Source organism: Allobosea lathyri (assembly GCF_900108245.1).
Taxonomy (GTDB): Bacteria; Pseudomonadota; Alphaproteobacteria; order Rhizobiales; family Beijerinckiaceae; genus Allobosea; species Allobosea lathyri.
The window spans coordinates 57170-111608 of the sequence record NZ_FNUY01000010.1; the positions used below are offsets into that span (position 1 = coordinate 57170).

General features: G+C 65.0%; 61 protein-coding genes and 1 tRNA gene (1 of these 62 only partly in view). 36 read left to right on the plus strand and 26 right to left on the minus strand.

Features of this window, described 5'->3' with window-relative positions:
* A protein-coding gene (locus C4S73_RS21160; RefSeq protein ID WP_103874658.1) for a RelA/SpoT family protein crosses the window boundary here: on the plus strand, positions 1–291 show its end. It extends 1926 nt beyond the left edge of the window; 291 of the gene's 2217 nt are visible here — the last part of the coding sequence; its start codon lies beyond the left edge, outside the window; its stop codon occupies positions 289–291.
* Positions 292–565: 274 nt separating this feature from the next.
* Here C4S73_RS21160 and C4S73_RS21165 read toward each other — a convergent pair whose 3' ends face one another.
* Entirely contained in the window at positions 566–1444 is an 879-nt protein-coding gene (locus tag C4S73_RS21165; RefSeq protein WP_103874519.1) for a LysR substrate-binding domain-containing protein, read from the minus strand.
* Positions 1445–1561: 117 nt separating this feature from the next.
* Between C4S73_RS21165 and C4S73_RS21170 the strand changes: the two genes are divergently transcribed.
* Positions 1562–1942: a tautomerase family protein gene (locus tag C4S73_RS21170; RefSeq protein ID WP_103874520.1), complete on the plus strand. Its 381-nt coding sequence runs from the start codon at positions 1562–1564 to the stop codon at positions 1940–1942.
* A 129-nt stretch (positions 1943–2071) separates the two neighbouring features.
* Entirely contained in the window at positions 2072–2815 is a 744-nt protein-coding gene (gene recO / locus C4S73_RS21175) for a DNA repair protein RecO (protein ID WP_103874521.1), read from the plus strand.
* Here the strand turns inward: recO and C4S73_RS21180 are convergent.
* The gene (locus C4S73_RS21180; RefSeq protein WP_103874522.1) at positions 2722–3513 is read right to left on the minus strand and encodes a DUF1003 domain-containing protein; all 792 of its coding nucleotides are present in this window, start codon (positions 3511–3513) and stop codon (positions 2722–2724) included. The genes recO and C4S73_RS21180 overlap by 94 nt on opposite strands.
* A gap of 134 nt (positions 3514–3647) precedes the next feature.
* On the opposite strand from C4S73_RS21180, the gene parC reads away from it, so the two are divergent.
* Complete coding sequence (gene parC / locus C4S73_RS21185) at positions 3648–5894, plus strand: DNA topoisomerase IV subunit A (RefSeq protein ID WP_103874523.1); 2247 nt, start codon at positions 3648–3650, stop codon at positions 5892–5894.
* A gap of 316 nt (positions 5895–6210) precedes the next feature.
* Here parC and C4S73_RS21190 read toward each other — a convergent pair whose 3' ends face one another.
* From C4S73_RS21190 to hemB, 10 genes are all read right to left on the minus strand, one after another.
* Positions 6211–6816, minus strand: coding sequence for an outer membrane protein (locus C4S73_RS21190; protein ID WP_146071457.1), 606 nt, complete (start codon positions 6814–6816; stop codon positions 6211–6213).
* Between the two features lie 91 nt (positions 6817–6907).
* On the minus strand, positions 6908–7930 hold the full coding sequence (locus C4S73_RS21195; RefSeq protein WP_103874525.1) for a DUF2336 domain-containing protein: 1023 nt from the start codon (positions 7928–7930) through the stop codon (positions 6908–6910).
* A gap of 156 nt (positions 7931–8086) precedes the next feature.
* Positions 8087–9448, minus strand: a complete 1362-nt coding sequence (locus C4S73_RS21200; protein ID WP_103874526.1) for a PepSY-associated TM helix domain-containing protein — start codon at positions 9446–9448, stop codon at positions 8087–8089.
* A gap of 37 nt (positions 9449–9485) precedes the next feature.
* The gene (locus tag C4S73_RS21205; RefSeq protein WP_103874527.1) at positions 9486–9860 is read right to left on the minus strand and encodes a hypothetical protein; all 375 of its coding nucleotides are present in this window, start codon (positions 9858–9860) and stop codon (positions 9486–9488) included.
* Between the two features lie 116 nt (positions 9861–9976).
* Complete coding sequence (locus tag C4S73_RS21210) at positions 9977–10723, minus strand: arginyltransferase (protein WP_103874528.1); 747 nt, start codon at positions 10721–10723, stop codon at positions 9977–9979.
* A 117-nt stretch (positions 10724–10840) separates the two neighbouring features.
* Positions 10841–11191: a hypothetical protein gene (locus C4S73_RS21215; protein WP_103874529.1), complete on the minus strand. Its 351-nt coding sequence runs from the start codon at positions 11189–11191 to the stop codon at positions 10841–10843.
* A gap of 130 nt (positions 11192–11321) precedes the next feature.
* Entirely contained in the window at positions 11322–11795 is a 474-nt protein-coding gene (locus C4S73_RS21220) for an RDD family protein (RefSeq protein WP_103874530.1), read from the minus strand.
* 65 nt (positions 11796–11860) lie between these two features.
* Positions 11861–13105: a threonine ammonia-lyase gene (locus C4S73_RS21225; protein ID WP_103874531.1), complete on the minus strand. Its 1245-nt coding sequence runs from the start codon at positions 13103–13105 to the stop codon at positions 11861–11863.
* 12 nt (positions 13106–13117) lie between these two features.
* Positions 13118–14452 (minus strand): branched-chain amino acid ABC transporter permease, encoded by a 1335-nt coding sequence (locus C4S73_RS21230; protein WP_160115867.1) that lies wholly within the window; start codon positions 14450–14452, stop codon positions 13118–13120.
* Positions 14453–14628: 176 nt separating this feature from the next.
* The gene (gene hemB, locus C4S73_RS21235) at positions 14629–15684 is read right to left on the minus strand and encodes a porphobilinogen synthase (RefSeq protein WP_103874660.1); all 1056 of its coding nucleotides are present in this window, start codon (positions 15682–15684) and stop codon (positions 14629–14631) included.
* Positions 15685–15974: 290 nt separating this feature from the next.
* On the opposite strand from hemB, the gene C4S73_RS21240 reads away from it, so the two are divergent.
* The 17 genes from C4S73_RS21240 to C4S73_RS21320 all read left to right on the plus strand — a co-directional run bounded on the left by C4S73_RS21240 (position 15975) and on the right by C4S73_RS21320 (position 32094).
* On the plus strand, positions 15975–17030 hold the full coding sequence (locus C4S73_RS21240; RefSeq protein ID WP_103874533.1) for an enoyl-CoA hydratase/isomerase family protein: 1056 nt from the start codon (positions 15975–15977) through the stop codon (positions 17028–17030).
* 2 nt (positions 17031–17032) lie between these two features.
* Positions 17033–17476 carry a DUF6163 family protein gene (locus C4S73_RS21245; RefSeq protein WP_103874534.1) on the plus strand — a complete coding sequence of 148 codons (444 nt, stop codon included), beginning with the start codon at positions 17033–17035 and terminating at the stop codon, positions 17474–17476.
* 207 nt (positions 17477–17683) lie between these two features.
* Positions 17684–18196 (plus strand): transcriptional regulator LdtR, encoded by a 513-nt coding sequence (gene ldtR, locus C4S73_RS21250; RefSeq protein ID WP_103874535.1) that lies wholly within the window; start codon positions 17684–17686, stop codon positions 18194–18196.
* A 317-nt stretch (positions 18197–18513) separates the two neighbouring features.
* Positions 18514–19755, plus strand: a complete 1242-nt coding sequence (locus C4S73_RS21255) for a L,D-transpeptidase family protein (protein ID WP_425290362.1) — start codon at positions 18514–18516, stop codon at positions 19753–19755.
* Positions 19756–19973: 218 nt separating this feature from the next.
* On the plus strand, positions 19974–21275 hold the full coding sequence (gene glyA, locus C4S73_RS21260; protein ID WP_103874661.1) for a serine hydroxymethyltransferase: 1302 nt from the start codon (positions 19974–19976) through the stop codon (positions 21273–21275).
* Between the two features lie 71 nt (positions 21276–21346).
* A complete protein-coding gene (gene nrdR / locus C4S73_RS21265; RefSeq protein ID WP_103874537.1) occupies positions 21347–21844 on the plus strand; it encodes a transcriptional regulator NrdR in 498 nt (165 codons plus the stop codon).
* Positions 21837–22970 (plus strand): bifunctional diaminohydroxyphosphoribosylaminopyrimidine deaminase/5-amino-6-(5-phosphoribosylamino)uracil reductase RibD, encoded by a 1134-nt coding sequence (gene ribD, locus C4S73_RS21270; RefSeq protein WP_200828069.1) that lies wholly within the window; start codon positions 21837–21839, stop codon positions 22968–22970. Before nrdR ends, ribD begins: the two co-directional genes overlap by 8 nt.
* Positions 22970–23617: a riboflavin synthase gene (locus C4S73_RS21275; RefSeq protein WP_103874539.1), complete on the plus strand. Its 648-nt coding sequence runs from the start codon at positions 22970–22972 to the stop codon at positions 23615–23617. The genes ribD and C4S73_RS21275 overlap by 1 nt, the downstream gene beginning before the upstream one ends.
* A 186-nt stretch (positions 23618–23803) precedes the next feature.
* Complete coding sequence (gene ribH, locus C4S73_RS21280; protein WP_103874540.1) at positions 23804–24358, plus strand: 6,7-dimethyl-8-ribityllumazine synthase; 555 nt, start codon at positions 23804–23806, stop codon at positions 24356–24358.
* 11 nt (positions 24359–24369) lie between these two features.
* Positions 24370–24822 (plus strand): transcription antitermination factor NusB, encoded by a 453-nt coding sequence (nusB, locus tag C4S73_RS21285; RefSeq protein WP_103874541.1) that lies wholly within the window; start codon positions 24370–24372, stop codon positions 24820–24822.
* 7 nt (positions 24823–24829) lie between these two features.
* Entirely contained in the window at positions 24830–25828 is a 999-nt protein-coding gene (gene thiL, locus C4S73_RS21290) for a thiamine-phosphate kinase (RefSeq protein ID WP_103874542.1), read from the plus strand.
* A gap of 42 nt (positions 25829–25870) precedes the next feature.
* Positions 25871–27076, plus strand: coding sequence for an MFS transporter (locus C4S73_RS21295; RefSeq protein WP_103874543.1), 1206 nt, complete (start codon positions 25871–25873; stop codon positions 27074–27076).
* 37 nt (positions 27077–27113) lie between these two features.
* Complete coding sequence (gene allE, locus C4S73_RS21300; RefSeq protein ID WP_103874544.1) at positions 27114–27911, plus strand: (S)-ureidoglycine aminohydrolase; 798 nt, start codon at positions 27114–27116, stop codon at positions 27909–27911.
* Positions 27912–28157: 246 nt separating this feature from the next.
* On the plus strand, positions 28158–30314 hold the full coding sequence (locus C4S73_RS21305; RefSeq protein WP_103874545.1) for a sodium-translocating pyrophosphatase: 2157 nt from the start codon (positions 28158–28160) through the stop codon (positions 30312–30314).
* Between the two features lie 144 nt (positions 30315–30458).
* The gene (locus C4S73_RS21310; RefSeq protein WP_103874546.1) at positions 30459–30719 is read left to right on the plus strand and encodes a type II toxin-antitoxin system ParD family antitoxin; all 261 of its coding nucleotides are present in this window, start codon (positions 30459–30461) and stop codon (positions 30717–30719) included.
* Positions 30716–31012 carry a type II toxin-antitoxin system RelE/ParE family toxin gene (locus C4S73_RS21315; RefSeq protein WP_103874547.1) on the plus strand — a complete coding sequence of 99 codons (297 nt, stop codon included), beginning with the start codon at positions 30716–30718 and terminating at the stop codon, positions 31010–31012. The genes C4S73_RS21310 and C4S73_RS21315 overlap by 4 nt, the downstream gene beginning before the upstream one ends.
* 158 nt (positions 31013–31170) lie before the next feature.
* The gene (locus C4S73_RS21320; RefSeq protein WP_103874548.1) at positions 31171–32094 is read left to right on the plus strand and encodes a DMT family transporter; all 924 of its coding nucleotides are present in this window, start codon (positions 31171–31173) and stop codon (positions 32092–32094) included.
* 92 nt (positions 32095–32186) lie between these two features.
* Here C4S73_RS21320 and C4S73_RS21325 read toward each other — a convergent pair whose 3' ends face one another.
* The gene (locus C4S73_RS21325) at positions 32187–32681 is read right to left on the minus strand and encodes an outer membrane protein assembly factor BamE (protein WP_103874549.1); all 495 of its coding nucleotides are present in this window, start codon (positions 32679–32681) and stop codon (positions 32187–32189) included.
* Between the two features lie 157 nt (positions 32682–32838).
* On the opposite strand from C4S73_RS21325, the gene C4S73_RS21330 reads away from it, so the two are divergent.
* The 6 genes from C4S73_RS21330 to C4S73_RS21355 all read left to right on the plus strand — a co-directional run bounded on the left by C4S73_RS21330 (position 32839) and on the right by C4S73_RS21355 (position 37149).
* A complete protein-coding gene (locus C4S73_RS21330) occupies positions 32839–33384 on the plus strand; it encodes a ubiquinol-cytochrome C chaperone family protein (protein WP_244595712.1) in 546 nt (181 codons plus the stop codon).
* Positions 33374–33940, plus strand: a complete 567-nt coding sequence (locus C4S73_RS21335; protein ID WP_103874551.1) for a YceD family protein — start codon at positions 33374–33376, stop codon at positions 33938–33940. Before C4S73_RS21330 ends, C4S73_RS21335 begins: the two co-directional genes overlap by 11 nt.
* A gap of 115 nt (positions 33941–34055) precedes the next feature.
* A complete protein-coding gene (gene plsX / locus C4S73_RS21340; protein ID WP_103874552.1) occupies positions 34056–35114 on the plus strand; it encodes a phosphate acyltransferase PlsX in 1059 nt (352 codons plus the stop codon).
* Between the two features lie 11 nt (positions 35115–35125).
* Positions 35126–36103 (plus strand): beta-ketoacyl-ACP synthase III, encoded by a 978-nt coding sequence (locus C4S73_RS21345; protein WP_103874553.1) that lies wholly within the window; start codon positions 35126–35128, stop codon positions 36101–36103.
* Between the two features lie 189 nt (positions 36104–36292).
* A complete protein-coding gene (locus C4S73_RS21350) occupies positions 36293–36607 on the plus strand; it encodes an integration host factor subunit alpha (RefSeq protein WP_103874554.1) in 315 nt (104 codons plus the stop codon).
* Positions 36604–37149 (plus strand): MerR family transcriptional regulator, encoded by a 546-nt coding sequence (locus tag C4S73_RS21355; protein WP_425290363.1) that lies wholly within the window; start codon positions 36604–36606, stop codon positions 37147–37149. Before C4S73_RS21350 ends, C4S73_RS21355 begins: the two co-directional genes overlap by 4 nt.
* Positions 37150–37176: 27 nt before the next feature.
* Here C4S73_RS21355 and C4S73_RS21360 read toward each other — a convergent pair whose 3' ends face one another.
* Positions 37177–37656: a translation initiation factor 2 gene (locus tag C4S73_RS21360; RefSeq protein ID WP_244595718.1), complete on the minus strand. Its 480-nt coding sequence runs from the start codon at positions 37654–37656 to the stop codon at positions 37177–37179.
* Positions 37657–37884: 228 nt separating this feature from the next.
* Here C4S73_RS21360 and sugE point away from each other — a divergent pair, with 228 nt between their 5' ends.
* Both sugE and C4S73_RS21370 read left to right on the plus strand, forming a co-directional pair.
* Complete coding sequence (gene sugE, locus C4S73_RS21365) at positions 37885–38199, plus strand: quaternary ammonium compound efflux SMR transporter SugE (RefSeq protein WP_103874555.1); 315 nt, start codon at positions 37885–37887, stop codon at positions 38197–38199.
* 390 nt (positions 38200–38589) lie between these two features.
* Positions 38590–39093 carry a YciE/YciF ferroxidase family protein gene (locus C4S73_RS21370; protein WP_103874556.1) on the plus strand — a complete coding sequence of 168 codons (504 nt, stop codon included), beginning with the start codon at positions 38590–38592 and terminating at the stop codon, positions 39091–39093.
* Positions 39094–39173: 80 nt separating this feature from the next.
* Here C4S73_RS21370 and C4S73_RS28370 read toward each other — a convergent pair whose 3' ends face one another.
* The 3 genes from C4S73_RS28370 to C4S73_RS21380 form a co-directional block, all read right to left on the minus strand.
* Positions 39174–39317: a hypothetical protein gene (locus C4S73_RS28370; protein ID WP_160115868.1), complete on the minus strand. Its 144-nt coding sequence runs from the start codon at positions 39315–39317 to the stop codon at positions 39174–39176.
* Between the two features lie 65 nt (positions 39318–39382).
* A complete protein-coding gene (locus C4S73_RS21375) occupies positions 39383–40372 on the minus strand; it encodes a LysR family transcriptional regulator (protein ID WP_103874557.1) in 990 nt (329 codons plus the stop codon).
* An 83-nt stretch (positions 40373–40455) separates the two neighbouring features.
* Entirely contained in the window at positions 40456–40881 is a 426-nt protein-coding gene (locus C4S73_RS21380; RefSeq protein ID WP_103874558.1) for a DoxX family protein, read from the minus strand.
* Between the two features lie 192 nt (positions 40882–41073).
* On the opposite strand from C4S73_RS21380, the gene C4S73_RS21385 reads away from it, so the two are divergent.
* Both C4S73_RS21385 and C4S73_RS21390 read left to right on the plus strand, forming a co-directional pair.
* Positions 41074–42006: a ring-cleaving dioxygenase gene (locus C4S73_RS21385; protein WP_103874559.1), complete on the plus strand. Its 933-nt coding sequence runs from the start codon at positions 41074–41076 to the stop codon at positions 42004–42006.
* 102 nt (positions 42007–42108) lie between these two features.
* Positions 42109–42762, plus strand: a complete 654-nt coding sequence (locus C4S73_RS21390; RefSeq protein WP_103874560.1) for an alpha/beta hydrolase — start codon at positions 42109–42111, stop codon at positions 42760–42762.
* A 24-nt stretch (positions 42763–42786) separates the two neighbouring features.
* Here C4S73_RS21390 and C4S73_RS21395 read toward each other — a convergent pair whose 3' ends face one another.
* Together C4S73_RS21395 and C4S73_RS21400 are read right to left on the minus strand one after the other, a co-directional pair.
* Positions 42787–43014, minus strand: coding sequence for a hypothetical protein (locus C4S73_RS21395; protein ID WP_103874561.1), 228 nt, complete (start codon positions 43012–43014; stop codon positions 42787–42789).
* Between the two features lie 349 nt (positions 43015–43363).
* A complete protein-coding gene (locus C4S73_RS21400) occupies positions 43364–44530 on the minus strand; it encodes a patatin-like phospholipase family protein (RefSeq protein WP_103874562.1) in 1167 nt (388 codons plus the stop codon).
* Between the two features lie 240 nt (positions 44531–44770).
* On the opposite strand from C4S73_RS21400, the gene C4S73_RS21405 reads away from it, so the two are divergent.
* Together C4S73_RS21405 and C4S73_RS21410 are read left to right on the plus strand one after the other, a co-directional pair.
* Positions 44771–45553, plus strand: coding sequence for a 3-hydroxybutyrate dehydrogenase (locus C4S73_RS21405; protein WP_103874563.1), 783 nt, complete (start codon positions 44771–44773; stop codon positions 45551–45553).
* A gap of 14 nt (positions 45554–45567) precedes the next feature.
* Positions 45568–46314 (plus strand): acetoacetate decarboxylase, encoded by a 747-nt coding sequence (locus tag C4S73_RS21410; protein WP_103874564.1) that lies wholly within the window; start codon positions 45568–45570, stop codon positions 46312–46314.
* A 56-nt stretch (positions 46315–46370) separates the two neighbouring features.
* Here the strand turns inward: C4S73_RS21410 and C4S73_RS21415 are convergent, their stop codons facing one another.
* The 3 genes from C4S73_RS21415 to C4S73_RS21425 all read right to left on the minus strand — a co-directional run bounded on the left by C4S73_RS21415 (position 46371) and on the right by C4S73_RS21425 (position 47313).
* Entirely contained in the window at positions 46371–46592 is a 222-nt protein-coding gene (locus tag C4S73_RS21415) for a hypothetical protein (protein ID WP_103874565.1), read from the minus strand.
* Between the two features lie 142 nt (positions 46593–46734).
* Complete coding sequence (locus C4S73_RS21420) at positions 46735–47028, minus strand: hypothetical protein (protein WP_146071458.1); 294 nt, start codon at positions 47026–47028, stop codon at positions 46735–46737.
* Positions 47029–47235: 207 nt separating this feature from the next.
* Positions 47236–47313: transfer RNA gene (locus C4S73_RS21425), tRNA-Pro, on the minus strand.
* Between the two features lie 207 nt (positions 47314–47520).
* On the opposite strand from C4S73_RS21425, the gene C4S73_RS21430 reads away from it, so the two are divergent.
* Positions 47521–48339: a class I SAM-dependent methyltransferase gene (locus C4S73_RS21430; RefSeq protein WP_146071459.1), complete on the plus strand. Its 819-nt coding sequence runs from the start codon at positions 47521–47523 to the stop codon at positions 48337–48339.
* A gap of 55 nt (positions 48340–48394) precedes the next feature.
* Here the strand turns inward: C4S73_RS21430 and C4S73_RS21435 are convergent, their stop codons facing one another.
* Both C4S73_RS21435 and C4S73_RS21440 read right to left on the minus strand, forming a co-directional pair.
* Complete coding sequence (locus tag C4S73_RS21435) at positions 48395–49705, minus strand: O-antigen ligase family protein (protein ID WP_103874568.1); 1311 nt, start codon at positions 49703–49705, stop codon at positions 48395–48397.
* Positions 49702–51255 (minus strand): undecaprenyl-phosphate glucose phosphotransferase, encoded by a 1554-nt coding sequence (locus C4S73_RS21440; RefSeq protein WP_103874569.1) that lies wholly within the window; start codon positions 51253–51255, stop codon positions 49702–49704. The genes C4S73_RS21435 and C4S73_RS21440 overlap by 4 nt, the downstream gene beginning before the upstream one ends.
* Before the next feature lie 518 nt (positions 51256–51773).
* Here C4S73_RS21440 and C4S73_RS21445 point away from each other — a divergent pair.
* Positions 51774–52127, plus strand: coding sequence for a DMT family transporter (locus C4S73_RS21445; protein WP_103874570.1), 354 nt, complete (start codon positions 51774–51776; stop codon positions 52125–52127).
* A complete protein-coding gene (gene mdtI, locus C4S73_RS21450) occupies positions 52124–52462 on the plus strand; it encodes a multidrug/spermidine efflux SMR transporter subunit MdtI (RefSeq protein ID WP_200828070.1) in 339 nt (112 codons plus the stop codon). The genes C4S73_RS21445 and mdtI overlap by 4 nt, the downstream gene beginning before the upstream one ends.
* Positions 52463–52531: 69 nt before the next feature.
* Here mdtI and C4S73_RS21455 read toward each other — a convergent pair whose 3' ends face one another.
* The gene (locus C4S73_RS21455; RefSeq protein WP_103874571.1) at positions 52532–53698 is read right to left on the minus strand and encodes a glycosyltransferase family 4 protein; all 1167 of its coding nucleotides are present in this window, start codon (positions 53696–53698) and stop codon (positions 52532–52534) included.
* Positions 53699–53717: 19 nt separating this feature from the next.
* Positions 53718–54278 (minus strand): polysaccharide biosynthesis/export family protein, encoded by a 561-nt coding sequence (locus C4S73_RS21460; protein WP_103874572.1) that lies wholly within the window; start codon positions 54276–54278, stop codon positions 53718–53720.
* Positions 54279–54439 lie beyond the last annotated feature (161 nt).

Consider the following 54439-nt stretch of genomic DNA (forward strand, 5'->3'; position numbering starts at 1 on the left):
CCCGAGCGCTGGCTCGATGTCCGCTGGGATCTCGACGACAAGGCGCCGCAGCGCTTTCCCGCGCGCATCATGCTGAACTCGATCAACGAGCCGGGCTCGCTGGCGCAGATCACGACGACCATCGCCGAGCATGACGGCAATATCGACGCCGTCGCGATGAACCGGCCCAACCCGGACTTCACCAATGTCACCATCGACCTGACGGTCTGGGACCTGAAGCATCTCAGCGCCATCATCAGCGAATTGCGCGAGAAACGGGTGATCAGCCGGGTTGAGAGGGTGGTGGGGTAGGAGGCGAGCGCGACTGGCGCGCATTCACCTTCAGCCCTCATCCTGAGAGTCTGGCCGATAATGATATCTCAGTTTTCAAGGACCTGAACATCAGCGGAAAACGCACTGTCATCCCGGACGCAGCGAAGCGGAGATCCGGGATCCATTCCGGAACCCCACCGGCAAGCGCTCCGGAATGGATCCCGGGTCTCCCTGCGGTCGCCCGGGATGACGGCGCGTTTCGATGCGAAACGCCAAACGACTGAAATCGTTCACGACATTCTCGCCCAACCTCTCAGGATGAGGGCTCAAGGGGCGCTACTCTCCGCTGCGGCCGGAACGCCGCAGCCAGCTCCCGCACCAGGGCTCTCGCGCGCGGCGTCGTCACCTGGCTGCGCAGAACCACCTCCGACCTGCCCAGCGTCGGCAGTCCCCAGGCGGGTCCGACATCGACAGTGCCGGCCGGCGCCATGCGCGTGGCCAGCGGAGTGACACCGAGGCCGCCCGTGACTGCGGCCATAACCGCCGCCATGCCGCCGCCGATGAAGGCCTCGCGCCAGGGCAGACGAGCTTGCGCGAGCGCATCCATGGCCAGCCGCCGCAGCCCACATTCCGCGACGAGCGTCACCAGAGGGAGTGGCTCCAGCGGCCGCTGGACCTGGTTTGCCGCAGCAAACCAGCCAAAACCCTCCTCGCACAGAACCTCGCCGCTGCGGCCGGGGCCGAACCGGCGGATCAGCGCGACATCGAGCTCTCCGGCCTCGAAGGCGCGTTCCAGCGCACCGGAAGGCTCGATGCGCAGGCTGATGACGAGACCGGGCTCGCGCGCGCCTAGTCGCGCCAGCACGGTGGGAATATCGGGCCCGACAGCCTGCTCGCTGATGCCGAGTGCGACGTGCTCGGCGGCGTCGGTGAAGGCCGACAGCGCGCGGCCGTGGGCTGCCATCAACTCCCGCGCCGCCGGCAGAAAGCGTTCGCCCTCCGGCGTCAGCCTGACAAGCCGCGGATGACGCTGCAGCAGCAGCCGGCCGAGACTGCTCTCCAGCCGTTTGATCCGTGTGCTGACGAGCGATTGCGTCGATCCAAGCGCCTCGGCTGCGCGCGTGAAACTTGCCAATTCGGCCGTCCGCAGGAAGGCCGAGACGGCTTCGATATCAAGGGATGCCGTTGCCATAAATCGCAAATCCATATCTTTGATATCACCAGAAATACTATTTTCAGATGATCGGTTCAAGCCTAACTTCGCATCGTCAGCGGCGCCGCTCGGCCCGCATCGCAACGGAGTTCGACCATGCCTCTAATCCGTATTTCCATGAGGAGAGGCCGCCCTGCCTCTGAGCCCGCCGCGATCGTCGACGGCATCTACAAGGCGCTGCGCGAGACCTTCGAGGTGCCGCAGGACGATCTTTTCGCCGTGATCCACCAGCATGACGCCGAGGAGTTCGTCTATAACGCCAATTACTTCGGCTTCGCGCGATCAGACGCGATGGTGATCATTCAGATCACCGTCAGCAGTTCGCGCGGCGTCACGCAGAAGAAGGCGCTGTTTGCGGCGATCGCGGAGAATCTGCGCCGCGAGCCGGGCTTGAGGCCCGACGATATCTTCATCAACCTCATCGAGACGACGCGCGAGAACTGGTCGTTCGGGGCGGGCGTCGCGCAATATGCGTAAGGCGGTTTTGCCGGCGGTGCGCCGTCATCCCGCGAAAGAAGGGATGAACCCGGCTTTCCGCTGAGTTCTGACGGGGTGACGGCGAGGATGAAATTGCCGTGCTGAACGAGCGGCCCTAAACCCTTCCAGATGGAATGGACCGACGAGGGCACGATCATCGGGGTCAGGCAGCATGGCGAGAGCGCCGTGATCCTGGAGGCGATGACGCGTGAGCATGGCCGGCATCTCGGCCTCGTGCGCGGCGGGCGCTCGTCAAAGGTCCAGCCCGTGCTGCAGCCCGGCAATTCCGTCTCGCTGACCTGGCGCGCGCGGCTCGACGAGCATCTCGGCGAGTACAAGGTCGAGCTGCTGGCGTCCCATGCCGCGAGGCTGATTTCGGCGCCGGTTGCGCTCTATGGATTAGCGACGGTCGCCGCCTTATTGCGCCTGCTGCCCGAGCGCGATCCGCATTTTGCGCTCTATGAGGGCCTGTCCGTGCTCGTCGAACATCTCGACGAACCGCGCCTTGCGCCTGCATTGGTCGTGCGTTTCGAGGTGGCGATGCTGGCCGAACTCGGCTTCGGTCTCGATTTTTCGCGCTGCGCGGTGACGGGCAGCCCCGACGATCTCAGCCATGTCTCGCCGAAATCGGGCAAGGCGGTCAGCCGGAAGGCCGCCGAACCCTGGCGCGATCGGCTGCTGGCGCTACCGGCCTTCCTCGCCGAAGGGCAGGGCGCGCGCGCACCTGCTGCAGCCGACATCGCGGCGGGCTTTGCACTGACCGGCTATTTCCTGCGCCGTCACGTCTTCGAGCCGCGCGGCTTGGGCGAAACGCCGGAGCGGGCGCGGCTGGTCGAGATCGCGGCGCGCGCATCCTTGGCGTCGGAGGTCTGAGCGCTGCGCAGCTCCTGCAGCAGTTCGATCTGCACCTCCTGGATTTCCGCCAGCCTTTGCCATTGCCGGTTGACGAGATGGTCCATCTTCTCATGGAGGTGCCTGATCTCGAGCTCGGCCTTGAGGTTGACCTGGTAGTCGTTGCGCGAGCGGGCGCGGTCTTTCGCCTCCTGCCGCTGCTGGCTCATCATGATCACCGGGGCCTGCACGGCCGCAAGGCAGGACAGCAGCAGGTTGAGCAGGATGAAGGGGTAGGGGTCGAAGGTCGTGGCGCCCGCGACATTGAGCGCCATCCAGAAGGCGATGACGATCCCAAACGAGATCAGGAAGCTCCAGCTGCCCCCAAAACTGGCGACGATATCGGCCAGGCGCTGGCCGAAGGTCCGCCCGCGGTCGATTTCATCATCCGTATTGGTGGTGATCAGCTCCGAGCGGGCCAGGCTTTGCGCGACCTGCTGGTCGAGGTCGCTCAACTCCCCTCGTTCGGTCACGAGCATCTGGTTGACATAGCGCGACCGATAAAGCGCCACCTGGTCCTGGCCGATCAGCGCGTCCGCAGCCAGTTCGGGATGGTCTTCGCGGATGGCATCGGCGAGCGCCGGCCGCAGATGATCGAGGCTGACGAGTTCCCGTCGCGGCAGCTTGCGCCCCGTCAGCGCGCAAGTCGCCTGAACGGCACTCGATGCAGACTCTTTCATGGCGTCGTTCTCCGCTGTGATCTGATCGTATGGGGCGATTGCGCGCAGTGATACGGCTCGGCATCGTTCTAGCCGGGCGATTCGCGCTATGCGATAGAGACGGCGTCATCGTCGCAGCAGAGGTAGGCACGTAAATGGGAAAACCGGTCGATCCGCCGCCGGAGGACGAATCCGAGCGCATCGATCTGAAGACGGCGCTCGAAGAGCGCTACCTTGCCTATGCGCTGTCCACCATCATGCATCGCGCCTTGCCGGATGCGCGCGACGGGCTGAAGCCCGTTCACCGCCGGATCCTGCACGCCATGCGCCTGCTCAGGCTCGACCCGGGCCAGGTCCACAAGAAATGCGCCCGCATCGTTGGCGACGTCATCGGTAAGTTCCACCCGCATGGCGACCAGTCGGTCTATGACGCGCTGGTCCGCCTCGCCCAGGATTTCGCGCAGCGCTACCCGCTCGTCGATGGACAGGGCAATTTCGGCAATATCGACGGCGATAATGCGGCCGCCTATCGGTACACCGAGGCGCGGATGACCGAGGTCGCTCGCCTCCTGCTTGACGGCATCGAAGAGGACGCGGTCGATTTCCGCGAGACCTATAATGGCGAGGATGAGGAACCCATCGTCCTCCCGGCCGCCTTCCCGAACCTGCTTGCCAACGGCTCGCAGGGTATCGCGGTCGGCATGGCGACCTCGATCCCGCCTCATAACGCCGCCGAGCTCTGTGACGCCGCGCTCTATCTGATCCAGCATCCGGAGACGACCTCCGAGCAGCTGATGACTTTCGTGCCCGGGCCGGATTTCCCGACCGGCGGCATCATCGTCGAGAGCCGGGCCTCGATGGCCGAGAACTACCGCACCGGGCGCGGCGCCTTCCGCACAAGGGCGCGCTGGGTCAAGGAGGAGCTCGAGCGCGGCGCCTGGCAGGTCGTCGTCACCGAAATCCCCTACATGGTGCAGAAGGGCCGGCTGATCGAAAAGATCGCCGAGCTGCTCAACGACAAGAAACTGCCGCTCGTCGCCGACCTGCGGGACGAATCCGCCGAGGACATCCGCGTCGTCATCGAGCCGCGCGCCCGTAATGTCGACGCCAATCTGATGATGGAATCGCTCTTCCGGCTCTCCGAGCTCGAAGCGCGCATTTCCATGAACATGAACGTGCTGACGGGTGGGCTGGTCCCGCGTGTGCTCGGGCTGAACGAAGCCCTGCGCGCCTGGCTCGACCACCGCCGCGAGGTGCTGCTGCGGCGCTCGCGCTTCCGTCTCGGCCAGATCGAGAAGCGGCTGGAGATCCTGCGCGGCCTGCTGATCGTCTATCTCGACCTCGATCGCGTCATCAAGATCATCCGCGAGGAGGACGAGCCGAAGATCGAGCTGATGCGCTTCTTCGAGCTCAGCGAGGTTCAGGCCAACGCCATCCTCGACACGAGGCTGCGCGCCCTGCGCAAGCTCGAGGAGATGCAGCTCAAGACCGAGCTCGACGAACTCACCGTCGAAAAGGGCCAGATCGAGGGTTTGCTCGCCTCCGACGTCACCCAGTGGAAGATGATCTCGCATGATATCCGCGAGGTGAAGAAGCATTTCGGACCGGAGACCGCGATCGGCAAGCGCCGCACCAGCTTCGCCGACATGCCCGATACGACCGATGTCGACCTGACCCAGGCGATGATCGAGCGCGAGCCGGTGACCGTGGTGATCTCGAAGAAGGGCTGGATCAGGGCTCTCAAGGGCCATGTCCAGGACTATGCGACCCTGACCTTCAAGGGCGATGACGGCCTGCGCACCGCCTTCTTCACGGAGACGACCGCCAAGATCCTGGTGCTGGCGTCCAACGGCAAGGTGTTCACCCTGGAGGCATCCAAGCTGCCCGGCGGGCGCGGCTTCGGCGATCCGATCCGGCTGATGATCGAACTCGAGGAAACCGCCGAGATTGTCTCGGCCTTCCCCTATCGGCCGGGCCTCAAGCTGTTGATGGTGACGTCGGACGGTCGCGGCTTCGTCGGCTTGACCGACGAGATCGTCGCCAACACCCGCAAGGGCCGGCAGGTCCTGAACGTGGAGGCGCCCGTCGCCGCTTTGCTGGCCGTGCCGGCGGAAGGGGACCATGTCGCGATCATCGGCGAGAACCGCAAGCTGATCTGCTTCCCGATCTCGGAAGTGGCGGAGATGGCGCGCGGCAAGGGCGTGCGCCTGCAGCGCTACAAGGATGGCGGCGTCTCGGACGCGAAGGTCTTCAAGCTGGCGGACGGGCTGACTTGGCTCGACACCTCCGGCCGGACCTGGACGGTGGCGCAGACCGAGCTGATGGAATGGCTCGGACACCGCGCGGAAGCCGGCCGCCTGCCGCCCAAGGGCTTCCCGAAGAACAACAAATTCGGGGGGTAGCGACCGTTTGCTTCTCCCGTTGCAGGCCGCGCGCTGTCCAAAAACAAGTTCCCGCGGGGAACCCTGTCCCGTAGGGAGAGGGCAGGGTGAGGGGTCGACCGCTCGACCAGCTATCCTGGAGATGGCCGCCGTCAGCTCACAGCCAAAACGTCCGGGGGCCTACACCTCACCCCTGCCCCTCTCCTTACAGGAGAGGGGTTCCCCGCGCTCTGCTTTGAAAAGGCGGAGAAAGAAAACCGTTACGTTGTCAGCCGCTTGGAGCCAGGTCCGGAATCAACCCCGCAACCGCTTGAATCAAATCCTCAGCGGCAAATCCTCAGCGGATCGCCTGGCCGACGACGCCGACTTCGAGCCCCAGCGTGACATTGTTCGTCACGGCCCATTCGATGCCGGCGCGCGCCTCTGGGCGCACGGCGATGTCGCTGCGCGAGAACGGGCCGGAGAAGGGCGACGCGCCATAGCGCGTCGTTTCGTTGGCGGCGGACATGCCGACCTTGGTGTAGATCAGCACGTTTTCCGCCGCGAGCACGCCGGCCTTGATCTGGAAGGCGCCCGCGAAATCGCGGGTATAGGCGACATTGCCGAAGCTCGGCGTACCATAGCCGCCAATCGCGGGCATGTATTCGACCGCGCCTACTACGCCATAAACGAAATTGCCCTCGCGCCGCATCGTGCCGGCTTCGAGGCCGAATGTCGGCCCGGCATTGGTGCCCAGCCGTTTCGAGCTGGTGACCTGGAAGCCGCTGGAAATCCGGGCGTAGGAGCCATCCCATTTCACGCCGCCGGGCGAGAGCGTGGGCTCGGACCAGGCAAAGGAGGGAAGCGGTGCAAAGCCGTCGAATGGCAGGAACGCCTGGGCCTGGGCTCCACCAGCGCCGAGCACGAACGCGCAAAGCGCACCGGAAAGCAGCGAAAATCTCACGTCGAAGGCGTCCTCGCGCAAAGTCCCTTGATCAGGCTAGCATGTGGGCCGGCGAATGTCGCGGATTTGTGGCAGGTGGCCTGGCCGCCGGTCAGCCGATCTTGGTCTTGAGCTTCAAGAAGCGGAGCGTGCGGTCGGCGGTGGCAGGGTCGAGTTTGCCATAGTCGAGGACGTCGTCGTCGATGTCTTGCGACGAGAAGTAGAGGCGCCGGGCGCGCAAATTCAGGATCGCGCGAAAGGCCTCTTCGCCGACGCCGAGCGAGCGGCATAGCACGGCGATCCCGCTGGCATCCCGCTGCATCAGCACGCGCAGGGCCTGTTCCGTGCCGATATCGGAGATCTGCGCCAGAACCTGCGCCAGGTGATAGGCGCGATCTTCATCGGCCAGCATGAGCAGCACGTCGTCGACTTCGCGGACTTTGGCAACGAGGTCGGCGATGAGAAGCCGGACCTCGAAACGCTGCTGCCTGGCATGCCGCACCACCAGCTGTGCCTTGTTGGGTTGGGCAGAGCTGTCGGAACTCTCGGAAAGCTGCTCGACGATCCGCAGAACGCGTTGAGCGCGGTTGGAAGCAAGGTCCGAGCGCTGCGAGAGCGCCGTCGCTATGTCGCTGTCGTCGCCACCGCGCTCCAGCAGCCGCTCGAAGCCGGTATCGGAGAATTGCGCGCCTTCATTGGCGCTGACGGTGTGCAGGACGGTGCGGTCGCCGCGCTCGACCAGAATATCGGTCAGCCCCTCCGACAGCCGCGCGCGTTCCGCGATCGCCACGAGATGCTGCTGCGACTGGCTGACCGCGATGGCGGCAAGGTCGGTATCGGTGAGCACTGGGGAAAGGGTCAGGACGAGGCGCGCGACATCGGCATTCGTATCGCCAGCCAGGGTCACGGCCACCTTGTGAGGCAGCGTCGGCACTGCGGCGACCTGTTCGGCATAGCCCTTGCGGGCATCGCTTTCCAGATTCGAGAGCGAATGCATCGCGATTTCGCCGTAATGCTCCTTGGCGAGATCGCTGGGCTCCTGATCAAGCAGGAATAGATCCGTGACTGCGTTGAGCAGTTGCCGGCGCGAATCCGACGACATGTCGGCAGGCATCCGGGTCAGTGAACGCAGCATGAAGGCTCCCCAGCCAATGTTGGCATGCCAGCCTGCGTCGGTTCGGCTTGATTTACTCTTAAAATGATCGGCAGTTTTTAGAAGAACGGACGCTCAAGCGTCCGTTCCGCGATTGATATTTCCGAGCCCGTCTCGGAATGAGTGCATTTTTATAGGTTAGATTCTTTTTGTGGCAGTGTTTCGGGTCGTCAGCCAGTCGATCAGCACCATCGCGACCAGCGATGCGCCGACCAGCGGAAAGATCACGCCACCGATCGCAAGCATGGCGACCACGACCGGCAGCGCCGAAGGATGCGCCGGCAAGGGCGGCACGCCCATCGAGCCTGACGGCCGGCGTTTCCACCACATCACGCCGGCTGAAAGCGCCAGCAGGATGATGGCGAGGCAGACCGCGAGCATCACCAGCTTGTTCGCCAGCCCGAATTCCTGTCCCATATGGACGTTGATGCCCCATTCCAGGGCCTTGCCGAGCGGTCCGTAATCGGCAAACCCCATATCGATCAGCACGTTGCCGCTGTATTGGTCGAGATGGATCACGCGCTGGCGTGTCATGTCGTCGGGATACACCGACCCGGTGTACACGCCTTGCGGACCAGCCGGAATGTTGACCGCATAGCCCCGCATGAGCCCAAGCGCATCGAATTTGGCGACGGCTGCGTCGAGGTCGATCGGCCCCGCCGAGGTCTGCGTCGATTCCGGCATCTTCGCCTGTTCCAGCGACCAGGATGTCGGCCCGGCATGGTGCAGATGCTCGTCCGACATCGGCACATTCACGCGCACGCCGGCCGGATAGCCGAAATTGTTGCCGTTGGCCCATTCATTGACCTTGGAGCCCCAGAGCACCGACCAGGGCATTCCCGAAAGCGCCAGGAAGACGATGAACAGCCCGGCAAAGGCGCCGGTGACGGCATGGAGATCGCGCCAGAACAGGCGCTGTTGCGGTTTGCCCCGCACGGAGACGACGCCGCCGCTGCGCTTGCGCGGCCACCACAGAAAGATGCCGGTCGCGACGAGCAGGATCGACCAGCCGCCGACGATCTCGATGACGCCGTTCGCGATCGGCCCGAAATAGGCGAGGCTGTGAATCTGCCGCACGATCCACATGATCGTGCCCTTGTCGGGGATCTGCCCGAGCACGCGGGCGTCGTAAGGGTCGACATAGACGACCATCCGCATGCCGGTGGTGTCGCGGATCGTGACCTCGGCCGACGCAGCGGCGGTTTCGGGCGGCACGTATTTCACAGCCCTGCCGGGAAAGCTGGCGAGCGCCCTGGCGACGATCTCGCTCGCCGGCCGTTGCTCGGCGCTGCGCATCTCGACCTGCTTGAGATCGCTATGGATGAAACCGTCGATCTGATGGCGAAACAGATAGAGCCCGCCTGTGGTGGCGAGCAGGATGAGGAAAGGCAGGGTCAGCAACCCCGCATAGAAGTGCCAGCGCCAGACGGCGCGGCAGAAGGAAGCGGTGCGAGTGCCGGCGCGATCACGCGCGGCATCCGCCGAGAAAACGGAGGTCATGGCTTGGATATCCCGGTCTGAAGGAAAGGTGGTCGCTTCAGGCGGGAAAAGGCGGCGCTCGCGCGCCGAGCGGGTAGGCCGGCCGGGCGTGGCTGGGCGGAAACGTATTGGGACGCGCAAAGGCGACTGCGACAGGCAGCGCCGGACGCTGCCTGACAAAATGCAGCCCGACAGGCGGCAGCGACGTTGCCATTGCGAGGCAGCCGGTGCTGCAGCAATCCGGAACAGGCGCGGACCCCTCGGGCGAGGCGGGCTGCGCCTGGCTGCTCGGAGAACACAGCACATGCAGGAGGTCGGGCGGGCGCTGGGCCGCAAGCCCGGCACTGAGCGCCGCGAGCACGCCCTGCAGGATAAGCACATAGACCGCGACCAGCACGATTGCGCCGTGTCGCCAGCCCGCTTGCTGTCTCATCCCACCCATCTCACTGCGGTAAGGCCGGGTGCGAGGCGGGTCAATCGGGGGCCGGTATGGTCGATCGCAGCGCGTCGCCATGCCGCGGCGATAACCGGGCGTGCGGCTGGCCCGCCTCAGTCGACGCGTTCCCAGCCCTGCTGCATCAGCCGCTCCTGCGGCCGGAAGCGTGCCTTGTAGGACATCTTGGGCGAACCATCGACCCAATAGCCGAGATAGACGTAGGGCAGGCCGAGCCGGCGCGCGCGCTCGATATGATCGAGCACCATGAAGGTGCCGAGCGAGCGCGCCTCAAGCCCGGGGTCGAAGACCGAATAGACCATCGAGAGCCCGTCATTCAACGTGTCGGTCAGCGCCATCGCGAAGAGGTCGCCCTGTCCGCGTCCCGTGAAGCCGCTATCGGGGCCGCGCCGGCGGTATTCGATCAGCGTGGTCTGGACATGGGTGTCCTCGATCATCATGGCGAAATCGAGCGCCGACATCGTCGCCATCCCGCCATCGGGGTGGCGCTCGTCGAGATAGGAGCGGAACAGCGAGTAGTGCTCGGAGCGCGGCTGCGGCGGCAGGGCCTCCCCGATCAGGTCGCTATTGTGGGAAAGCACCCTGCGGAAACTGCGTGACGGCCGGAAATCGTCGACGCAGACGCGCACCGAGACGCAGGATCGGCAGGTCTCGCAGGCGGGGCGATAGGCGATGCTCTGCGAGCGCCTGAAGCCGCCCTGGCTGAGGACGTCGTTGAGGTCGCGCGCCCGCGCGCCGACCAGATGCGTAAACACCTTCCGCTCCTCGCGCCCGGGCAGGTAAGGGCACGCGGTTGGCGACGTCAGGTAGAATTGCGGGGCATCCCGCAACGGGCGCGTCACGTTCGGTTCGCTCCGGAAGCCGCTTTGCAAGTCAGTGTAGCAGCACAGGCGGCAGCAACAAGCACCGTAGAGTTGTTTCACGTCTCGGTTTCGGGTGCCGCATCAACTTAGCCCAGGTCAGCCGAACATCGTCTGCTTGCTGAGCCCGAAAATGTCGCTGGCGAGCGCCGCCGTGACGCCAAGCGCCATCATGAGAAGCCCGATCATGAAAATGCGCTTGGCTCGATCGTAGCGCGCCACGAGCAGCGAATCCCGGCCCATAAGATCGGCGAATGCCTTGACCTGCATGCCGATCCCGACGGCAAGCAACACCAGAGGGAGGCTGTCCAACCGGCCCCAGTCATTGGGGTTGGCGGCCCAGCGGCTCAGAAATGTCAGCGAGAAGCCAAGAATGATACCGACGGCGGTCAGCGAGCCGTTGCGAAACGTCGCGTCGATCTTTTCGGGTTGATCCGGCTCGGCTGTCATCGGTTTTGTCCGCCGCGCGGCGCTTTCGTAGAGAAAGGCACAAAAGCGCTGCGCGAGGCAACTGGCCGGGGCCGTACAGAACGTCTGACGCGGCGAAGGCGAAGCTCTCGATTGCCGCCGCCTCGATCGCTCAGGCGCGCACCACGACCAATCCAGTCAAGAGGTCGTGGCCGAGCCGGCGGTCGGAGCGGGCGACGCCGCACAGGATGTCGAGAACCCAAAGCGCGACAGTCCCGGCCGCAACATAGAACAGCAGCGCGTGCACGGCCGCGGCCAGCCCGTCGGGCCGCCCGCCATCGGCGGTCTCGACCCTGAGGCCTGCCATGCGCATGCCCCATGTCGACTGGCGCGGTCCGCCGATCGTCAGCGCGGCATAGCCCAGCCCGGTCGCAACCGTCGCGATCGGGATCAGCAGCCAGGTCGCCCCAAAGGTCACGACGCCGAGGACGAGCAGGAGGAAGAAGATGAGCCAGCCGAGGATGAAGAGCACGATGATATCCCCGATCCAGGCGAAGAGCCGCGATCCCAGCACGCCGCTGACATTCTGAAGGGGGCGCTCGTTGATCGGGGTGATCGCGGGCTGGCTGTAGCGCTGGTTGCTCATCGTCTTCGATTCTGCTCCTGCGGCGCCGGGAGGGAAAAAGGCGGTGCCGCGCTGATAATGTTTGATCAGCGTCCCGGTTCCGCAAGGCCACGCGGAAAGATACGGCGTGGCGCAAAGCCACTTTCGCGCAGAGCGGCCTCGATCGCGAGCGAATGCGCCTCGCCGCGCGTCTCGACGGTGACGTCGAGCGAGACGCCCTTGGCCGGTACGTCGAGGAAGAGGCGGCCATGGCTGACCTCGAGGATGTTGGCGCCTTCATTGCCCAGCATGCTCGCGACCTTGCCGAGCAGGCCCGGCCGGTCGCTCGTGGTCAGGCGGAAGGCGACGATTCGGCTTTCGCGTTCGAGTTCGCGCACCATGATCGCCGCCAGCAGGCGCGTGTCGATATTGCCGCCGCAGAGCACGAGCCCGACCTTGCGGCCGGCATAGCGCTGCGGCTCCTTCAGCATGGCGGCGAGACCGGCCGCCCCGGCCCCCTCGGCAAGGCTGTGCTGGAGCGAGGCATAGGCGTTGACGGCCCGCTCGATCAGATCTTCGCCGACGAGCACGATGTCGGAGACGAGGCTGGAGACGATCGGCAGCGTCTGCACACCGACGGTCTTGACCGCGATGCCCTCGGCCAGCGTCGCACCGCCGATCGGCATGTCCTCGGCATTCACCGCATTGTAGAAGGACGGGTAAAGCGCAGCCTCGACGCCGATCAGCTCGATGCCGGGCTTCAGCGCCTTGGCCGCGACCGCATTGCCGGCCATCAACCCACCGCCACCCAGCGGGATGATCAGCACGTCGAGATCCGGCTCGTCGTCGAGCATTTCGCGCGCGATCGTGCCCTGGCCCGCCATCACGGCTGCGTCGTCATAGGGGTGGACGAAAACCAGTTCCTCGGCCTGCGCGAGTTCGCGGGCGCGCTGGGCGGATTCGTAGAGCGTCTCGCCATGGAGCACGACGCGGGCGCCATGGGCGCGGGTGTTCTCGACCTTCACCAGCGGCGTCGTCTCGGGCATCACGATCGTCGCGGGGATGCCGAAGCGCCGCGCGTGATAGGCGACCGCCTGGGCATGGTTGCCGGCCGACATGGCGATGACGCCGCGCGACTTCTCGTCCTCGTCCAGCGTTAGGAGCTTGTTGACCGCGCCGCGCTCCTTGAAGGAGGCGGTCGCCTGCATGTTCTCATGCTTGACCAGCACGGTCGCGCCGGTGAGTTCGGAAAGACGCGGCGCCGGCACCAGAGGCGTGCGCAGCACATGGCCCTCGATGCGACGCGCCGCCTCTTCGACATCCTCGGGGGTGATCGCGAAGGGTTCGCTCATATCCGGTTCCGTTCAAACCTGTCGTGGCGCCAGCGCGCCATCGCCGAAGAAGCCGCCCGGGCGCAGGATCAGCACCAGAACGAGCAGGGAATAAACCGCGATGTCGCGCGATTCGAGCGGCATCGTCGACGACCACACCACTTCGAACAGCGCTATGCAGAGCCCGCCGAGCGCCGCGCCGCTGACGGAGCCGATGCCGCCGAGGATAGCGGCGACCAATGCCTTGAGCCCGAGCGAGAAGCCGCCGGCAAAGCCCATGCCGCCATAGATCACCGTGACGATCACGCCCGCCATGCCGCAGGCGGCACAGGCGAGGATGAGCGCGACATCGTGCACCCGCCGCGCTTCGACACCAAACAATGCGGCCGTGCGCGCATCGTCGGAAACCGCGCGCCAGGCCCGGCCATAGGCCGAGTATCTGAGCAGGAGGACCAGTCCGAGCGCCACGCCCAGCCCGCAGGCGGCAAGAACGAGTCCGAGCGGGTTTGCCGTGACGATGAAGCTTCCGGCCCGCGCCACCGCGATGGGCTCGTTGAAGACGGGCGGCAGCCAGCGCAATTCCGGCCCCTGGGCCAGTCGCAGATATTCCGACATGGCGATGGCAAGTCCGATGGTTGCGATCAGCACCTGCTGGCCGTTGGACCGTTCGAGATGGCGCAGCACGAACCGCCCCATCGCAAAACCATGGAAGGCTGCGACCAGAATGGCCACGGCAAAGGCGACGACGAGGCCCGAGGCCGGCGTCGAGACCGCAAGCGTGACCAGCAGCGCAACGCCGACGACGGAGGCCAGCGCTCCCAATGCTGCGAATTCGCCGAAACTCAGGATGATGCGGCCGGTCAGCCCGTAGATCAGTGCGTAAGCCGAAGCGAGGAGAGCGTAGATCGCCGCCGAGGGCAGGGCGCTCATGGCCTGCTGGAGGCCGTAGGCGAGGGCGAAGGGAAGGACCGGCAGGTTTTCGCTGGGCTCCATGCCGGGGTCGGGCGGCGGCTCCGCCCTGTTCTCCAGATAGAAGCGCCGCAGCAGGTAGAAGCTTGCATCGCTCATCGGTCTGCCGTCGGAGGCAACGCCGATCAGCGCGCCGCGCTGGATCGCACCGCCTTCCCCGGCGAACAGGCAGTCGATGCTGCGCCTGCGGGTGGATCCCGAGCCGGACTGGCTGCGGTAGAACAGGCGCAGGGTATTAGGCAGCGGGCCGGCGGTGGCGCGCTCGATGGCGATGCGCGCCTCCGGCGGGTTGAGTGCCGGGATCGCCTGCCGGCACAGCCGCGTCTGGTCGGTGTCAAAGCCCTCGCCGCAGCCGGCGAGCAACAGCAGTGTCGCTAGAATCAGGGGCAGGGCGCGCATCGGGGCAAGACTAGCGCAAGATGCGGCTTGTCGCGCCATTGCCGTCATTGCGAGCGCAACGAAGCAATCCAGGAGGCGTAGAGCAAAGCGCTGGATTGCTTCGCTGCGCTCGCAATAGCGACTTGACCAGTTACGACTTGGCCAATGACGACTTGGATTCGTCGAACGGGCGTGCCTTAGCCGCCCGCCTTCAGCCTTTCGGCCACCTTCGGCGCGAAATAGGTCAGCACGCCATCGGCCCCGGCGCGCTTGAAGGCCATCAGGCTCTCCATCATCGCCTTGTCCCCATCGAGCCAGCCATTCTGCGCGGCGGCCACGATCATCGCGTACTCGCCTGAGACCTGGTAGGCGAAGGTCGGGACGCGGAACTGGTCCTTCACTCGCGCCACGATGTCGAGATAGGGCAGGCCGGGCTTGATCATCACCATGTCGGCGCCTTCGTCGAGATCGAGCGCGACCTCGGCGATGGCCTCGTCGGAATTGGCCGGGTCCATCTGATAGGTGCGCTTGTCGCCGATCAGCGTGGCGTTGGTGCCGATGGCATCGCGAAACGGCCCGTAGAATGCCGACGCATATTTCGCCGCATAGGCCATGATCTGCGTCATCTCGAAGCCGTTGGCGTCGAGAGCGGCGCGGATCGCCCCGACGCGCCCGTCCATCATGTCCGAGGGCGCGATCACATCGGCGCCGGCATCGGCCAGCGCCAGCGCCTGCTGGGTCAGAATGTGGACGCTGGCATCGTTGAGCACGGTTTCGCCGTCCATCACGCCGTCATGGCCGTGCGAGGTGTAGGGGTCGAGCGCAGCGTCGCAGATGATGCCGATCTGCGGAACCTCGGCCTTGATGGCCCGCACCGCGCGGCACATCAGGTTGCGCGCATTGAGCGCTTCCGACCCGGTCGGGTCGCGCAGGGATTTCTCGACGAAGGGGAAGGGGGCGATCGCGGGGATGCCGAGCGCTGCCGCATGCGCGCTCTGGCGCACGGCCTCGTCGATGTTGAGGCGGTCGACACCGGGCATCCAGGCGACCGGCGTGCGGGCTTGGCTGGAATCCATCAGGAAGAGCGGCCAGATCAGGTCATCCGTGGTCAGGACGGACTCGCGCACCAGGCGCCGCGACCAGTCGGCCTTGCGGTTGCGCCGAAGACGCCGGGTCAGTCCCAACGATCCGCCGAAAGCCTCGTCCTGGCGCGCCTGCGGAGCAGGGAACGGTCGCACAACCCGAGATTCCATGATGCCTTCGCCTTGCTCGATCACGATACCGGGGAGGGCATCGGCCCTTCAGGCGGTCTCGTGCTGCGTGCGTCGCGTTTGATGCGCACGCTCCGAAATCCTCCATAGCACATAGGAACCGTTCCAAAACAGGGCGCATGGTCGCAACGCCAGATTGCGCCGCGCGTCTGCCTTCGTCATCGGTGCCAAATCGCGCCGAGCCAAATCGCGCTGTGCATGGCCACGCGTTGACAAGCGTCGGCGCCCCGGCCCAGAACCGCCGCACAAGTTCGCTCAAGGGTACGTGCCGCATGTCGCAGGACGCCGAGATCATTTGCGAGGTGCGGGGCGCCGCCGGCATCGTCCTCCTCAACCGTCCCAAGGCCCTGAACGCGCTGAGCCTCGGCATGGTCAGGGAGTTGGCGCGCGCGCTCGACGCCTGGGAAAACGACCCGGTGGTGACGCGTGTCGTCGTAACCAGCGCCAGCGAAAAGGCCTTCTCGGCAGGCGGCGACATCAAAGCGTTGCATGATCTCGGCCGCGCCGGCCAGTATGACGAGATGCTGTCCTTCTGGCGCGAGGAATACATCCTCAACGCGCGCATCAAGGCCTATTCGAAGCCCTACATCTCCCTGATCGACGGCATCGTCATGGGCGGCGGCGTCGGCATATCCCTGCATGGCAGCCATCGCATCGCCGGCGACCGCTATCTCTTCGCCATGCCGGAGGTCGGGATCGGCTTCTTTCCCGATGTCGGCGCCACCTTCGCGCTGCCGCGACTGCCGGGCGCTGGTGGTATCTACCTGGCCCTGACGGGCGACAGGGTCGGTGCCCCCGATGCCCTGGCGCTCGGCCTTGCGACCCATGCCGTCCCGAGCGCGCAAATGGCGGAGCTGGCCGATGCGCTGACGGGCCGTGGCGCGCTCGACGACATCCTCGCCGGCTTCACTCATGACCCCGGCCCCCAAAAGCTTGCGGGCGAGCGGGCAACCATCGCCGAATGCTTCGGAGGCGCCAGCCTCGCCACCATCCTCCAGCGCCTGAAAGCAGCAGCCGAAGGCGGCAGCGCCTTTGCCGGAAAGCTGCTGCAGACGCTCGCCACGAAATCCCCGACCAGCATCGCGATCGCTTTCGAGCAGATGCGGCGCGGCGCGGGCCTCGATTTCGCCGAGGCGATGCGAACGGAATTCCGCATCGTCTCGCGCATCGCGCGCGGCCACGATTTCTATGAAGGCGTCCGTGCCGTCGTCATCGACAAGGACCATGCCCCGCGCTGGGAGCCAGCGACGATGGAAGCGCTCGATCCCGCCGCGATCTCTGCCTATTTCGCTCCGCTCGGGGCCGATGAACTCGTGCTGGAGGCGTGAGCTTGGGCCTGGGAGGGGATGGCGAGGTCCTGCGCGGCACGCGTGCAGGCGAGCAGGCAACGAAGACCGCCAAGACGCGCTGGCGGCTCGTGCTCGTCTGGCTGCTGCGGCTGCTTTCGGTGTTCTGGATGGCCAAGGGCCTGATGGCCTGGGCCGTGATCTTCGGGGTCAGCGGCGACGACCAGCCACCCTTCGAATCCCGTTTGCTCAGCTTCCAGGCGATCATCGTGTATTTCGCGGTGATCGACCTCGTGGCCGCCGTGGGCCTGTGGCTGACCAGCACCTGGGGTGGCGTTCTCTGGCTGCTGGCCGCTCTCAGCCAGATTCTTCTGGGCTTCTTCTTTCCTCGGTTCCTGCCTATGGCGCCGTGGATGTCGGGCGCCTATCTGGCCTTGATCGCGACCTATTTTCTGGCGACCTGGGCGGCGGAGAATGAGGGCTCCTGACAGGCGTCGAATGGCTCGATTGCGTCCGGCCTTGGTAATAAACGCTTTAGCTTAAGCGTTTCTGGCTTCACTTACGATTCACCCAAAGGGGTAAATCTCCGATTCATCCTGATATTTAAACTCGTTTTCATCCGTGCCGCCTATGGTGTTCTTCAGAAGCGGATCGGGAGTTTAATCCTGACCGATGCTCAACAGGCGGGATATACCATGAAAGCGAGCGTAAAGACTTCAGCTGCTCCCAAGACGGAAGAAGCTGATCTGAATGTGAAGCCACTTTACCTTGAGTCTCTGACCCTGGTTGAACGGCTGCATCGGCGTCTTCTCGACGTCATCAAGGACGAGTTCGAGCGTCGTGGACGCGACGACGTCAACAGCGTCCAGGCGCTGCTGCTCTACAATATCGGCGATGCCGAGCTCTCCGCCAGCGAGTTGCGGACGCGCGGTTACTATCTCGGTTCGAACGTCTCCTACAACGTCAAGAAGCTGGTCGAACTCGGCTACCTCCATCATGCGCGGTCGCGCATCGATCGCCGCTCGGTCCGCATCAGCCTGACCGAGAAGGGCGCCGAAGTGCACAATCTCGTGAAGGGCGTCTACGACAAGCACGTCCGCACGGTCGAGCAGATCGGCGGAATCGCGCCTGACGATTTCGAGCGCATGAACAATGCCCTGTTGCGCCTGGAGCGCTTCTGGACCGACCAGATCCGCTACAAGCTCTGAAATCGGCCGGTCCGGGCTCGCTTTCAGGCCGTCGAACCGCTGACACTGCTCCCGGGCGCAAGCCTCGGGGGCTGTGCCGCGTTGCCCTCGCGTTGCCCTCTCCGGCAACTGTGGCACGCGCGCCATGCATGCGGCAGAAGGCTGGCATGCCCTAAATTCGCCGCTCTCATCACGCCACGTTAACCGTGCTACGACACCGTCGCCTGGATGGGCGCTGTTCGCGATCGCGGGCGCCGCCTTTTCGGCGACGTTTTCACGCGGCCCGCCGGTGAACGAAGTTGCGGCCCGCTATATGGGCGAAGTCAAAGAGGGAAGCGATGTCGAATATGAGCCTGACCCGACGCGAAACCGTGCTCGCGCTGCTTTCGGGCGCTGCCACGGCAGCGTCAGTCCCGGCCTTCGCGCAGCAGGCGGAGTGGCGCCAGAGCTATGATGCCGGCGCGCGCAACGCGGTCGCTCGCTCTTCGACACCGATGCTCTCGCCCGAATCACTCCAGGCGACCGAGCAGGCCATCGTCGCCTATCGCGATCTTGCCGCCCGCGGCGGCTGGCAGCCGGTACAGATCGGCGACAAGCTCGCCATCGGCTCGCGCGGACCTGCCGTCATCGCGCTGCGCCAGCGCCTGATCATCACGGGCGATCTCGACGCCTCCGCCGGCACCAGCAACGTCTATGATTCCTATGTCGAGGCTGGCGTTCGCCGCTTCCAGTCCCGCGTCGGGCTGTCGACGACGGGTGCGATCAACCGCGCCACCGTCAACGCGCTGAACGTGCCGATCGACCGCCGCATCCGCCAACTCGAGACCAATGTGGTGCGCCTGCGTTCCTGGTCGGGCAATCTCGGCAACCGCTACGTCGTCGCCAACATTCCCGCCGCGATGGTCGAGACTGTCGAGAACGGCCATGTCGCGACGCGCCACGCTGCCGGCGTCGGCAAGATCGACCGTCAGTCGCCGCTGCTTCAGACCAAAATCCCTGAGATCAATTTCAATCCGACCTGGACGGTTCCTGCCTCGATCATCCGCAAGGATCTGATCCCGAAGATGCAGAAAGAGCCGAACTATCTGACCGAGAACAAGATCAGGATCATCGGCCCCAGCGGCGAGATTCCGCCCGCCCAGGTTAACTGGCGCTCGGACGAGGCGACCCGCTACACCTTCCGCCAGGATCCGGGCGGCGATTTCAACTCGCTCGGCTTCGTGCGCATCAATATCCCGAGCCCTCACGGCGTCTACATGCACGACACGCCGGCCAAGGGCGTCTTCGGCGACGACTATCGCTTCGTTTCGTCAGGCTGCATGCGCGTCCAGAACGTGCGCGACTATGTCGCCTGGCTGCTCAAGGAGACACCCGGCTGGGATCGCGCCAAGATCGACGAGACGATCCTGTCGGGCGAGCGCGTCAACGCACGCATCAGCAATCCGGTGCCGTGCTACTGGGTCTATGTCACCGCCTGGGCGACGCCCGATGGTGGCGTGCAGTTCCGCGACGACATCTACAACAAGGACGGGCTTGGACCCGCACCTGTGGCTCAGCTGCAGGGCGATCAGGATATCTGATCGGCTGACGGCCTGAAGCGACCATCAAACCCCGGCCGTCGTGCCGGGGTTTTCGTTTTTGGGAGGTTTCGCGGGTGCGGCGCATGCCGTGCGGTCATGTCGCCCGCATCGGTGCTTGGAATGACCCGCTTGCGCATGCTACGCAGCCGGCGAACCGAGACCGCCATCTGCGCCCGATCTGGCGGCCCGCGACGAGCCAAAGCGCCGAGGAGACAGCCATGAGCCGTGACGCCGCCGCCGACAAGCATTTCTCCAATTCCTTTTTCGCGGCCTCGCTTGCGGATTCGGACCCCGAGATCGCCCGCGCGATCGAACTCGAACTCGGTCGCCAGCGCGACGAGATCGAGCTGATTGCCTCGGAGAACATCGTCTCGCGCGCCGTGCTCGAAGCGCAGGGCTCGGTGATGACCAACAAATATGCGGAAGGTTATCCCGGCCGCCGCTATTACGGCGGCTGCCAGTTCGTCGATATCGCCGAAAAGCTCGCGATCGAGCGCGCCTGCCGACTGTTCGGTTGCTCCTTCGCCAACGTCCAGCCGAATTCCGGCAGCCAGGCCAATCAGGCGGTCTTCATGGCGCTGATGCAGCCGGGCGACACCTTCATGGGGCTCGATCTCGCTGCCGGCGGGCATCTCACTCATGGCGCCCCGGTCAACCAGTCCGGCAAATGGTTCAACGTCGTGTCCTATGGCGTCTGCGTCGTCGACCAGACCATCGACATGGACGCGCTGGAGCGCCTCGCCATCGAGCACAAGCCCAAGGTCATCGTGGCCGGCGGCTCGGCCTATGCGCGCCATTGGGACTTCGCCCGCTTCCGCGAGATCGCCGACAAGGTCGGCGCCTATCTGTTTGTCGACATGGCCCATTTCGCCGGCCTCGTAGCTGGTGGCTCGCATCCCTCGCCATTCCCCCATGCCCATGTCGCATCGACGACGACGCACAAGACCCTGCGCGGCCCGCGCGGCGGCATGATCCTGACCAATGACGAGGCGCTGGCGAAGAAGTTCAACTCCGCCATCTTCCCGGGCATCCAGGGCGGACCGCTGATGCATGTCATCGCCGCCAAGGCGGTGTCGTTCCAGGAAGCGCTGCAGCCGGAGTTCAAGGTCTATGCCCGCGCCGTGGTCGAGAACGCCAAGGCGCTGGCCGAGACCTTGAAGACCAAGGGCTTCGACCTCGTCACCGGCGGCACCGACAACCATCTGATGCTGGTCGACCTGCGCTCCAAGAAGATCACCGGCAAGGCGGCGGAAGCCGCTCTCGGCCGCGCCCACATCACCTGCAACAAGAACGGCATTCCCTTCGATCCCGAGAAGCCGATGGTGACCTCCGGCATTCGGCTGGGCACGCCGGCTGCGACATCGCGCGGTTTCGGCGTTGCCGAGTTCCAGCGCGTCGGCGAGCTGATCGCCGAGGTTCTGGATGGCCTTGCAGTGAATGGCGAAGAGGGCAATGCCGCCGTCGAGCAGGCGGTCAAGGCCAAGGCGCACGAGCTGACCGCGCGCTTCCCGATCTATTGAGACGGGGGCAGGCGGCGGTCGCCTCGCGCGCCGCCGCCCGTTTCTGTCCAACTCACCTTTGAGAACCCGCCATGCGCTGTCCTTATTGCGGTTCCCTCGACACGCAGGTGAAGGATTCCCGTCCCACCGACGATTCCGCCTCGATTCGCCGCCGCCGGGTCTGCCCCGATTGCGGCGGCCGTTTCACGACCTTCGAGCGCGTGCAGCTGCGCGAGCTGACGGTGGTCAAGCGTTCCGGCCGGCGCACCGCCTTCGACCGCGACAAGCTCCAGACCTCGATCGATATCGCGCTGCGCAAGCGCGCGGTTGCGCCCGAGCGCGTCGAGCGCATGGTCAACGGCATCGTGCGCCAGCTCGAAAGCTCGGGTGAGGCCGATATCGCGAGTTCCGCCATCGGCGAACTCGTCATGGAGGGCCTGAAGGCGCTCGACGATGTCGCCTATGTCCGCTTCGCGTCGGTCTACAAGAATTTCCGCGAAGCCCGTGATTTTGAAGAGATTCTCGGCCAGCTCAGTGCCGATGAGGAGGAGGGCGCAGTCGCGCCGTCGCCAGTCCGCAACGATGACTGACAGTAGCGCGATCGATCGCGCCTTCATGCGGCAGGCCCTCGATTTCGGGGCGCGCGGGCAGGGCACGACCTGGCCAAATCCTTGTGTCGGCGCCGTCGTCACGCAGGATACGCAAGACGGTCCCGTCATCGTCGCGCGCGGGCATACGCAGCCCGGCGGCAGGCCGCATGGCGAGGCGAATGCGTTCGACCGGGCCGGGCCGAACGCTGCTGCCGGCGGCACGCTCTACGTCACCCTCGAACCCTGCTCCCATCGCACCATCCGCGCCGCCACGCCTTGCGTCGAGCGCTCGATCCTGGCCGGGGTGAAACGGGTCGTGGCCGCAATGGCCGATCCGAACCCGCGGTTTCGCGGGCTCGGCTTCGCGCTGCTGCGGACGGCCGGGATAGCGGTGACGACAGGTGTCCTGGAGGGCGAGGCGCAGCGCACCCATCGCGGCCATGTGCTGCGCGTCACGCAGGGGCGGCCGATGGTGACCTTCAAGGTCGCGCGCACCGCTGACGGCTATGCAGGCGGGGCCGGCAACGAGCGTATCGCCGTATCCTGTCCCGCGGCCAATGGCTGGGTCCACCTAAAGCGCGCCCATCACGACGCGATCATGCTCGGCATCGGCTCCGTACTGGCCGACGATCCGCTGCTGAGCGTGCGCCTGCCCGGCATGGCGGCCCGCTCGCCGATCCGCGTCATTCTCGATTCGGCCCTTCGCCTGCCGCTGCACGCTCAGCTTGTGCGGACGGCTGGCGAAATCCCAGTCTGGGTCATTGCAGCAGAATCGGCACCGGTCGATCGCGAACTGGCGCTGGTCGCGGCCGGTATCGAGGTCATGCGCGTCTCGGCAGGCCCCGACGGCCATCTCGACCTCGGCGAAGCGTTGCGCCTGCTGGGTACGCGCGGGATCACCCGCGTCTTTTCGGAAGGCGGCCCGACCATCGCCGAGAAGCTGGCTGTGGCGGGGCTCGTCGACGAGGTCATCGTCTCGACCTCGCCAAATTCGCTGGGGCGTCCCGGCGTTGTCGCCATACGTCCCGGTCTTGCGGGATTGCTGGCCAATAGAGATGTTTACGCCCTGATCGAGACCGGGTTGATCGGTCACGACCATTTCGAGCATTTTGAGAGGACAGGCTGATGTTCACCGGCATCGTCACCGCCATCGGCACGGTTGTGGAGGCCGAAAGCAAGGGCCCGAGCCTGAAGCGTCTCGCCATCGCCAGCCCCTATGACGCCGCCGGCATCGAGATCGGCGCCTCCATCGCCTGCGCCGGCGTCTGCCTCACCGTCACGGCCCTGCGTCCGCGCAACGATGGCCAGCCGGGCTGCATCTTCCAGGTCGAGGCCGCTGCCGAGACGCTGTCCAAGACGCTGGTGGGCGATTGGCAGCCGGGCACCGCGGTCAATCTGGAGCGCTCGCTCAAGGTCGGGGACGAGCTCGGCGGCCACCTCGTCGCCGGCCATGTCGACGGCGTCGCAAGGATCTTGACGATCGATCCGATTGCCGCCGATCCCGATGCACCATGGGGCGCGACGGCGCGCTTTCACATCCGCGCGCCGCAGGGACTTTCTTCCTTTATCGCAACCAAGGGCTCGATCTGCCTCGACGGGACCTCGCTGACCGTCAACGGCGTCGAGGGAGATGTCTTCACGGTGCTGCTGATTCCGCACTCCTTCAGCGTCACCACCTGGGGCGAACGCAAGGCGGGCGATCCCATCCATATCGAGGTCGATTTGATGGCCCGTTACGCCGCGCGGCTTGCAGAGGCGCGTCGGGAGGGCTAAGAGCCCGTTTCAACTCAGCCCTCATCCTGAGGAGCCGCGGAACGCGGCGTCTCGAAGGATGCTTCCAGTGCGCGCTGGAGCATCCTTCGAGACGCCATTTCTGCCGAAATGGCTCCTCAGGATGAGGGCTGTAAGTGCTTTGGGCTCTGCTGGCCCGGTGCCCTTCGTATTCAGAGGACAAGAACCATGGCCGGACCCCGGCAGATCTCGGCCGACAAGGCCGCAACTCCTGCCGTCTCGCTGGACGGCGCCCGCGTGCTCGTCATCGAGGCGCGCTTCTACGACAAGCTCGCCGATGAATTGCTGGAGGGTGCGCTGGCCGTGCTCGACAAGGCCGAGTGCCGCGTCGATGTGGTCACCGTGCCCGGCGCATTGGAAATTCCCTCGGCCATCATCATCGGCATGCGCGCGGCCGACGAGTCGGTCGACCCTTACGAGGCGGTGATCGCGCTCGGCACGGTCATTCGTGGCGAGACCGGCCATTACGACATCGTCGCCGGCGAAAGCTCGCGCGCGTTGATGGACATCTCCGTGGCCTTCGCCCTGCCGCTCGGCAACGGCATCCTGACCGTCGAGAACGAGGCGCAGGCCTGGGCTCGCGCCAACCGTTCCGAGATGGACAAGGGCGGCGGTGCGGCTGAAGCGGCGCTTGCCGTGCTACGGTACAAGCGCTCGCTGGCGGAGCAATCCAGTCTTCCTGCCAGCCTTCCTGCCAGCCTTCCTGCGGAGCAACTGAAGTGAGCCGGGCCGAGATGCGCCGGGGCGCGCGGCTTTCCGTCGTCCAGGCGCTCTACGAAATGGAGATCGGCGGGCGCGGCGTGGTCGAGGCCATGGCCGAGTTCGAGTCCTTCTGGATCGGCAAGGAGGTCGAGGATATCGAGCTTCCCAAGGCCGAGATCGCCTTCTTCCGCGATCTGCTCGGCGGTGTGGTTCGCGAGCAGCGGCTGGTCGATCGCTCGGTCGACGAGGTGCTTGCCTCCGGCTGGCCCCTGAAGCGCGTCGAGGCGGTCGTGCGCGCGGTGCTGCGCGCTGGCGCCTATGAGCTCGCTTTCCGCAAGGATGTGCCGGCCCGCGCCGTGATCTCCGAATATGTCGCGGTCGCGCGCGGCTTCTACGATGGCGAGGAGATCGGCATGATCAACGCTGTCCTGGACAAGATGGCCCGGGACTTCCGGGCCGACGAGTTCGACGCGGCGACGGCCTGACATCGCCATGGCCGCCGCAAGCGACCGTCCCGGCGAATTCGAGCTGATCGCCCGCCATTTCGCTCCGATCGCAGGGGCTGGCGGGCTTGGACTCGTCGATGATGCCGGCCTGCTCAGGCCGGCGCGCGGCTACGAGATCGTCGTCACGACCGATGCGCTGGTCGCGGGCGTGCATTTCTTTCCCGACGATCCGCCCGCCTCGATCGCGCGCAAGGCCCTTGCGGTCAATCTCTCCGATCTCGCCGCCAAGGGCGCCCGGCCCGACGGCTTCGTGCTGACCCTGGCGCTGCCGCAAGGCTGGACCGAAAGCTGGCTCGCCGATTTCGCGGCCGGACTCAGCCGCATCGCGGGCGAGGGCGGCTGCCCCCTGATCGGTGGCGACACGGTTTCGACGCCCGGCCCCCTGACGCTTTCCATTACCGCCTTTGGCAGTGTTCCCGCCGGCCGCATGGTGCCGCGCTCAGGCGCGAAACCCGGCGATCTCGTGCTGGTCTCCGGGACGATCGGGGATGGCGCGCTGGGATTGAAGGCTCATGGACCCGCCAGGCCGGCCTGGGTCGCCCAGCTTGGCGCGGCCGAGCGGGATTTCCTGGCCGATCGCTATCTCCACCCGCAACCGCGCCTGGCGCTGGCAGAGGCGCTGCAGCGTCATGCTTCTGCCGCCATGGACGTATCGGACGGGCTGATCGGAGACCTCGCCAAACTGCTCAAGGCCTCTGGCGTCGGCGCCGATATCGAGCTGGATGCGGTTCCGCTCTCGCCTGCGGCCCGCGCGGCGGTCATGGCCGATCCCGCGCTTGCGGAACTGGCCTGGACGGGCGGAGACGACTACGAAATTCTCTGCACGATGCCGGAAAGGGAATATTCTGCTCTGATGGCCGGTGCGGGGGAAATATCCGTCCCGCTGACGCAGATCGGCCGTATCACTGCGGAGGCTGGCGTGGTGCACTATCGCGAGAAGGGCAGGGTGCGCGAATTCGCGCACGGCTCCTTCTCTCACTTCTGACGGCGGCTCGCCCGGCTGCCAATCTGGATTGGCAGCTTCCCGATGAACCAGCATGTCCCCGCGAGCGATGGCGACGCCCTGGCCAAGCGCAATGCTCTGGTGCTCGCCTGCGCCCAGGCGCTTGGCGGTGCGAGCCCCTCGATCGTCATCTCGCTCGGCGGCATCGTCGGCTCCAGCCTTGTCGAGGACCAGACCTTCGCGACGGTCCCGGTCAGCCTGATGCAGTTCGGCATCGCCTGCGGCGTCATTCCCGCGGCCATGCTGATGCGCCGGCTCGGGCGACGCGATGGCTATGTCATCGGGGCCCTGATCGGCGCCATGGCGGCGAGCATCGCGGCGGCGGGAGCAGGCTCGCGGCTGTTCTGGCTGTTCTGCCTGGGCACCTTCATGTGCGGCCTCTACGGCGCTTTCGTCCAGAGCTACCGTTTCGCTGCGGCCGATACCGCGACCGAGAGCTTCAAGCCGCGCGCGATCTCATGGGTCATGATCGGCGGCATCGCGGCCGGCGTAATCGGCCCGCAATCGGTCTATTGGACGCGGGACCTGACGCCCGCGGCGCCCTTCGCCGCGAGCTTCCTGGCGCAGGGCTGCCTCGCGCTGATCGCGATCCTCGTCGTCATCCGCCTTCGGGCCCCGCCCGTCGCGGCGGTGAAGACGGCGGGCGGGCGGCCGCTGGGCGAGATCATGCGCCAGCCGAAATTCATCGCCTCGGTCATAGCAGCGCTCGTCGCCTATGGGCTGATGAGTTTCGTCATGACGGCCGCTCCGCTCGCCATGGTCGCCTGCGGCCATTCGGTGGGTGATGCCGCGCTCGGCATTCAATGGCATGTGCTGGCGATGTTCGGGCCGAGTTTCTTCACCGGCCGGCTCATCGCCCGCTTCGGCAAGGAGAAGATCACGGCTCTGGGGCTGATCCTGACGGCGCTCGCGGCCATCGTCGGGCTGTCCGGCCTGAGCGTCGCCCATTTCTGGATCGCGCTGGTGCTGCTCGGAATCGGCTGGAATTTCGGCTTCATCGGTGCGACCGCGCTGGTCACCGACTGCTACCGCCCCGAGGAGCGCGTCAAGGTCCAGGCAGCCAATGACTTCCTGGTCTTCGGCTCCGTCGCGATCGCTTCCTTCTCGTCGGGCGGCCTGCTTCATGCCGGTGGCTGGACCAGCGTGAACTGGCTGGTCTTCCCGCCTGTTGCCATCGCGCTTGCGCTGGTTGCGTGGCAGGCCTTATCGCGGCGGGCGGTGCCGGCCTGATCATCATCGTCGGCAGATGTCGAACAGGAGGAAAGCGATGCGTCCCCACCAGTTTCCCGTCACGGCCGGGCGTCTTCCTCCCGGAGCGATCGGCCACAACCGCGGCGTCGTCCGCCCGAACTATGCTTTCATGCCGCCCGAAGGCGTGCTGGTCAGCCGCCTGCCGCATTTCGAGCGGACCATCGCCCGGATCCTCGCCGCTCCCGTGCTCGGCGCCCGCTTTGCGCAATATGTGCTGGAGATCGAGCCATCAGGCGGAACGCGCGCGCCCTTCCGCGAGGACGGAATCCAGCATTTCTACTATGTCCTGTCCGGTCAGGCGCTTTTCACGGTCGATGGCGGCGCCCCGCAGGCCTTCACGCCCGGCAGCTTCGCCTATGTCCCGCCTGGAATGGCATTCTCGTTGCGCAATGACGGACCGGAGCCCGCGCGCGTGCTGGCCCTGCGCAAGCGCTACGAGCCCGCCGGCCTGCCAGTGCCGGAGGCGATCGTCTCGCATCGCGACGCTGTGCCGGTGACCAATCATACCGGGTTCGAGGGGCGCGGCTTCCAGTTCCTGCTGCCTTATGGCGACATGCGCTTCGATTTCGAGATGAACCTGATGTGGTTCAAGACCGGCGCATGCTTTCCCGATGTCGAGACCCACGTCATGGAACACGGGCTCTACATGCTGGAAGGGCAGGGCCTCTATTTCCTCGGGACCGAATGGCACGAGATCTGGGAGCGCGATTTCATCTGGATGGGCGGGTATTGCCCGCAGCAATTCTACCCCACAGGCTTCGCCGATGCCTGTTATCTGCTCTATAAGAACGTCAATCGCGACGTTGCGCTCTGACCGGCATTTCAGGCGCCGGTCTCGGTGCAGGCGAAACCTGAACTGAACGGCTTTGGAGGTGATCCAGAGTGCGATGAGCGCGTTTGCGATTTTGTTCGAAACTTGGCACAAATCGAGCTGACACTGACGATGCGCTGCGGGTGCTGAGTCCTTCGGCCCCCGCATTTTCATGAGTCTGGCGTCCAAGAACGTTAAGGGAAGCGCAAAGCCTTCCCGCGGGTCGAACGCTCAAGGTCAGGAAATCGAATGTCAGCTCTGCCTCTCATCATCATTCTGAGTGCGTTATCGATAGCCTATGGCGTCTGGGCCTATGGCGATGTCATGAAGCGCGACGCCGGCAACCAGCGCATGCAGGAGATCTCCGCTGCGGTCGCCGAGGGCGCGCAGGCCTATCTCAAGCGCCAGTACATGACGATTGCCATGGTCGGCGTCGTGCTCCTCGTGATCCTGATCTATCTCCTTGGAAAATGGGTCGGCATCGGCTTCCTGATCGGCGCGGTATTGTCTGGACTCGCCGGCTTCATCGGCATGAACGTCTCCGTGCGCGCCAATGTCCGCACCGCGCAAGCCGCGATGCAGTCGCTGGGCGAGGGCCTCGACGTCGCCTTCAAGGCGGGCGCGGTCACCGGCATGCTGGTGGCAGGCCTGGCCCTGCTCGGCGTCGCCGTCTATTACGGCGTCCTGACCTCCTTCCTCGGCTTTGCCCCGTCTAGCCGTACCGTGATCGACTCGCTCGTCGCGCTGGGCTTCGGCGCCTCGCTGATCTCCATCTTCGCCCGTCTGGGCGGCGGCATCTTCACCAAGGGCGCGGACGTTGGCGCTGACCTCGTCGGCAAGGTCGAGGCCGGGATCCCGGAAGACGATCCGCGTAACCCCGCCACGATCGCCGACAATGTCGGCGACAATGTCGGTGACTGCGCCGGCATGGCCGCCGACCTCTTCGAGACCTATGCGGTGACGCTGGTCGCGACCATGGTGCTGGCGGCGATCTTCTTCGCGGGCCAGGCGACGCTCGGCACGATGATGCTCTACCCGATGGCGATCGGCGCGGCTTGTATCGTGACCTCGATCATCGGCACCTTCTTCGTGAAGCTCGGCGCCAACCAGTCGATCATGGGCGCGCTCTACAAGGGCTTCATTGCAGCAGGCGTGCTCTCCGTCGGCGCGATCGCGGCGGTGAACTACCTGATGTTCGGCGGTTTCTCGGCCTCCTTCACCACGGTTCAGGGCGTCACCTTCACCTCGGGCGGGCTCTTCGCCTGCGCGCTGGTCGGCCTCGCGGTCACGCTGCTGATCGTCGTCATCACCGAATACTACACCGGCACGGGCAAGCGCCCGGTCGTCTCGATCGCCCAGGCCTCGGTCACAGGCCATGGCACCAACGTCATCCAGGGCCTCGCGGTTTCCCTGGAATCGACGGCGCTGCCGACCCTCGTGATCGTCGCCGGCATCATCGTCTCCTATGGCTTTGCCGGCCTGTTCGGCATCGCGATCGCCACCACCGCCATGCTGGCGCTGGCCGGCGTGGTCGTGGCGCTCGATGCCTTCGGCCCCGTCACCGACAATGCCGGCGGCATCGCCGAAATGGCGGGCCTGCCCAAGGAAGTGCGCCACTCCACGGACGCGCTCGACGCGGTCGGCAATACCACCAAGGCGATCACAAAGGGCTATGCTATCGGCTCGGCCGGCCTCGGCGCGCTCGTGCTGTTTGCCGCCTACACGTCGGACCTCAACTTCTTCATCGGCGAGGCCAACAAGGCGGGCTCGACCACATTCCAGTACTTCAAGGGCGTGGTCGTCGATTTCTCGCTGTCGAACCCCTATGTCGTCGTTGGCCTGCTGCTGGGCGGCCTGATCCCCTTCCTCTTCGCCGGCATGGGCATGACCGCGGTCGGTCGCGCTGCAGGTTCGGTGGTGGAAGAGGTCCGGCGCCAGTTCAAGGAGAAGCCCGGCATCATGAACGGCACGGAGCGGCCCGATTACGCCCGCGCCGTCGATCTGCTGACCAAGGCTGCGATCAAGGAGATGATCGTGCCTTCGCTGCTGCCTGTGCTCGCGCCGATCGTGACCTTCTTCGCGATCAACGCCATCGCCGGCAAGAACCAGGCCTTTGCGGCTGTCGGCGCCATGCTGTTGGGCGTCATCGTCACCGGCATCTTCGTCGCGATCTCGATGACCTCGGGCGGCGGCGCCTGGGACAACGCCAAGAAGTCCTTCGAGGACGGCTTCGTCGACAAGGACGGCGTCCGCCACATGAAGGGCTCCGAGGCACACAAGGCCTCGGTCACCGGCGACACCGTCGGCGACCCCTACAAGGACACGGCGGGCCCCGCCGTGAACCCCGCGATCAAGATCACCAACATCATCGCACTCCTGCTGCTGGCGATACTCGCTCACTCCTGAGCTGTCAGCGACTGCGTCAATCCAGAAACCCCGCGGAGCGATCCGCGGGGTTTTCTTGTTGGGCCATGCATTCGTCCCATCGCCCTTGCGGCAAAATGAGCCTAATAATAGATATTGATCGAGGGAATTAAGGAGGAGGTGTCCATGGCAGTCAGCGCGGAACTCGGCCGACGCCTCGAAGATATTGTCGAGACACTCGTCGCTTCGGGCCGGTATAACTCGAAGAGCGAGGTGTTGCGGGAAGGTGTTCGCCTTGTCGAGGAACGTGAGAAGCGCCTGATACTGCTCGACCGCGCGCTCGAAGCCGGTGTGGCAGAAGCGGATTCTGGAAACCTGATCGGAGGCGAGAGCGTCTTTGCCGAGCTCCGTACGCGCTACGGCGGCAAGGCCGACAAAACGGAATGATGCTCTCATTCACGCCAACTGCGCGCCGGGATCTTCAGGAGATCGGAGACTACATCGCGCTCGACAGTCGGCGGGAGGCACTGCGTTTCGTCACGACGCTCGAACAGTTTTGCGCAAAGCTGCTCGCACAACCGGAACGATTTCCGCTCTCACTGCGCCACGCGCAGCTGGGCATTCGGCGGGCGCGCCATCGAGACTACCTGATCTTCTACCGCGTTCGCGACACGACCGTTGAAATCCTGCGCATCTTGCATGCGGCGCGCGATGTCGAGTCGATCACCGAGAGTTTGTAGCGTGCTTTTTTAAGTCTCAGACCATGCGTTGCACTGAATTGTGGGTTCGAATTCCAACCACCTCGCATCGGTCTCCGAAGCTACGGCCGGTACCGTAGCGTTCCCGCAAGCTCCTGACGCCCGGCCGTGACATGGTTTCTCCAACCAAGGAGAGAGCCATGACGACGCAAGCCATCGCCAGCCCAGCCGCCGGATCGAACCGTGCCACCGAGATCGGTCTGCTGCTCGTGCTCGCCACGCTCTGGGGCGGCTCCTATACCTTCATCAAGATCGGTGTGGAGACGATCCCGCCGCTGACCCTCATCGCGGCGCGCACGCTGATCGCGGGAACGATCCTTCTCGCCGTCATCCGTTTTCGCGGATTGAGACTGCCGGCTGATTTCGCAACCTGGCGCCGCTTCGTCATTCAGGCCTGCCTCAACAGCGTCGTGCCCTTCACGCTGATCGCCTGGGCCGAGCGCAGCGTCGATGCCGGCCTCGCCTCCATATTGAACGGAACGACGCCGGTTTTCGTCTTCCTGATGGGGCTGGCGATGACGCCGCGCAAGCGTCCCGACGGGCGCAAGGCCTTTGGCGTGCTTGCGGGCGTTGCGGGCATCAGTCTGATCGTCGGCGTCCAGGCGCTCGGCGGGCTCGGCAGCGCGGTCGTCCCGCAACTGGCGATCGTGCTGGCGACCGTCGCTTATGCTTGTGCAGCCCTGTTCGGGCGCAATTTTAGCGGCATGGATCCGCTCCTGCCTGCGGCCGGCTCGATGCTGGCGGGTGCGGCCATTCTGCTGCCGGTGGCGCTGGTGGTCGACCAGCCCTGGACGCTCACACCATCGCATGAGTCGCTGCTGGCCCTGCTGGCGCTCGCAATCTTCTCGACGGCGCTCGCCTTCGCGATCTATTTCCGCCTCATCCATACGTTGGGGGCCGTCGGCACCACGGCAGTGTCCTATCTGCGCGTACCGATCGGCGTTGCCATTGGCATCCTGTTCCTCGGCGAGAGCCTCAGCCCGACAGCCTGGGCAGGGCTCGGCCTGGTCGTGGTCGGCGTCGCCGCCATGACCTTGCCGGAAAGAAAACCGTCTCCAGTTTGATTTGCGGCAAGGTCCGCTTCCAGGCGCAAGCGGCTAAAGAAAAACCCGCGGCGTGAGCCGCGGGTTTTGCGTTGATCGATGCAGGTCGCGCGTCAGGCGCCGAAGGGCGTGAACTTGGTGACGCCGCGGAAGAGATTGCGCACGAAGCTCTGCTCCTCGCCGCCGGTCGCGGTGGTGCGGCTGATGAAGTCGAAGATCACCCCGTCCTTCAGGCCATAATTGGCGATGCGCTCCACCTTGAAGCTCTTGTTGAAATAAATCACCAGCACGTTCTGATCGACCACGGTCAGGTCCTGGAACTGGAAAGTCCGCTTCACCCGCTGGCTGATGTAGTAGAACGTCCGGTTTCCGACCGTCGACGTGGTCGAGGGCGTGCCGAGCGTGCTGAGCACCGTCTGCACATCCATGCCCGGCTTGACCTGGGCGATCAGCGCGTCGTCCATGACGAAGCCGCGCGTATATTCCTCATTCATTCCGGCCGATGTCGGCAGCCTGAAGCCGCCTGCATCCGCGCCGCAACCGGCCAGTGCCAAAGAGGTTGTCGCAAGGAGGCCGAAAACAGCCGCGCGGCGGGAGATAACGGTCATACGGACAATATCCAAGGCCGGTGCGACAAGGCCGCGAGGCCAAGTCGCTTGTCAAATGGGTAAGGCTTGGCGTAACGCCCGAGGATGGCTTTGGCAAGGCGAGGATGGCTTTGGCGCGGCCAGGACGTCCGCAGGGACATCAGGCAAGGATGAAGACGTGATTTTTGGCTTGTTCGGCAAGCGCGAGGACAGGCGCGCGCCTGTCGACGCGCTGTTTTCGCGTGTCGCCGAGGCGTCGCGGCGGCCAGCGCTGTATCGTGAAGGCGGCATTCCCGACACATTCGAAGGGCGCTTCGAATCGCTGACGCTGCATGTCTTCCTGGTTTTGCGCCGATTGCGCGAACTCCCGCCGCCGGCAGACGATCTGGCGCAGGAATTCGTCGATGCCTGCTTTGCCTATCTCGAACTCGGCTTCCGCAATGCCGGGATCAGCGATATCGCGGTGCCAAAGCGTATGAAGAAGATCGGGCAAAGCTTCTATGGCCGCGTCCAGGCCTATGAAGCGGCGCTCACCGCGCCGGAACCCGATGCTCTCGTGGATGCGCTGCGGCGCAATGCAAGCCCGGGCGAGGGCGCTTCCGCATTGGCGGGCTATGTCCGACAGGCGCAGCAGGCCATGGCCGGCCGCGATATCGACGCGATCCTGAGCGACGACATGCTGTTTCCGGCGCTGGCCGGAGAGGAGTTTTCCAATGGCGCCTGATCCCGGCAAGCCCTTGCCGCTTGTTCACCCCGTTGCTGTCGACACGCTCAAGCTGCGCACCTCCAGCGTGACCGTCCGTGCGCAAGCCGAGCAGTTGCCGGCGATTGCCCGCATGCTCGATCTCGCCTCGGTCGAGGCGCTCGAGGGACGCTACGCGCTCTCGCGCAATGGCGACCGGGTGAAGATCGAAGGCGAGATCGAGGCGGCGGTGCACCAGACCTGCATCGTCACGCTCGAGGCCTTCCCCGTGAAGCTCGTCGTACCCATCAGGCTCGATTTCGCCCCGCCGGTCGAGGAGGTCGAGAATCCGCGTCGCGGCGATGCAGGCGACGCCGACAACGGCAAGATCGATATCGAGGTCAAGCTGAACGAGGACGATCCGCCGGAGCCGATCATCGACGGCATCATCGATCTCGGCGCCGTCACGCTCGAATTTCTGGCGCTGGCGCTCGATCCCTATCCGCGCAAGCCGGGAGCGAGCTTCGATACCTCGGTTGCCGGCGATGTCGTGGAATCGCCTTTTGCGGCGCTCGCCAAGCTGAAACGGGACAAATGAAGCACTCACAAGGGTTTGGACCGGCTTGCGGCGGCGGCCCAAGTCGCTATTGTCCCGCCCGCATCGAGCCGCCCCTGATCGAAGGGCGGCCGCTTCCGGGATCAACCATCACCTCATGACACGACCGGTTACAATCGCGCTCGATGCGATGGGCGGGGATCACGGTCCCGCCATCGTGATTCCTGGCGCCGCGCTGACACTTGAGCGCCGTCCCGATGCACGCTTCGTGATTTTCGGCGACGAGGCGCAGGTGAAGCCGCTGCTCGCCGCCCATCCCAAGCTCAACGCCGTCACCACCTTTCATCACACCGAGGTCTCGGTGAAGATGGACGACAAGCCGAGCCAGGCCCTGCGCTATGGCCGCTATAAATCGTCGATGTGGCGCGCCATCGACGCCACCAAGACCGGCGAGGCCGACGTCACCGTCTCGGCCGGCAACACCGGCGCGCTGATGGCGATGTCGAAGTTCTGCCTGAAGTCGATGCCGGAGGTCGACCGACCGGCCATCGCCTGCCTGTGGCCCACCGTGCGCGGCGAAAGCATCGTGCTCGATGTCGGCGCCACGATCGGGGCCGATGCGCGCCATCTCGTCGATCTCGCAGTGATGGGCGCGGCCATGGCACGCGTCGTCTTCGATCTCGACCGGCCGACCGTCGGCCTGCTCAATGTCGGCGTCGAGGAGATCAAGGGCGTCGAGGCGGTGAAGGAGGCTGGCCGCATCCTGCGCGAAAGCAACCTGCCGCATATGACGTATCACGGCTTCGTCGAGGGCGACGATCTCGGCAAGGGCACCGTCGATGTCGTGGTGACCGAAGGCTTCACCGGCAACATCGCCTTGAAGACGGCCGAAGGCACGGCCCGCCAGATCGGCGAATATCTGCGCGCGGCCATGAGCCGTTCGCTGATGGCCAAGATCGGCTATGTCTTTGCGCGCGGCGCTTTCGCGGCGCTCAAGGACAAGATGGACCCGCGCAAGGTCAATGGCGGCGTCTTCCTCGGGCTCGAGGGCATCGTCATCAAGAGCCATGGCGGGACGGATGCGGTAGGGTTCGCCAGCGCGACCGAACTGGGCTATGAAATGGCACGCGAGAACCTCATGGCGAAGGTCCGCGAGATGGTGGCGGCGTCCGCGCGCGCCGAGGCTGCGGCGCTCCAGGCGACCAACGCCGAATAGGGAATCCTTTCTTGTCCATTCTGCGCTCTCATATTCTGGGCTGCGGGTCCTATCTTCCCGCTCGCATCGTCACCAACGCCGAGCTGGCTGAGCGTGTCGACACCACCGACGAGTGGATCGTCCAGCGCACGGGCATCCGCCAGCGCCATGTCGCTGGTGATGACGAGCCGACCTCGGTGCTCGGTCTGAAGGCCGCGCAGGCTGCGCTGGCAGATGCCGGCATGGACGCCTCCGAGATCGACCTGATCATCGTGGCGACGGCGACGCCCGACCATACCTTTCCGGCAACCGCGACGCAGATCCAGGCGGCGCTGGGCATCAATGGCGGCGCGGCCTTCGATCTCCAGGCGGTCTGCTCCGGTTTCGTCTTCGCGCTTGCGACCGCCGACAAGTTCCTGACCACGGGTTCGGCACGGGCCGCTCTGGTGATCGGCGCCGAGACCTTTTCGCGCATCCTCGACTGGGAGGACCGCACGACCTGCGTGCTCTTCGGCGATGGGGCAGGCGCTGTCGTGATGAAGGCGATGCCCGGCGAGGGCACGCTCAGCGATCGCGGCGTGCTGGCGACCCATATCCGCTCGGACGGCCGCTACAAGGACAAGCTCTATGTCGATGGCGGCGCCGGCTCGACCAAGACGGTCGGCTTCCTGCGCATGGAGGGCAAGGAGGTCTTCCGCCATGCCGTCGTCAATCTGGCGGAGACGGTTCGCCATACCTTCCAGGAGACCGGCCTGAGCGGCGCCGATATCGACTGGTTCGTGCCCCATCAGGCCAACCGGCGTATCATCGACGCGACCGCCCACAAGCTTGCCATCGACCCTGAGCGCGTGGTGGTCACGGTCGACCGCCACGGCAATACATCAGCGGCCTCGATTCCGCTCGCCCTTGCCGAGGCGCACCATGATGGCCGGATCAAGCCCGGCCAGCTCGTGCTGATCGAGGCCATGGGCGGTGGCTTCACCTGGGGGTCCGCCCTGATCCGTTGGTAAGCGCGGTACGTCTGAATTTTAGCGATTTGTGACGATTTTTCGCCAGTTTCTGTCCGATTTTCGCGCGATTGGCTCATAAGCCACTGTTCGAGGATTGACCGGCGCGGCCGGGACGCCTAGCGTCCGCCGTCCGTAATGGCGAAGGGCAGGCGGTGCGCCCGCCGGCCGATAACGCCTTGGAGGATATATATGACGGGGCAAACGGTGACTCGGGCCGATTTGTGCGAGGCTGTTTATCAGAAGATAGGTCTGTCGCGGACGGAGTCGTCCAAGCTTGTCGAAACGGTGCTCGACGAGATCTGCGATGCGGTCGCGCGCGGTGAGAACGTCAAGCTTTCTTCGTTCGGATCGTTCGTCGTGCGAGACAAAGGCGAGCGAATCGGGCGTAATCCCAAAACGGGTGTTGAAGTTCCGATCGAACCGCGTCGTGTGATGGTGTTCAAACCCTCCAACGTGATGAAGGCCCGCATCAACGGGCAGTCGGGTGAGGGCGACGAAGAGTGATTCTGGAGTTCCACGCCGGCGACAACGAGGCCGAATTGGACGCCAAGAGCCCAGACGCTTTCCGGACGATCAGCGAGGTCGCAGACGACCTCGACATACCCCAACATGTGCTGCGTTTCTGGGAAACGCGCTTCAGCCAGATCAAGCCGCTCAAGCGTGGCGGCGGCCGGCGCTACTATCGTCCCGACGACGTAGCGCTGCTGAAGGGCATCCGCCGGCTGCTCTACGGCGAGGGCTACACGATCAAGGGGTTGCAGCGCATCCTCAAGGAGCAGGGGCCTCGCCATGTCCAGGCGATCGGCCGCGGCGCGCCGATCGGCCCCCAGCACTCGGAGGCGGCGCCCCGCCGGGAGGCCGGCTCGGCGGCCGACCCGTCCCGGCAGTCCGACGACATGCAGGACGGCGCGCGCCCGGTCCGCAACCCCGTTCCGGAGGGGCTCGACGACATTACCCTGCTCACGGCGGTGCTGGCGGAGCTAGGCGAATGCAAGCGCATTCTCGACCGGGCCTTGCAGCCGCCGCCCACGGCTGACGGCGCCTGACTCGAGCGCGCTCACGAACGGGATTGCTCAGGACGTGGGTACTGCCTGCGGCGTGTGAAGCCTGTCGACGTCCCGGCGCCTCGGGGCCAGGCCGCGCCGGTTCCCGGAACGGTCGGCGGGGCCTGATCTGCGCAATGGCGCCAGCGTGGCGACGACGGGATTGGGATAATGCTCGAGCGTCGACCCGGTCGCCGCATCGACGCCCATGCCGATGAGCCCGCCGACCAGCACGTTGCCGGCGAAACCTGCAGCGCCGCTGCCGGCGATGCGGGTCGCAACCGGGATCTGCATGCTTTCGTAGCCGTCCTTCGTGAAGGTCACGACAAATTCAGCTTTGCGGCTCACATCCCAGGTGCAGGGCGTCGCCGGGCAGGAATGACCGAGCGACGTCTGCGCCTCGGCCGCCGCAGGTATGCTATTGACGGTAATCTGATCGGTCGTGCCGCGCGTGACGGTGGCGCAGCCTCCCAACGCGCCTGCAAACGCAGCCGCCGCAATAACTCGCATGTTCAATGTGTTAGCCCCCGGTAGCAAGTTCATGTGACGTAGCGTCATGCTGGACTGGCGGCAACGGTCGCATGCGGGGAAGTTGTGTTTAAGTTGCACTATCGGAATGATCGCGTCGGTTGATGTTTTACTGCCACACTATAAGTTGGGCCTTGAGGACGACCTCGGCGAACAGCCTTTCCCCTATCAGGCGTGGACGACCCCGCCCTTCATGCAAGGAGCGGCGTCATGGCCTGGCTCTATCTTTTCATCGCGGGACTGTTCGAAATCGGCTGGGCGATCGGCCTGAAATATACGCATGGCTTTACGCGGCTCGTGCCGACAGCTCTGACGCTGGCAAGCATGGTCGTCAGCCTCGGCCTGCTCGGCCTTGCGCTGAAGAGCCTGCCCGTCGGCACGGCCTATGCGATCTGGACGGGGGTCGGCACCATCGGCACGGCGACGCTCGGCATCCTCCTGCTGGGCGAGCCCGCAGGCGCGCTCCGCATGGCCTGCATCGGCCTGATCGTCGCCGGCATCGTCGGCCTCAAACTCGTGTCCTGAAGACTGGATACCCTGCCGAAGGCCGGCCACCGGCTTTCGGCGGCACCTTCGCCTGCGGCGCCATCAGCGCCGTTGGAAGGCTTCAGGCCAGTAACCGCCTCTCTCAAGCGCAACGATGAGCACGATGACGGCGAGCGTCACGAGGAGCGTCATGACCTTGGCATTCCACGGCGTGCCGCGGCCGATCAGCCAGATCAGGGTCATGCCGATCAAAAGGGGGACGAAGATCTCCATGGCGACGAGCTTAGAGCGTTTTCGAGCGAAGTGGCTACCGGCTCAGGCAAAAAACCGGAACCCATCGCCACCGCGCACGTTGCATCGTCGGGGAAGCGCACCGCCTCCGGGCGTGCCGGCCTGTCTCGGAACGCAATCAGCGACAGGAGCTTCAAAATGGGACTTTTTTCCAAGGATATCAAGACGATGGATGACCTGTTCGTTCATCAGCTGCAGGACGTCTACTATGCCGAGAAGCAGATTCACAAATCCCTGCCGAAGATGATCGACAAGGCGACCGACGCCAAGCTCAAACAGGGTCTCGAAGCGCATCGGATGGAGACCGCAGGCCATATCAAGCGGCTGGAACAGGTCTTCAAGCAGCATGGCGCCGAGGTGAAGGCGGTCAATTGTCCCGCCATCGACGGCATCCTGAAGGAAGCTGACGAGGTTGCCGGTGAAGTGGCCGACAAGCAGGTGCTCGACGCCGCCATCATCGCCGCAGCACAGGCCGTGGAGCATTATGAGATCACCCGCTACGGCACGCTGACCGCCTGGGCCAAGCAACTCGGCCGCGAGGATTGCGCAAAGCTTCTCCAGCAGAATCTGGACGAGGAATTTGCTGCCGATACGAAGCTGTCGAAGCTCGCGGAGTCGGGGATCAACCGCAAGGCTGCTTGATCTCGCCTGTCAGTCAATCGCGCCCGCAGCAGTCAAAAGCCGCTGCGGGCGGTCTTTTTTGGCCATGCAACTCGGGCGGCTCACGTCGGATTGCCCGGCTCTCCGGGGCGAACCTTGGGCGCCTTCTCGCGTCGCAGTCCGCGCGCCCAATAGCCCGCCAGCGCCAGTCCGGGCGGGATCGATAGAACCAGCATCCAGACCAGAAAACTCCAATCGCCGGGCATAAAGAGTTTGTGTCCCCTCGCTGTCGATCGGGCCGATCGACTCAACGTCTAGCACGTAAGCGGCGCTACTCGGCTGTATTGTGGCGCGGGGATGATCCCTGGCGTGGCGAGATCGCCCTGTCGCCTTCGATCAGCGGTTTCATCCGCCCAAGCTCCGTTGCCATGAAATCGAGGAACAGGCGCACGCGTGGCGAGTGCCGTAGGTCTGGATGGGTCAGCAGCCAGAGATCGGCCGCAAAGCCGGGGTCGGGCGCGGCCAGTCGCGTCAGGCCGGGCTTGGTGTCGGCGATGAAGCAGGGCACGAAGCCGATGCCGATTCCGGCCTCGACCGCCTCGGCGAGGCCCAGCACCGTGTTGACCTTGTAGACGATGCGCTCCGGCGCGACATGCTGGCTCAAATAGCGCACAGCGCGCAGCATCGTGAACTGGTCCCCGAGCGAAACCCAGTTGCGCTCCCACAGGCTTTCGATGCCGACATCGCCGGCGTCGCTGAACTCGCTGGCACGCCCGTAAAGCGCCCAGGCGATGCGCGCGGCACGTCGGCCGACCAGTGTCTCGGGCGGATTGTCCGTCGCGCGGATCGCGACATCGGCGTCGCGTTTCGACAGGTTGAGCGACTGGTTGCTCAGCAGGATGTCGAGCCGGATGTCGGGGCACTGCGTCAGGAAGGCGGCAAAGACAGGTGTCAGCAGGTCGACCAGCAGCGTGTCGTTGGTGGTGACGCGCAATTCGCCGGCAGGCTTGATTTCCTGGCCGGCGAGCTTGCGCGCAAAGGCGGTGATGTCGCTGTCGACGCGCTCTGCCAGCTGCGCCATCTCGTCGCCGGCCGGTGTCGCGACATAGCCGCTGCGGTGGCGCTCGAACAGCTTGACGCCGAGCGCCTCCTCGATCTGGCCGAGGCGGCGGAAGACCGTCGAATGATTCAAGCCGAGCGAGGTTGCCGCTGCGGGCAGGGCCCGTCTTTCGGCGATCGCCTTGATCAGCCTGAAATCGTCCCAGGCCAGGTCTTTCGTAGTGACGCTCTTCGGGGTGGTGCTCTTCGTGGTGGTGATCATGGCGGGCACTGTCAGGCATGCACTCGCCGTCATCAAGGCTTGCTGGCCTTGATGACGGCGAAAGCGAGAAACGGAAGCGGGTGTCAGGCCGAGACCGGCGCAGTGTTCCAGCTCAGGCGTGCGGGCTTCAGTGCAAGCGCGCCGTCGCCGATCAAGCCATGGGCCAGCGCGGTGAGCGCCAGGAAGGCCGGATATTCCCAGCCGCCATTGGGGGCATTGAACACCCAGCCATTGGGAGCGTGCACCATCAGGGCGCCGAGCAGCACCGGCAGCAGCAGCAGCGAGACATAACGGCCGTAGAAGCCGGTGAGGATCGCGAGGCCGCCGAGCAGTTCGGCCAGGATGATCGGCCAGGCGAGGAAGGCGGGCAGGCCGACCTGCCCAAGGAAACCGGCGAAACCGGCGGGGGTGAAGATCACGAGCTTGAGATAGGCATGGGCGATGAACATCAGGCCAAGGGCGATGCGCAGGCCAAGCGCGCCATAGGGGGCAAGTCGATTGTCGATCATGGGGGCAATCTCCAAAGGGACCGGGTTGGTCTCAACCCAGAAAATGCGCCAGTTCTCGTGCAATGCAAATTGTAACATGCCAACAGTGACATTGCGCTAATGCAATGGAATGGCTCTGGCGCTTTCGCTCGCCGCTACCGATCTTCCCGTCCAACGGGGCGACAGCCTCTCAAGCGTCCGGAGGACCACATCATGCAGATCAACGGCATCCATCATGTCACGGCGATCGCCGGCCCCGCGCGCCGCAATCTCGACTTCTACGGCCGGGTTCTCGGACTGCGGCTGGTCAAGAAGACCGTCAATTTCGACGATCCCGGCACCTACCATCTCTATTACGGCGATGCCGCAGGGGCGCCCGGCACGATCCTGACCTTCTTCCCGTGGGAGCATGCCGCTCCCGGCCGGCTCGGTGTCGGCGAGACGCAGGAGACCGTGTTCCGGGTGCCGGAGGGCGCGATCGGCTACTGGGCGCATCGCCTGGTGGAGCATGGCGTACCCCATGACGTGCCGGTCCGGCGCTTCGGCGAGACGGTGCTTGCCTTCCGCGATCCCGATGGGATGCGCCTTGCCCTCGTAGGTCTGCCCGGCATTGCCGGCGAAACGGCCTGGGATGGTAGCGACGTGCCCGCCGAGCATGCGATCCGCGGCTTCCATAGCGTCAGCCTGCTGCTGGACGATGCCGCGCCGACGGCCGCGATCCTGACCGATGTGTTCGGGTTCAGGGAGATCGGCCGCGAGGACACGCTGATCCGCTACAAGGCGGAAGGCGCGCCTCTCGGCGATGTCGTCGACCTCCGGGTCGCCGGCGGCTTCCTGCCGGCGCGCCAGGGGGCGGGCTCGGTGCATCACATCGCCTTCCGCGCCGCAGATGATGCGGCGCAGGACGAGATGCTGCGCCGTCTTGCCGCCAATCACGGCATCCGCACGACCGAGCAGAGGGACCGGAACTATTTCCGCTCCGTCTATTTTCGCGAACCCGGCCGCGTTCTCTTCGAGATCGCGACCGATGTTCCGGGCTTCTCGATCGACGAGCCCACCGAGAGCCTCGGCCAGGCGCTGAAGCTCCCGGCCGGGCTGGAAGCCCAGCGCGTCCATATCGAGGCTGTTCTGCCGGAACTCGTCTGACCCGTGAACTCGTCTGACCCATGAACTAGTCTGACTCACGCCGCCCTGCCGGGCTTTCGATCCGGGCAGGGCGGTTTTCTCCCTCATTGGAGGATTATCGAGATGACCACCGTCGCGACCACCGACTTCATTCACGTCTTCGAAGAGGGTAGCGAGGCGTCGCGTGCTCCGCTGCTGCTGCTGCACGGCACCGGCGGCGACGAGCGCGACCTGCTCCCGCTCGGCCGCATGGTCGCGCCGGGCGCAAGCCTGCTCTCGCCACGCGGCAAGGTTCTGGAAGGCGCGATGCCGCGCTTTTTCCGGCGGCTGGCGGAGGGTGTCTTCGACGAGGCCGACCTCGTGCGCCGCACCCATGAGCTGGCGGATTTCATCGTGGAGTCGCGCAAGCGCTACGATCTGCCGGCGCCGGTCGCGCTCGGCTTCTCGAACGGCGCCAATATCGCAGCGAGCCTGCTGCTGCTCCGCCCGGAGGTACTGGCCGGCGCGGCGCTGGTCCGCGCCATGTCGCCCTTCAAAAGTGAGTCGCCCTTCGCAAACGCGCCGAAGGCCGATCTTGCGAAGGCCGATCTGGCCGGCAAGCCCGTGCTCGTCCTGTCGGGCGCGCTCGATCCGATCATCCCAGCGGAGGATGCGGCGCGTCTGGTGCGGACCCTGACGGCAAACGGGGCGGTGGTCGATCACCGCACCCTGCCAACAGGCCATGGCCTGTCGCAGGCGGATGTCGGCTTGCTCAGCGGCTGGCTCGACCAGCTCTGACCCTCGCGCGGGCAGCCTTTCCGCTTATGTCGAAGCGGCGGCCTTGGTCTTGGTTGCCTTCTTGGGGGCTGGTGGTGCGGGCGGCTCGGCTGCCTGCTTCGCCAGCCTCAGCGCTTTCAGCGCCTCGATCTTCTTGCGCGCCGCTGCCTCTTCGGCAGCAATCCGGCCGCTCGATTTCTGCTTCTCGCGCGGTGCTTCCTGAACACTATGCACATCGTGCCAGGCGCGTGGTCCGCGATCGTCCCCTGCCATTGGTGGTCTCCCTCTGTCACACACGCCGCGAACGCGGGAGCTTACGCGTGAACGCGTATGGATACGAGCGCCATTGCGGCCCGATAACGGTGAGTTGTACCGCCGCCGCTTCAGGCTAGCAGCGGCAAGACCAGCGCCATGGCGATGGCCAGCACCACGAGCGCCCGCATCAGAATGGCACCCTGGCTCGAAAACTGACTTTCCAGCGAACGTGAAAGAGCATGCATGAACGACTCCTGACAACGCGACAGGCTTACGTTCGGTCAGATATTTCCCCGCGACAAGTCAGATCTTTCCCCGCGACAAGTGGTGTGGAGCGCGAACTGTGGACAATTGGCAAAGCGAGCCGCTATCGCCTCTCGAAGTCCCGATGCACATCATGCGCGACGATGCCCGCGCCATCGGGCGGGATCGTGAGCCAGTCCTTGCGGGTCAGCGTCTGCCTGGTGTCCTCATAGCCGGACTTCCAGTGCTCCTGCATCGAGGTGCGCGAGAACTCGTAATCCTTGGCATGGCCCTCATAGGATTTCTGCTGGTAGATGAGCTGGAGGATGGTGTGCTCCGGCATCAGCGCCAGCTCGTCGCGCATCTCGCGCTCTTCGTCGCTCAGGCTGGCCTCCGGGATTTTGGCCAGCGCCTGATGCGTCTTCTTCTTCCAGTTCTGGATCAACGCGAACAGGTCGGTGGTGAGACGCGTGCGCGAGGAATAGGTGATGTCCTTCTGCCGGCCCATCACATCCTGCAGCGTGCGCGGCAGCGGCCCGCGCGCCGAGAACAGATCGACCTGGAAGATCAGCGAATTCAGCGTGTCGTCCTGGGCGAGCAGATGCTGCAGCGGCGTGTTGGAAACGATGCCGCCGTCCCAATAATGATCCGTACCGATCTGCACGGTCGGGAAGGCCGGCGGCAGCGCACCCGACGCCATGATATGCTCGGGCGCGATCGTCTCCTGGCTGTTGTCGAAATAGACGAAATTCCCGGAGGTCGCATTGACCGCGCCGACCGAGAACCGCACCGCCTGACTGTTGATCAGATCGAAATCGACCAGTTCCCGCAGCGTCTCGCGCAATGGCGCGGTATCGTAGAAGCTGGTGGCATCAGCCGCGCCGGCGGCCGCGACCCAGGGGCTGGTCCGGCGCGGCTCGAAAAAGCCGGGCTGCCCCAGCACGGTCGTGAATAATGACGAGGTCGCGTTGCGGGCCTGGCGGAAGATGTCACCTTCCGGCGTGAACCACCAGACCTTGCGGTCGGTGATGCGCTCCCAGAATGCCTGCAGCCGTTCCAGCCGGCGTTCGCGCGGGTTGCCGGCGATCAGCGCCGAATTGATCGCGCCGATCGAGACGCCGGAGACCCAGTCGGGCTCGATATCGGCTTCGTGCAGCGCCTGATAGACGCCGGCCTGATAGGCGCCGAGCGCCCCGCCGCCCTGCAGGACAAGCGCGATGCGGTCGCAGCGTTCCGGCCGCCAGCCGAGATAGCGACTTCCGGACAGGGATGCGGTCGAGGGAGCATTCATGGCGCCGATGTCCTCACAGTGTTCGCACTGCAGCAATCCTACTGCTGAGTGCCTCGAGGTGACAGCGATATGACGCATGCCGCCGGCCGTGCGCCGTCACTCTTCCGTCAACCAAGCTTCATCGCAACGTCAGCTTACACCGCCAGGTCTGAGGCACGGTTTTTGCGGCGCAGAGCGCGCCGGCCGATCGACAGTACAGCCGATCGACAATGCAGCCGATGGACAGCGCAGGAGAGCAGCATGCTGAAGGGCAAGACCGCCGTCGTCACCGGCTCGACCTCCGGCATCGGCCTGGCCATTGCCCGCGCCTATGCGCAGCAGGGCGCCAACATCGTCATCAACGGCTTCGGGGCGCCAGACGAGATCGAGCGGGAGCGCGCCGGCATCGAGGCCGATTTCGGCGTCAAGGCGCATTATTCTCCTGCCGACATGGCCCATGGCGGCGCCATCGCCACCATGATCGAGGAGACTGAGCGCGAATTCGGCTCCGTCGACATCCTCGTCAACAATGCCGGCATCCAGTTCGTCGCTCCGGTCGAGGAGTTTCCCGTCGAGAAATGGGACGCGATCATCGCGATCAACCTCTCGGCCGCCTTTCACGCGATTCGCGCGGCGCTGCCCGGCATGAAGCAGCGCAAATGGGGCCGCATCATCAACACCGCATCCGCGCACGCGCTCGTCGCCTCGCCGTTTAAATCGGCCTATGTCGCCGCCAAGCACGGCATTGCAGGGCTGACCAAGACGGTCGCGCTGGAAACGGCGACCTTCGGCATCACCGCCAACGCGATCTGCCCCGGCTATGTCTGGACGCCGCTGGTCGAGAAGCAGATCCCGGAGACCATGGCGGCGCGCGGCCTGACGAGGGATGAGGTCATCAACGACGTTCTGCTGCACGCGCAGCCGAGCCGGCAGTTCGTCACCAGTGAGGAGGTCGCGTCGCTGGCGGTCTTCCTGGCGTCGGATTCCGCGAAATCGATCACCGGTGTCATCCTGCCTATCGATGGCGGCTGGACCGCGCAGTAAGAGGGACGGACGCCATGAACCGCAAAGATATTCTCGACCTGCCATCGATGCCGCTGGCCGGCCCGAGCTATCCAGCCGGCCCCTATCGTTTCATCGACCGCGAATACATGGTCATCAGCTACGAGACCGATCCCGAGCTGATCCGCCATCATCTCCCCGAGCCGCTGGAGCCGCTCGCCCAGCCGATCGTCAACTACGAATGGATCAAGATGCCGGATTCATCCGGCTTCGGAGATTACACCGAGACCGGCATCGTCATCCCCTGCAAATTCGGCGACGAGGAGGTCAATTTCGTCTCGCAGATGTATCTCGATGTCGAGCCGCCGATCGCGGCTGGCCGTGAGATCTGGGGCTTCCCGAAGAAGCACGCGCACCCCAAGCTCGAACTGGTCAAGGACACGCTGACCGGCACGCTCGAATATGCCGGCCAGCAGGTCGCCATGGGCACGATGGGCTACAAGCATGAGAGTCTCGCCGGCAACGGCGTCAGGACCACCGCGATTCTCACCAAGACGCAGGTCAACCTGAAGATCATTCCCGGCGTCGATGGCGAGCCCGAGATCTGCCAGCTCGTGGCGCTGAACCTCACCGACATCACGGTGAAAGGCTCCTGGATCGGGCCCGGCCGCCTGCATCTCGTCCCGCATGTGAATGCGCCGGTGGCCGACCTGCCTGTACGCAAGGTGCTTGGCGCGCACCACTTCATCGCCGACCTGACGTTGCCCTTCGGCAGGAAGATCCATGATTACATGAAGGGGTGAGGGCGGCGGGCCGCGCCGCTCGCGATCGCCGGAATGGCCTCGACAGCGTCAGAGCCTCAAAGCCACTGAACGATGCTGCCCGGGCCGATCTGGTGCATGTCGATCTCGGTGTCGCTAAGGCGGCGCTCGAGCCGCAGTTTCGGATCCGGCAAGAGGCCCGGCTGCTGCGACACGACTTGAAGCGCAGCGGTTTCCGATTCCGCCTCGACGAAGAACACCTGTCGCCCGCTCGACGTCGACGACTTGACCTCGACCTGAAATGCTTTCGTCAAGCTCATCGCGTTTCCCTGCCTTGCGCGCATCGATCCAGCGGCGCCTCGACGCCCTGGGCAGCCCGCGCAAACAGCGAGCTGGTCAGCCGAGAATCTGGCGGCTCATCGGCTCCGTAGCACCTGCAGCCCAGGCAGCAAAGCCGAACGGTCAGGCGATTCGGGAGATGATGTCCACGAGAAGCGGGACGACACCGCCGGCGTCCTCCAGTGGCGCCGTGAACGTCACGATCTTTTCGCTGAAGGTCGTAATCGTGAGTTGAAGGGTGAAGCCGCCCGCACAGATCAGCTTCATCTCTTCCAGCATGGCTCGCGGCTCGATGCGGGCGATCCTGCCGGAAAACCAGCCTTCATACAGGCCCGGCCTGCGGGCGGGCTCGTAATTGTAGACACCTGCCACGCCACTGCCGCAGCGCGACACCAACCGACCTCTGCCTGTCACCATAGCAAGACTTCCAGTGGGGATTGGAGACCTTGGAGGCGGCCAATAGCTTATCGCCGGGCGGCTTTTCTATGTCCAAGCGAGCTGGGCGTCGGCTTGGCTGGGAGTTCGGCAGGCTATCCCGTTTCCCGCCCCGGCATCGTCGACACCGGTCTGGCCTTCGGTTCGCTTATGAGCGATCCGGCAGAATATTGATGGGGTTGGGTAAAATGGTCGGAGCGAGAGGATTCGAACCTCCGACCCCTTGTCCCCCAGACAAGTGCGCTAACCGGGCTGCGCTACGCTCCGACGGCTCGGCTTATAGTGTCGGGTCGGCGCGGATGCAATGCGCTTCGACCACTTGATTGCAAGAGATGTGTGGGTTCGTGCATTTGCCCCGGCGCGGCACAGGCCGATGCAGGTGCGATTAACCCTGGCTTAAGGCTTCGATTGCCGGCGCGGGCTTATGGCGACATCGTTCCGGCGGACGGGGAGGATTTTCAGGCGGAGAAGACGATGTCATTGGCGACTGCTGCCGTCGGTGGAACCAGGTCGAGCCAGCTCTCGCCCGCAAAGGCGACCGGCTCGGTCGCGAGCTTTTTCCGGGGCATCGTGCCGGATTGGCACTCGGACTGGGCCTGGGACCATTACGAGCCGACAATCCTGGCGCTGGCGCATCAGTTCGGCCTGCATCGTGTCTGCGAGATCGGCGGCGGGCGCGATCCCATGTTCTCGCGGGGCGAGGCCGCCAGACATGGCCTTGAATTGACCGTCAACGATATCGATGCCGGCGAACTGGCCCTGACGCCGGCCGGCCTCAAGACGGCGCGCTTCGATATTGCGGGCGATCTGTCGGAGCCCGACATCGCGCGCGGCGGTTATGACCTGATGGTTTCGCGCATGGTTTTCGAGCATGTCGGCGATGTCGAGCGCGCCTGGACCAACATCCACGCTCTGCTGGCGCCCGGCGGTGTCGCGCTGGCCTTCATCCCGACGCTGTGGGCGCCGGTCTTCGCGCTCAACCACATCCTGCCCGAGAAGGCCTCGCGCGCGATCGTGCATGCGCTCTTTCCGGCGCGGCGCGATGGCGGTGGCGCCCCCAAATTTCCAGCGCTCTACGATTGGTGCCGTGGCAGCCGCTCGCGGCTGGAGCCGATGCTGAACCGCGCCGGCTTTCGCGACGTCCATATCCAGCGCTTCTGGGGACATGACTATTTCAAGCGCATGCCCGGGCTGAAGCAGGCCGACCACGCTTTCAACGCGCTGGCCGCCAGGATCGGCTGGGATTTCGTGACAACCTACGCCTATGTCGTCGTGCGCAAGGACAAGGCCTGAGCGTCGCTTTCGGGTGGAAACCCAGTGGGTTCTACCTGAAATTTGAATCAGTTTCTTATCTGACGACGGGCGCGGTCTGCTGGCAATCGGCCGCCCGCATTGTTCCTGCTTTCGCTCTATTGCCGCGCGCCGCTTGCGGGGCAGTGGCCGGCACCGGCAATGCGGCCAGGCCCCAGACCAGGCCGAGCATGAGGTAGAGATGGCGCCAGTGGTCGGTGTCGATCTGGAGCCCCTGCAGGATCGTCACGAACAGCACCGACCACAGGACGATGGCGTGATTCTGCCAGGGGGTGCGCAGGAAGACGAGCCGCCAGCCGACATAGCAGGTCGCCGCCATCAGTCCGAGCCAGGCGAAGCCGCCGAGCCAGCCATAGGACGCGAAGGCGTTGATGTAGACGTTGTGCGGGTCCTCGGGAAAGAACTTGCGGAAGCGCAGGGGCCCGAAGCCGTTGGGCGCGTCGAGCAGCAGCGGGATCGAGCGCAGCTGGTTGCCGAAGCGCCCCGTGACGCCCTGGTCGTAGCTCTGGTCGAGGCTGGCGCGGGTCTCGAAGACGTCGCGGATGTTCTCGAAGGACAGCGCGATCAGCAGCGCGATGATGACGAGCATCAGGGCCGCGAGCGTCAGGAACACGATGCGGGTGCGCCGCGAGGCGCTGGGCGAGGTGAGGAAGGTCAGCGCCACCATCAGCAGGCTTGCTGCGACGAGATTGCCCCAGGCGCCGCGCGAGAAGGTCAGGAAGAGCGCCGCCAGCGGCAGGCTCATCGCGATCAGGCCGCGAACAAGTCCCACCCGGCCGATCAGGACATGGTGAAGCGCATAGAGGATCGGCAGCACGAGGAAGGGGCCGAGCACGTTGGGGTCCTTGAAGGTTCCCGAGGCGCGTCCATACAAGGTGAAGGGCCCGCTCAGGCCGGCAATGTCGAAATAACCGAGAATTGCGGCGAAGCTCGCGCACCAGGCGGCGAAGAGATAGCCCTTCCGCAGCGTCTCCAGCCGGCCGTAAGCATCCTCGGCCATGATCGCGGCAAGGAAGATCGCGGTGATCATCAGGTAGACGGAGACTGCGGTGAAGCGAACCGAGTCCGGATCGTCCATCCAGGGAATCAGGGAGAACGTTCCGCCGATATTGTAGATGAGCAGCAGCACTGCCATCGGCAGCAGCTTCTGCGAGAAGCGGATGCCGGTCAGCGCGAAGACGAAGACGACGAGCAGGAAGGCGACTTCATAGGGCGAAGGCTCGACCAGCGCGACGCCGCTCGATGCGGTCAGCAGCCAGAGCGCGCCGCGCTTGATCGCGGCATAGGAGATCGTCAGGCCGCGTCGGCGGCCCGTTTCGCTTGCCCCGTGGTCGGCCAGCGCGCTCAATAAGCGTTCTCATTCTTGGTCATCAGCGAGAACGGGGTCTTGAGCAGGATGTACAGGTCGAGCAGCACCGACCAGTTCTCGATGTAGTAGAGGTCGTGCTCGACGCGCCGCTGGATCTTGTCCTCGGTGTCGGTTTCGCCGCGCCAGCCATTGATCTGCGCCCAGCCGGTGATGCCGGGCTTGACCTTGTGGCGCGCGAAATAACCGTCGACGACCTGCTCATAGGCGCGGTTGGACGCGGTCGCATGGATCGCGTGCGGGCGCGGCCCGACCAGCGAGAGATTGCCCTTGAACACTACGTTGAACAGCTGCGGCAGTTCATCGAGCGAGGTCTTGCGGATGAAGCGGCCGACGCCGGTGACGCGCGGGTCGTCCCGGGTGACCTGCTTGGCGGCGGCGAAGTCGCTCATCTCATGATAGAGCGAGCGAAACTTGAGCACCTCGACCATTTCATTGTTGAAGCCGTAGCGCTTCTGGCGAAACAGCACTGGCCCCTTCGAATTCATTTTGATCGCGATCGCCGTCGCCAGCATCACCGGCGAGAGTGCGATCAGCGCCAGCGTGCCGACGAGCTTGTCGAACATCCATTTGACGACGATGTCCCAATCGGCGATCGGCCGGTCGAAGACGTCGAGCACGGGCACTGCGCCAAAATACGAATAGGAGCGCGGCCGGAACCTGAGCTTCGACATATGCGCGGAGAGGCGGATGTCGATCGGCAGGATCCAGAGCTTGCGCAGCATGGTGAGAAGGCGCGCCTCGGCCGAGATCGGTAGCGTGAATATCACCAGGTCGAGCTTGGTGCGCCGCGCGAACTCGACGAGGTCGTCGATGGTGCCGAGCTTGGGATAGCCGGCGACGAGATCGGGCGAGCGGTCGTCATTGCGGTCGTCGAAGACGCCGCAGATGCGCAGGCCGGTGTCGCGCTGCGCCTCCAGCGCCCGGATCAGCGCCTCGCCCGCCTCGCCACCGCCGACGATGGCGGTGCGTCGTTCGAGGCGGCCGGAACGGGTCAGATAGCGGACGCCGAGCGTGACGAAAAAGCGCTCCCCCAGCAGCGCGGCGACGCCGGACGCATAGAAGCCGAGCAGCCAGACGCGCGAGACCTGGTCGCCGATCTTCAGAAAGAAGAAGATCGCAAGCGTGATCAGGAAAAGCATGGTCCAGCCCGTCACCAGCCGGACCGCGGCGGCGACGAAGTTGCGGAGCGCTCCGACATGATAGAGTTGCAGCGCCTGGAAGCAGCCGAGCGTGCCGATGGCCAGAGCCGGGATCGTGATCTGATAGGGCAGGAAGTTGTCGACATTGCCGGCGGCGTAAAGCCAGTAGATCAGCCCGCCGGCCAGGATGACGGCGAGCGCGTCGAAGAGCCTGACGCAGCCTTCGATCATGATCGGCGAGAGCGTCGGCTTGACCGGTATCGCGGCAATGCGTTCGGCCAGCGGATGGAAAGCGCGTGTCGCGCCGCCAAGGCTTGGGCCGAACATATCCGGAGTGGCCGAGGCGGCCGCGTCCGCCTTGATCATATCGCGGACATCGAAAGCACCCATGACGCGTATCCCTGACCCGGACGGCGTCGCCGAGGCACGCCGATCCCGCCTGTCACATATCTGAAATTGTTCACGGAAGACTTAATCGGAACACTCGTTGTTTTCCGGGATCGAGGCCGCCGGGACCCGTCCGCCGGCGCCTGAATGAGCCCTCAAAACGGTTCTTTTTTCGGTGATTGCGAAATCTCGATTTTCCCTCGTGGCGCCAAGGTATTAGCGCGGGTTTTCCGAGGGCGTTCAAGTCACTGTTTTGCTGCTGTTCTGCGCGTCCCAAGTCGTTTTGAGTTGACGCAAAGCAGTGTTTCGGGCATATCTGCCTGCGATGAGTGTCTGAGAAGCACATTTTTACGCGCCTGATGTCCTTGGCCTTTCCGGCTGTTGGGCGGACGCTGTGCTGCTTTCGGTGAGGTAGTCACCGAGAGCGTTTTATCCGGAACTCTGATTTAAAACTCGAACTTTTGCTGAGCTGCCCGGCATCGCCCCCGCGATGTCCAGTGATGGCTTCGCCTGTGTGCAACATGTCTTTCCATTGGTTGATTCTGCTCGCGGCCATCGCCGTCGAGATCGCCGCGACGACCGCGCTGAAGTCGGTCGTCTCCGCGCCCTGGTTGATTACTTTGGCCCCGCTCATCCTGATCGGGCTGTCATTCGCCCTGCTCAGCGTCGCGCTGCGCGTCATCCCTCTGGCGGTCGCCTATGCCGTCTGGGAGGGTCTCGGCATCGTCGGCATCGCCGCCACCGGTCATCTCATGTTCGGTGAGCATCTCACGCCGGGTCGCATCCTGGCGCTGGCGGCGATCATCGCCGGCATCGTGCTGCTCGAGCGTGGCGTGGCGCATGGAACAGAGGAGAACGACGGGAGGCTCGCGTGATCACGCCCCTCCTGCCGCAGACGCTGGCCATCGTCTGGCTGGCTCTGGCGGTCGTTCTCGAAGTCTGCGGAACCTATCTGCTGAAACTCTCCGACGGCATGAAGCATCGCCTGTCGGGCGGGTTTGGTGTCGTGCTGGTCGTGGGTGCCTTCGCCGCGCTGGCTCAGGCCATCCGGGGCATGGACCTCTCGGTCGCCTATGCCGTCTGGGGTGGCGCCGGTCTGGTGATCACCGCGATCGTCGGCGCGCTCGCCTTCGGCCAGCGCATCCGGCCTTCGGGCTGGGCCGGGATCGTGCTCGTCATCGTCGGTGTGGTCGCCTTGAAGCTGATGTGAGCACGAGAAGGCGCGTCGGTCCGGCGCGTTTTCCGCTTCACTGCATCGATCCGAAAAGCCGAATGCGATCTAGCTCAGCTTGCGAGCGGCCATCGCGTCGCGATAGGCCGCGATCACGCCGTCGACCATCGCGTCGATGCGGAAATTCTGGCGGACATTGGCTGCGAGATCCGTGGCCACTGCCCGCCGCTCGGCCTCCGGAAGGGCAAGGATCGCGGCGATCGCGTCTGCCAGGATGACCGGCTCGTCTGGTGCGATCAGCCTGTGCCTGTGATCCGGGCCGTAGATCTCCTTGATGCCGCCGACATCGGTGGAGATCAGCGGCTGTGCTGCGGCCGCTGCCTCCAGGATGACATAGGGCAGGGATTCGGCCCGCGACGGGATCACCATGACATGAGCTCGCGAAAGCGCCTTGCGGATCGGTCCTGGCGGTTCGAAGACGCATTGCGCCGCGATGCCGCGATCGACCGTCAGTGCCCGCAGCACGGCTTCGTCGGGTCCGGAGCCGACGATCAGGATGCGAGGTGTCAGGGCATCGCGCGTCTTCAGCAGGCTGAGCGCGTCGATCAGCGTGTCGACGCCCTTGGCCGAGCGCAACTCGCCGAGATAGAGCAGGTCGAAGCTCGCCGCGCTGTGGTCGATCGGCTCGAACTCGGCTTCGGATACGCCGTTCAGCACGATCCGGTGCGCGGTGCGCGGCACGTGCCCGATATGGGCCTCGAAACGGCCCGCGATGAAGCGGCTCTCGAACAGGAACATGTCGGTGGCGCGCTCAAGGAGGCGCTCGACGGCCATATAGACCTTATGTTCGGTGCCGCCGGGCTTGTAGTTGAAGCTTCCACCATGGGGCGTATAGGCGGTGATATAGCGCCGTCCGGGGCTGACCAGGGCCGGCAGCCGTCCATAGACGCCTCCCTTCGAGCCGTGGCAATGGATGACGTCGGGCTTGAGCCTGGCGCGGGCGGAGATCTCGCTCATCTGCGCCTTGGCGTCCATCGCGCTGGGATAGCGCGACATCGGCACGCGGATGATGCCCAGATCGAGCGTAGCCAAAAGTTCGGCGAAGACGTCGTCGGCGCGGGTGCCTCCGGTCGTCGAGTCGCAGAAGATGCCAACATGGTGCCCGCGTTGCGCCTGTCCGCGCGCGACATCCAGCACATGACGGAACAGTCCGCCGAGCGGCGCCCGGAAGACATGGAGAATCCGCAGCGGGCGCGTATCGGAAGCGTCCGACATCAAAGACCCCCCGGCCGGATCAGAACCAGCGTTCTTTGATGACGATCGTGTCGCCCGGCTGCACCGCATAGGTGATCGGCACGGTCGCGGTCACCAGCTGGTCCTCGACCTGCCGTGTCACCTCGGCATAGGAGCGCTGGCCTCGCGGCGTGAAGCCCCCGGCGATCGCGACTGCCGTCTGGACCGTCATGCCATGGACAAAGGGGAACTGGCCGGAATTGGTCACTTCGCCGAGCACGAAGAAGGGGCGGTAGGTGTCGACCTCGACCGAGACCTTCGGCTCGCGCAGATAGCCGGCGCGCAGCCGCTGTTCGATCGCCTTCTCGAGCTGCTGCGTGCTGCGCCCCTGTGCGTCGATCGCGTCGATCAGCGGCATCGAGATCCGGCCCGAGCCATCGACCGAGTAGATGTTCGACAGGTTGTCCTGGCCGAAGACGATGATGCGCAGGCGGTCGCCGCTGGCGAGCTTGTAGGGGCCGCTCGGCTGCGCGAGCGCGATGCCCGACGCATCGTAGCGCGGCGCGCAGGCGCCTGCCGTCATTGCGACGGCCAGAGCGAGAGAGGCGAGACGTCGACTCATCACTGGCGATACCCATGCGGAAACATGGCCGCAGTGTTAGGCGTCATATGGTTAACAAAGGCTTCAGCCTCGCGATCTCGTTCTGGCGGCGAAATCGCGTTCTTAACTCGCCACTAACCTTACTGAGCTTTCATTGACGCTGCGTCCTGTCCAGGGCGCGA

What these genes read in the sequence shown, in the direction of transcription:
- allE (WP_103874544.1), top strand. Translation starts at nt 27,114, where the DNA reads ATGCGTCCCCACCAGTTTCCCGTCACGGCCGGGCGTCTTCCTCCCGGA.
- C4S73_RS21405 (WP_103874563.1), top strand. Translation starts at nt 44,771, where the DNA reads ATGCTGAAGGGCAAGACCGCCGTCGTCACCGGCTCGACCTCCGGCATC.
- C4S73_RS21445 (WP_103874570.1), top strand. Translation starts at nt 51,774, where the DNA reads ATGTCTTTCCATTGGTTGATTCTGCTCGCGGCCATCGCCGTCGAGATC.
- C4S73_RS21325 (WP_103874549.1), bottom strand. Translation starts at nt 32,681, where the DNA reads ATGACCGTTATCTCCCGCCGCGCGGCTGTTTTCGGCCTCCTTGCGACA.
- C4S73_RS21275 (WP_103874539.1), top strand. Translation starts at nt 22,970, where the DNA reads ATGTTCACCGGCATCGTCACCGCCATCGGCACGGTTGTGGAGGCCGAA.
- C4S73_RS21305 (WP_103874545.1), top strand. Translation starts at nt 28,158, where the DNA reads ATGTCAGCTCTGCCTCTCATCATCATTCTGAGTGCGTTATCGATAGCC.
- C4S73_RS21310 (WP_103874546.1), top strand. Translation starts at nt 30,459, where the DNA reads ATGGCAGTCAGCGCGGAACTCGGCCGACGCCTCGAAGATATTGTCGAG.
- hemB (WP_103874660.1), bottom strand. Translation starts at nt 15,684, where the DNA reads ATGGAATCTCGGGTTGTGCGACCGTTCCCTGCTCCGCAGGCGCGCCAG.
- glyA (WP_103874661.1), top strand. Translation starts at nt 19,974, where the DNA reads ATGAGCCGTGACGCCGCCGCCGACAAGCATTTCTCCAATTCCTTTTTC.
- C4S73_RS21375 (WP_103874557.1), bottom strand. Translation starts at nt 40,372, where the DNA reads ATGATCACCACCACGAAGAGCACCACCCCGAAGAGCGTCACTACGAAA.
- C4S73_RS21215 (WP_103874529.1), bottom strand. Translation starts at nt 11,191, where the DNA reads ATGACAGCCGAGCCGGATCAACCCGAAAAGATCGACGCGACGTTTCGC.
- C4S73_RS21315 (WP_103874547.1), top strand. Translation starts at nt 30,716, where the DNA reads ATGATGCTCTCATTCACGCCAACTGCGCGCCGGGATCTTCAGGAGATC.
- C4S73_RS21295 (WP_103874543.1), top strand. Translation starts at nt 25,871, where the DNA reads ATGAACCAGCATGTCCCCGCGAGCGATGGCGACGCCCTGGCCAAGCGC.
- C4S73_RS21415 (WP_103874565.1), bottom strand. Translation starts at nt 46,592, where the DNA reads ATGAGCTTGACGAAAGCATTTCAGGTCGAGGTCAAGTCGTCGACGTCG.
- C4S73_RS21455 (WP_103874571.1), bottom strand. Translation starts at nt 53,698, where the DNA reads ATGTCGGACGCTTCCGATACGCGCCCGCTGCGGATTCTCCATGTCTTC.
- thiL (WP_103874542.1), top strand. Translation starts at nt 24,830, where the DNA reads ATGGCCGCCGCAAGCGACCGTCCCGGCGAATTCGAGCTGATCGCCCGC.
- C4S73_RS21230 (WP_160115867.1), bottom strand. Translation starts at nt 14,452, where the DNA reads ATGCGCGCCCTGCCCCTGATTCTAGCGACACTGCTGTTGCTCGCCGGC.
- C4S73_RS21170 (WP_103874520.1), top strand. Translation starts at nt 1,562, where the DNA reads ATGCCTCTAATCCGTATTTCCATGAGGAGAGGCCGCCCTGCCTCTGAG.
- C4S73_RS21360 (WP_244595718.1), bottom strand. Translation starts at nt 37,656, where the DNA reads ATGCGAGTTATTGCGGCGGCTGCGTTTGCAGGCGCGTTGGGAGGCTGC.
- C4S73_RS21430 (WP_146071459.1), top strand. Translation starts at nt 47,521, where the DNA reads ATGTCATTGGCGACTGCTGCCGTCGGTGGAACCAGGTCGAGCCAGCTC.
- C4S73_RS21370 (WP_103874556.1), top strand. Translation starts at nt 38,590, where the DNA reads ATGGGACTTTTTTCCAAGGATATCAAGACGATGGATGACCTGTTCGTT.
- C4S73_RS21390 (WP_103874560.1), top strand. Translation starts at nt 42,109, where the DNA reads ATGACCACCGTCGCGACCACCGACTTCATTCACGTCTTCGAAGAGGGT.
- ribH (WP_103874540.1), top strand. Translation starts at nt 23,804, where the DNA reads ATGGCCGGACCCCGGCAGATCTCGGCCGACAAGGCCGCAACTCCTGCC.
- sugE (WP_103874555.1), top strand. Translation starts at nt 37,885, where the DNA reads ATGGCCTGGCTCTATCTTTTCATCGCGGGACTGTTCGAAATCGGCTGG.
- ldtR (WP_103874535.1), top strand. Translation starts at nt 17,684, where the DNA reads ATGAAAGCGAGCGTAAAGACTTCAGCTGCTCCCAAGACGGAAGAAGCT.
- C4S73_RS21165 (WP_103874519.1), bottom strand. Translation starts at nt 1,444, where the DNA reads ATGGCAACGGCATCCCTTGATATCGAAGCCGTCTCGGCCTTCCTGCGG.
- C4S73_RS21335 (WP_103874551.1), top strand. Translation starts at nt 33,374, where the DNA reads ATGGCGCCTGATCCCGGCAAGCCCTTGCCGCTTGTTCACCCCGTTGCT.
- C4S73_RS21380 (WP_103874558.1), bottom strand. Translation starts at nt 40,881, where the DNA reads ATGATCGACAATCGACTTGCCCCCTATGGCGCGCTTGGCCTGCGCATC.
- C4S73_RS21320 (WP_103874548.1), top strand. Translation starts at nt 31,171, where the DNA reads ATGACGACGCAAGCCATCGCCAGCCCAGCCGCCGGATCGAACCGTGCC.
- C4S73_RS21205 (WP_103874527.1), bottom strand. Translation starts at nt 9,860, where the DNA reads ATGAGACAGCAAGCGGGCTGGCGACACGGCGCAATCGTGCTGGTCGCG.
- C4S73_RS28370 (WP_160115868.1), bottom strand. Translation starts at nt 39,317, where the DNA reads ATGCCCGGCGATTGGAGTTTTCTGGTCTGGATGCTGGTTCTATCGATC.
- C4S73_RS21180 (WP_103874522.1), bottom strand. Translation starts at nt 3,513, where the DNA reads ATGAAAGAGTCTGCATCGAGTGCCGTTCAGGCGACTTGCGCGCTGACG.
- C4S73_RS21350 (WP_103874554.1), top strand. Translation starts at nt 36,293, where the DNA reads ATGACGGGGCAAACGGTGACTCGGGCCGATTTGTGCGAGGCTGTTTAT.
- ribD (WP_200828069.1), top strand. Translation starts at nt 21,837, where the DNA reads ATGACTGACAGTAGCGCGATCGATCGCGCCTTCATGCGGCAGGCCCTC.
- C4S73_RS21460 (WP_103874572.1), bottom strand. Translation starts at nt 54,278, where the DNA reads ATGAGTCGACGTCTCGCCTCTCTCGCTCTGGCCGTCGCAATGACGGCA.
- C4S73_RS21395 (WP_103874561.1), bottom strand. Translation starts at nt 43,014, where the DNA reads ATGGCAGGGGACGATCGCGGACCACGCGCCTGGCACGATGTGCATAGT.
- C4S73_RS21240 (WP_103874533.1), top strand. Translation starts at nt 15,975, where the DNA reads ATGTCGCAGGACGCCGAGATCATTTGCGAGGTGCGGGGCGCCGCCGGC.
- nusB (WP_103874541.1), top strand. Translation starts at nt 24,370, where the DNA reads ATGCGCCGGGGCGCGCGGCTTTCCGTCGTCCAGGCGCTCTACGAAATG.
- recO (WP_103874521.1), top strand. Translation starts at nt 2,072, where the DNA reads ATGGAATGGACCGACGAGGGCACGATCATCGGGGTCAGGCAGCATGGC.
- C4S73_RS21195 (WP_103874525.1), bottom strand. Translation starts at nt 7,930, where the DNA reads ATGCTGCGTTCACTGACCCGGATGCCTGCCGACATGTCGTCGGATTCG.
- C4S73_RS21225 (WP_103874531.1), bottom strand. Translation starts at nt 13,105, where the DNA reads ATGAGCGAACCCTTCGCGATCACCCCCGAGGATGTCGAAGAGGCGGCG.
- nrdR (WP_103874537.1), top strand. Translation starts at nt 21,347, where the DNA reads ATGCGCTGTCCTTATTGCGGTTCCCTCGACACGCAGGTGAAGGATTCC.
- C4S73_RS21410 (WP_103874564.1), top strand. Translation starts at nt 45,568, where the DNA reads ATGAACCGCAAAGATATTCTCGACCTGCCATCGATGCCGCTGGCCGGC.
- C4S73_RS21420 (WP_146071458.1), bottom strand. Translation starts at nt 47,028, where the DNA reads ATGGTGACAGGCAGAGGTCGGTTGGTGTCGCGCTGCGGCAGTGGCGTG.
- C4S73_RS21440 (WP_103874569.1), bottom strand. Translation starts at nt 51,255, where the DNA reads ATGGGTGCTTTCGATGTCCGCGATATGATCAAGGCGGACGCGGCCGCC.
- C4S73_RS21200 (WP_103874526.1), bottom strand. Translation starts at nt 9,448, where the DNA reads ATGACCTCCGTTTTCTCGGCGGATGCCGCGCGTGATCGCGCCGGCACT.
- C4S73_RS21400 (WP_103874562.1), bottom strand. Translation starts at nt 44,530, where the DNA reads ATGAATGCTCCCTCGACCGCATCCCTGTCCGGAAGTCGCTATCTCGGC.
- C4S73_RS21385 (WP_103874559.1), top strand. Translation starts at nt 41,074, where the DNA reads ATGCAGATCAACGGCATCCATCATGTCACGGCGATCGCCGGCCCCGCG.
- parC (WP_103874523.1), top strand. Translation starts at nt 3,648, where the DNA reads ATGGGAAAACCGGTCGATCCGCCGCCGGAGGACGAATCCGAGCGCATC.
- C4S73_RS21220 (WP_103874530.1), bottom strand. Translation starts at nt 11,795, where the DNA reads ATGAGCAACCAGCGCTACAGCCAGCCCGCGATCACCCCGATCAACGAG.
- C4S73_RS21255 (WP_425290362.1), top strand. Translation starts at nt 18,514, where the DNA reads ATGTCGAATATGAGCCTGACCCGACGCGAAACCGTGCTCGCGCTGCTT.
- plsX (WP_103874552.1), top strand. Translation starts at nt 34,056, where the DNA reads ATGACACGACCGGTTACAATCGCGCTCGATGCGATGGGCGGGGATCAC.